The sequence below is a fragment of the Streptosporangium sp. NPDC051023 genome, assembly GCF_040689595.1.
Classification (GTDB): Bacteria; Actinomycetota; Actinomycetes; order Streptosporangiales; family Streptosporangiaceae; genus Streptosporangium.
Genome location: NZ_JBFBCE010000031.1, coordinates 55,204 through 101,817 on the forward strand (window position 1 = coordinate 55,204; position 46,614 = coordinate 101,817).

Annotated in this window: 24 protein-coding genes and 1 pseudogene (1 of these 25 only partly in view); 14 read left to right on the forward strand and 11 right to left on the reverse strand. The window is 71.1% G+C overall.

What is annotated here, in order from left to right:
• Window positions 1-31, forward strand: partial view of an NADP-dependent oxidoreductase gene (locus AB0395_RS21465; protein WP_366282993.1) — the end only. The gene continues 920 nt to the left of window position 1, outside the view; the window shows 31 of its 951 coding nt (coding positions 921-951); its start codon lies off the left edge, out of view; its stop codon occupies window positions 29-31.
• A 106-nt stretch (window positions 32-137) separates the two neighbouring features.
• On the opposite strand, the gene AB0395_RS21470 is transcribed toward AB0395_RS21465, so the two are convergent.
• On the reverse strand, window positions 138-1,097 hold the full coding sequence (locus AB0395_RS21470; RefSeq protein ID WP_366282995.1) for an NmrA family NAD(P)-binding protein: 960 nt from the start codon (window positions 1,095-1,097) through the stop codon (window positions 138-140).
• Between the two features lie 95 nt (window positions 1,098-1,192).
• Here AB0395_RS21470 and AB0395_RS21475 point away from each other — a divergent pair, with 95 nt between their 5' ends.
• From AB0395_RS21475 to AB0395_RS21485, 3 genes are all read left to right on the forward strand, one after another.
• Window positions 1,193-1,759: a helix-turn-helix domain-containing protein gene (locus AB0395_RS21475; RefSeq protein WP_366282997.1), complete on the forward strand. Its 567-nt coding sequence runs from the start codon at window positions 1,193-1,195 to the stop codon at window positions 1,757-1,759.
• Between the two features lie 233 nt (window positions 1,760-1,992).
• Window positions 1,993-2,427 carry an NUDIX domain-containing protein gene (locus AB0395_RS21480; protein ID WP_366282999.1) on the forward strand — a complete coding sequence of 145 codons (435 nt, stop codon included), beginning with the start codon at window positions 1,993-1,995 and terminating at the stop codon, window positions 2,425-2,427.
• Window positions 2,428-2,913: 486 nt separating this feature from the next.
• On the forward strand, window positions 2,914-3,045 hold the full coding sequence (locus AB0395_RS21485; protein WP_366283001.1) for a hypothetical protein: 132 nt from the start codon (window positions 2,914-2,916) through the stop codon (window positions 3,043-3,045).
• Between the two features lie 200 nt (window positions 3,046-3,245).
• Here AB0395_RS21485 and AB0395_RS21490 read toward each other — a convergent pair whose 3' ends face one another.
• Both AB0395_RS21490 and AB0395_RS21495 read right to left on the reverse strand, forming a co-directional pair.
• A complete protein-coding gene (locus AB0395_RS21490; RefSeq protein ID WP_366283002.1) occupies window positions 3,246-3,419 on the reverse strand; it encodes a cupin domain-containing protein in 174 nt (57 codons plus the stop codon).
• Window positions 3,420-3,645: 226 nt separating this feature from the next.
• On the reverse strand, window positions 3,646-4,695 hold the full coding sequence (locus AB0395_RS21495) for an AraC family transcriptional regulator (protein WP_366283004.1): 1,050 nt from the start codon (window positions 4,693-4,695) through the stop codon (window positions 3,646-3,648).
• A gap of 82 nt (window positions 4,696-4,777) precedes the next feature.
• Between AB0395_RS21495 and AB0395_RS21500 the strand changes: the two genes are divergently transcribed.
• A complete protein-coding gene (locus tag AB0395_RS21500) occupies window positions 4,778-5,536 on the forward strand; it encodes an SDR family NAD(P)-dependent oxidoreductase (protein ID WP_366283006.1) in 759 nt (252 codons plus the stop codon).
• A 313-nt stretch (window positions 5,537-5,849) separates the two neighbouring features.
• Here AB0395_RS21500 and AB0395_RS21505 read toward each other — a convergent pair whose 3' ends face one another.
• Complete coding sequence (locus AB0395_RS21505) at window positions 5,850-6,347, reverse strand: DUF1877 family protein (RefSeq protein WP_366283008.1); 498 nt, start codon at window positions 6,345-6,347, stop codon at window positions 5,850-5,852.
• Between the two features lie 464 nt (window positions 6,348-6,811).
• On the opposite strand from AB0395_RS21505, the gene AB0395_RS21510 reads away from it, so the two are divergent.
• Window positions 6,812-7,357: a carboxymuconolactone decarboxylase family protein gene (locus AB0395_RS21510; RefSeq protein WP_366283010.1), complete on the forward strand. Its 546-nt coding sequence runs from the start codon at window positions 6,812-6,814 to the stop codon at window positions 7,355-7,357.
• A gap of 124 nt (window positions 7,358-7,481) precedes the next feature.
• On the opposite strand, the pseudogene AB0395_RS21515 reads toward AB0395_RS21510, so the two are convergent.
• A pseudogene (locus AB0395_RS21515) lies at window positions 7,482-7,661 on the reverse strand (DUF4158 domain-containing protein); the annotation flags it as partial.
• Window positions 7,662-8,117: 456 nt separating this feature from the next.
• On the opposite strand from AB0395_RS21515, the gene AB0395_RS21520 reads away from it, so the two are divergent.
• The 4 genes from AB0395_RS21520 to AB0395_RS21535 all read left to right on the forward strand — a co-directional run bounded on the left by AB0395_RS21520 (window position 8,118) and on the right by AB0395_RS21535 (window position 10,498).
• Window positions 8,118-8,666, forward strand: coding sequence for a GNAT family protein (locus AB0395_RS21520; protein ID WP_366283012.1), 549 nt, complete (start codon window positions 8,118-8,120; stop codon window positions 8,664-8,666).
• 184 nt (window positions 8,667-8,850) lie between these two features.
• Window positions 8,851-9,105, forward strand: a complete 255-nt coding sequence (locus AB0395_RS21525) for a hypothetical protein (RefSeq protein WP_366283013.1) — start codon at window positions 8,851-8,853, stop codon at window positions 9,103-9,105.
• A 527-nt stretch (window positions 9,106-9,632) separates the two neighbouring features.
• A complete protein-coding gene (locus AB0395_RS21530) occupies window positions 9,633-10,121 on the forward strand; it encodes a MarR family transcriptional regulator (RefSeq protein WP_366283015.1) in 489 nt (162 codons plus the stop codon).
• Window positions 10,118-10,498: a hypothetical protein gene (locus AB0395_RS21535; protein ID WP_366283016.1), complete on the forward strand. Its 381-nt coding sequence runs from the start codon at window positions 10,118-10,120 to the stop codon at window positions 10,496-10,498. The genes AB0395_RS21530 and AB0395_RS21535 overlap by 4 nt, the downstream gene beginning before the upstream one ends.
• Before the next feature lie 64 nt (window positions 10,499-10,562).
• On the opposite strand, the gene AB0395_RS21540 is transcribed toward AB0395_RS21535, so the two are convergent.
• The gene (locus AB0395_RS21540) at window positions 10,563-10,991 is read right to left on the reverse strand and encodes a helix-turn-helix transcriptional regulator (protein ID WP_366283018.1); all 429 of its coding nucleotides are present in this window, start codon (window positions 10,989-10,991) and stop codon (window positions 10,563-10,565) included.
• Window positions 10,992-11,113: 122 nt separating this feature from the next.
• Window positions 11,114-12,016: a LysR substrate-binding domain-containing protein gene (locus AB0395_RS21545; RefSeq protein ID WP_366283019.1), complete on the reverse strand. Its 903-nt coding sequence runs from the start codon at window positions 12,014-12,016 to the stop codon at window positions 11,114-11,116.
• Window positions 12,017-12,123: 107 nt separating this feature from the next.
• Between AB0395_RS21545 and AB0395_RS21550 the strand changes: the two genes are divergently transcribed.
• Window positions 12,124-12,552, forward strand: coding sequence for a hypothetical protein (locus AB0395_RS21550; RefSeq protein ID WP_366283021.1), 429 nt, complete (start codon window positions 12,124-12,126; stop codon window positions 12,550-12,552).
• A complete protein-coding gene (locus AB0395_RS21555) occupies window positions 12,545-14,122 on the forward strand; it encodes a multicopper oxidase domain-containing protein (protein WP_366283023.1) in 1,578 nt (525 codons plus the stop codon). The genes AB0395_RS21550 and AB0395_RS21555 overlap by 8 nt, the downstream gene beginning before the upstream one ends.
• Window positions 14,123-14,238: 116 nt before the next feature.
• Here AB0395_RS21555 and AB0395_RS21560 read toward each other — a convergent pair whose 3' ends face one another.
• Window positions 14,239-15,126 (reverse strand): NmrA/HSCARG family protein, encoded by an 888-nt coding sequence (locus AB0395_RS21560; RefSeq protein WP_366283025.1) that lies wholly within the window; start codon window positions 15,124-15,126, stop codon window positions 14,239-14,241.
• A 119-nt stretch (window positions 15,127-15,245) separates the two neighbouring features.
• Here AB0395_RS21560 and AB0395_RS21565 point away from each other — a divergent pair, with 119 nt between their 5' ends.
• On the forward strand, window positions 15,246-15,959 hold the full coding sequence (locus AB0395_RS21565; protein ID WP_366283027.1) for a helix-turn-helix domain-containing protein: 714 nt from the start codon (window positions 15,246-15,248) through the stop codon (window positions 15,957-15,959).
• Window positions 15,960-16,123: 164 nt separating this feature from the next.
• The gene (locus AB0395_RS21570) at window positions 16,124-17,413 is read left to right on the forward strand and encodes an alpha/beta hydrolase (RefSeq protein WP_366283028.1); all 1,290 of its coding nucleotides are present in this window, start codon (window positions 16,124-16,126) and stop codon (window positions 17,411-17,413) included.
• Window positions 17,414-17,629: 216 nt separating this feature from the next.
• Here the strand turns inward: AB0395_RS21570 and AB0395_RS21575 are convergent, their stop codons facing one another.
• From AB0395_RS21575 to AB0395_RS21585, 3 genes are read right to left on the reverse strand one after another with little or no spacing between them, the layout of a single operon-like run.
• Window positions 17,630-18,856: a methyltransferase domain-containing protein gene (locus AB0395_RS21575; protein ID WP_366283030.1), complete on the reverse strand. Its 1,227-nt coding sequence runs from the start codon at window positions 18,854-18,856 to the stop codon at window positions 17,630-17,632.
• A 21-nt stretch (window positions 18,857-18,877) separates the two neighbouring features.
• On the reverse strand, window positions 18,878-35,824 hold the full coding sequence (locus AB0395_RS21580; protein WP_366283032.1) for an SDR family NAD(P)-dependent oxidoreductase: 16,947 nt from the start codon (window positions 35,822-35,824) through the stop codon (window positions 18,878-18,880).
• Complete coding sequence (locus AB0395_RS21585) at window positions 35,821-46,614, reverse strand: type I polyketide synthase (protein ID WP_366283033.1); 10,794 nt, start codon at window positions 46,612-46,614, stop codon at window positions 35,821-35,823. Before AB0395_RS21585 ends, AB0395_RS21580 begins: the two co-directional genes overlap by 4 nt.

The window sequence follows — 46,614 nt, forward strand, 5'->3', positions numbered from 1 at the left end:
CGCCCACGGGAAGATCGTGCTGGTGAACTGACCGGCCCCACCAACCTGTCCACATGCAGCGCGGGTGTCCCGTGTCATGGGTGAGCTCGTTGGAGCTTGGTTCATCGAGCAGTGGGGGGCGCGTTCGGCGGCCACCGTCAACGCCCGGTTGAACGCGCTGGCTTCGGCGAGTGGGTGGTGACGGGCCGCAGGTGCTGTCGAGCCCATTCCTCGAAGCTGGTGAGCGAAAGGCCGAGGTCCCTGGCGTACTGCGGGCGGGCCGGCTGGCCGGCTATGTTCATCCACTCGTGTGAGGCGCCCATCGGCGGCATTCCGGCGGCGAGTGCCTGCTCCTCGGTCATGTCCGGCGCGGACAGGTGCGCGCCCAGCGCACGGGAGAGAACCTCGGCGACCTCCGTCATCGGCAGATAGTCACTCGCCAGTTCCAGCTCGACCCCGTGGAACCGCTCCGGCTCGGCGATGGCCGCGGCGGCTGCCCTGCCGATGTCGTCCACCGCGGCGAGGGACAGCCGGGTGTCCGGCTTCACGACGCTCACCAGACCGCCTTCAACGCCCCGCGGGAACAGGAAAGCCATGGACGGCAGGAAGTTCTCCATGAAGAAACCCGGCTTGAGGATCGTCCAGTGGGAGAAGCCAGCCGCGCGAACCCGGTCCTGGATCGTGCTCTTGGCTCCCAGGCTGTCATCCAAGGAGCCCCAGCGGCCTGCGATCCAGCCAGGAGCCTCGGTGTGCTGACCGGCGCCACTGGTGGAGGTGTGTACGAACTGCGGCACTCCCGCAGCCTTCGCGCCCTCGATGAGGTTGACGGCCTGGGCCACCTCTCCGTCGAAATCGAAACCTTTGGCGGCCAGGGCGGGCATTTGAACAGAGAAGACGGCGCGGACGCCCTTGGCGGCCCGCACCACCGAATCGCGATCGTGGAGATCACCGGTGACCAGATCGGCGCCTAGCGCCTCGACGGCCTTGGCTCGCTCGGTGTTGGGGTAACGCACCAGAGCGCGTACGGGAACGCCTGCAGCGAGCAGGGCACGGGCAGTGGCGCCGCCCTGCCTGCCGGTGGCGCCGGTGACCAGGACGGGTGCGGAATCTGCAGGCATGGTGCTCCTCAAGGCATTAAACGGCGGGGGCCGCCGTTTTCTGTGCGATACGATATGGCGGGCCCCGCCACTTAGCAACCCTGGAGATGACGCCCATGCCCGACCGCCAGCGCGCGGACGCCCGGCGCAACTACGCGCGCATCCTCGCCGTAGCTGAGGAGGAGGTCGCCGCGTACGGGGCCGACGCCTCCCTGGAACAGATCGCCCGCATCGCGGGGGTCGGCTCGGCCACCGTACGCCGCCACTTCCCGACCCGCCGGGCGCTGCTGGAGGCGGTCTCCCATCAACGGATCGAGGCCCTGGCCACCCGCGCCCGCGAGCTAACAGGCAACGGCGACAGCCGTGACGCGCTCCTGGAATGGCTCAGCGACGTCGTCGCCTACTGCGTCGCGGCCCGAGGGCTGGCGGCGGCACTGGCCTACGACGGGGCCGAACCCGACCCCGTGCACGAGAACACCTGCTCGGCGATGATGACAGAGGCGGGAAACCCCCTGCTGCAGCGCGCCATGCAGGACGAGGCGGTGGCAAAAGGCGTCACCGTCGCCGACCTGATCGCGCTGATCGTCGGCGTCGTCCTCGCGACGGAGCACCACCCCGACCCGGCCGCCCGCGCGGACCGGCTGTTCCGGCTGGCCGTGGCGGGCCTGAGCCCGCGGGGCTGAGAAGCCTGAAGGGTGCACCCGTGCCTCATGATCGACGAGACAGGACAACTGCGACTCTGGCGTCCACTTGAACTCCGTACCTCATGGTGTCCTGTGACAATTGACCTTTTCTTTGTCAGCGAATCTTGCTCATAGCGCTGGTTCTGTCACTACGGCTTGCCCTTGTCTTAATCGTTTCGGGCCGGATGGTGGCCTGCGGCCGGCGCTGCTGTCGAGCAAGTGGGAAAAAACTCATGGTGGACAAGATTGTTAAGGACAAAGTGCTGTGTTACATCTTTCGTGACGGACGGTTGCTGGTCTTCCGACACACCGACTTCAGCTACGAGGAGGTCGGAATTCAAGTCCCTGCTGGAGGCATCCGGCCAGAGGAGGCACCAGAAGACGCCGCCCTTCGCGAGGCACAGGAGGAAACAGGTTTCACCCAATTCAGGATCGTCCGGAAGCTGGGTGAGGTCACCTACGACATCAGCCCCTACCGCTTCGAGATCCAGCACCGCCACGTCTTCCAGCTGGAGCTCACCGAGCCCACCCCAGAGCGATGGGCCAACCAGGAACTCCACGATGGCGAACAGGCCCCCACCAACTTCGAGTGCTTCTGGATCCCACTGGAAGCCGCTCATGTTCTCCAATCCGGCCAAGGCGCGCCACTCGGGACGCTGCTCGACTGACCACATGCGACTACCATCCGAATCGCCAAACTCGCGACCGAGCAAGGTCCAATGGCGGAGCCTGCCCTGTCCAACAGACACATGCCCACCCCTCACGGGCGCGCTTCGCCACTTGAAATTCCTCATCCCAGGTCACAGCCCTGGCCCCGAAGACGATCCCCTGACGTAGGACACATGGAGTTCAGGCGACTACCCCCTTTCGTTCCCGGCGCCCGCACCGCGCCCTGACCCGGGAAAGTCCATCAGGACGTCCGTGCGCCGATCGGCACCCGGTCAGTGGATAACTGACATTCTCCGCTGAGAACAGCGAGAATCTCAATTGAAAAGCCCGGCCTCTTGGCAGAGAGACCGAGCGTCCTCAGTGCTTGACCAGGCCTGCACGGCTTCAGAAACACTGAATGCGACACCTTCAGGGTAGCGAGAAGCTTCGAGGTTTTCGCCTCTGCGGGCCCGGCTGTCGTTCCGCCAACCCGCTCGGAGGAATTCATGAGCAACTTCACCCTGTCTGTCCAGGTTCCCGGTGAGTGGGGCCGACATGTACAGACCATCGTCATCACCGTCGTGATTGTGATCCTGGCCGCCCTTGGCACGGAGATCAACCTGCCGGTTAGCCCCTGACTATGACCCCGGTGAGTCACCGGTAGAGGAGCCGCCCAGGTCTCCCACGCTGACGGGTTCGCTGGGCGGTCCCTGATCGAATACAAACTTTCTCTACGTCTTGAGGTCGTGGTCATATTCCGACGAGACTTCTCGATAAGCGCTGAGCCACAGGTCAGCTGAGTGCTGGGGATTTGTCCAGGCCCGCACGCTGCGGCCGATCAGGTTCTGCGCGAGATGACCATGATGTATTCGCAGGGAGCATTCGTTCGGTTGGCGAAGCCGTGGTCCGCGTCGGCCTGGAAGAACAGGGAGTCGCCGGTGTTCAGCGTCTCGCTGATCCCGCCGATCGCGACGGTGAGGGTGCCCTCGAGCACCACGAGTTGTTTCTCCATACCGGGGTGCCGTTAAGGCACGTGTGCCGCAAACGAGAGAGAAGGCGCAGGTCAGCGGCTTGTCTCAAGGAGTTGCGGCAGGGCCGATGAGTCGATGCCTCTACGAGAGGCATGCCTTCCTGCTCCGATGTGAGAGCGCCGCAGGACTGGTACGCCGGTTGGCAGATGCGACGGGTCGGGCCGAGGATGCCGCCGACCTTGCCCGAATACCCCACGTCGACACCGGTCAGCGATATCCACCGGGATCCTCATCCCAGAGAGGAAGATCATTATCGGCGTCAACGGCTGTTCCTCGGCTCCCCGATGCTGTCCTTCCGGCGTTGTCGGTGGCGTTAACGCTACGGCGGTCAGGAGGCCCGCGCCAGGACGAAGGGGTGCGTCCGCGGGCGCGTTTGAACGCCACGCTGAACGCGAACGGGTCCCGGTAACCGACCTGGCGGGCCACGGTGGCGACGCTCTGCCGGGTGTCGCGGAGCAGGTCTGCGGCGAGGGTCATGCGCCAGTCAGTGAGATAGCCGAGGGGCGGCTGACCGACCAGGGCGGTGAAGCGCTGGGCGAAAGCAGCGCGGGACATGCCGACCTTGGTGGCCAGCGCGGCGACCGTCCAGCGGTGGGCGGGATCCCCGTGCAGGAGACGCAGTGCCTCGCCGATCGCCGGGTCGGTCAGCGCTCGGTACCAGGCAGGCAGCGCTGCCTCCGGCCTGGTGCACCAGGCCCGCAATGCGATCACGAGGACGAGATCCAGAAGCCGGGCGAGGATGGCGTCTTGGCCCGGCTCGTCGCGGGCGGCCTCGGCGGAAAGCAGGTCGAGGGCCGTGCGGGTGCGCGGTCCCGCGGGCACGACCGCGAGCGGCGGGAGCAGGTCCAGGAGCCGGGAGGCCACGTCGCCGTGGAGGTCGTACACGCCGCGGAGCATGACGGTGGCGCCGGGCCGCCCACTGCCGTACGTGCGAGGCGCCGACACTGGGTAGGAGCCGGCCGGTGCGCCGGTGGGGAGGTACTTACGCCCGTCACGGATGACGAACTGAGGTGGGGTCGCGGGGGTGTCAGCGATCGTGTATCCGCCGGGGGCGGTGATGAGGGCGATGTCACCCGCGGCGAGGCGCGTGGGAGCGAAGCCGCCGAGCCGGATCGAGGCCTGACCGCCGAGCGTGGCCGCGACCGCGAGCGGGGGCGCATCGGCGTACGTCATCGCCCACGGCGGATGTTGGATGAGCTGCCTGACGAGGGCGTTCTGCGCGCGGGCGCGGTGCAGCAGGTCGGTCAGGACGTCCACACGCCGACTGTAGACGATGGCAAAGGTATTTCAGATCTTCTCCCATGGATCGTCTTGACGCCTGTGGGGTTGGGTGAAGGGCATGACGAAATCCATCGCAGTGTTCGGAACCGGTCCAGGTGTCGGTCAGGCGGTCGCCCGCCGGTACGGCAAGGAGGGATACGAGGTCGTCCTGGTCGCCCGCCGCCAGGGACCTCTGGACGCGCTCGCCGAGAACCTGTCCACCGACGGCGTTTCTGCCCATGTGATCACCGGCGACCTCGACCGGAGTGGCGACGTTCCGGCGCTCGCCGAGCGGATCCGCGCGAGGGTCGGCGACCCCACGGCCTTCTACTACGGCCCGGTGCCCACGGATTTGGCGTTTGTTCCCGCCGTCGGCCTCACCCCTGAGCGGCTTCAGGAGCGGATGCCGATCTCGCTGTACACACTCCTGGGCCTGGTCGGGGAGTTCCTGCCGGCCATGGTCGAGCGGGGCGACGGGGCCATACTCACCGCGCAGGGGGCGGCCGCCGTACGGGGGCGGCCGAGCATGAGCGGCTGGCCCGTGATCCTGGCCGCGCAGCGGAACTACCTTCAGTCGCTCGCGGCCGAGGTCGCGGGCCAGGGTGTCTACGTCGGCATGCTCTACATCGGCGCCCGCATCATGGGCACCCCCTTCGAAGCAGATTACGAGCGGCGCCGGGCGCAGGGCGAACCCGTGCCTGACATGGCCGCCGCCGACTCCGCCGAGCTGGCCGACATTCTCTGGAACATGCATGCCAGACGGAGTCGGCATGAAAGCATCTTCCCTGCCGGACTCTGGACGAATGACACCGAACCTCGCCTTGGTCGTCACGGGTAGTTGTGGCCGAGCAGGCGTGCGATTACTACCGGGACCCCAGGGTTCGGCAGCCTGTCCCGGGTCGGCATCGGGGACCGGGTTGACGGGGCGATCGGAGTCAGGGCGGTGACCTGGGACGATGCGGTTTCGGTGACCGAACAGAGTTCATGTTCTGTCCGGTGTGCCGACTGTCGCTTTCGTTACCCAGAGCTGCTTTGGGGCTCATCGCACGGACCCGGGTGGAGGGCCTACTACGGCCATCGCGAACGTCCGGAGCTACCAGCAGTACAACCGTGACCACGCACGTCTCCGTACGCCAGGCGAACCGCCGTCGTCAGTCGTCGAAGAGGATCACTCCCTCACCTTTCGTCTCCGCGTCCCCGAAGAAGCGGGCGAGTTCCTCATAGGACGACTTGTCGTAGTCCTTGCGCCGCCCCCGGTCCGGCACCAGGGCCACACCCGCCGCAGCCATCTCCTCCGGATCAGCTCTGGCGACGAGTGCGTCGAACGGATGCCGCCTCAGAACCGCTGCGATCACCGCCACGTCGGCGGGAGCCATGCGGAACGGCTCGAACGGCACGTCGCCGAACTCTGACAGCAGCCATGGCTCGACGTCGTCGGGCTGTGAGATGAATTCCTCGCTGCTCTGCAGTCGAATCGGTTTCCCCGCGCCCTCGAGCAGGAACTCGAACAGGTCGAGGGACTTCGTCGGTACGGAGATTCCGGCGTCCCCCCAGGCCCCTTCCTGCCACCACTCGGCCAGCGCGTACCAGTCATTGGTGTATCGGGTCAGTTGGTCATGAGAGAGGTTGGCGTACCGCAGTGCACTCATGATCCACAAACTAGGAGAACACTCGGCTACTGGCCAACCCGCTCGCCTCGCTCGAGGACATCGAGGACCTGGACGTTCGGGAGCGAAGGACTCACCGAGCGAACCCGCGTGTTTATCAGCTACCTGGCGGCTGGGACACGTTCGGGAGTGGAGGGCCGGCCCGGCCTGCTGGACCCACGCGGCGGACACCCCATGCGCGAATGGGTCCAGCTCACCCCCACCGACGAGGCCACCTGCCTCGCCTGCCTCACCGAAGCCCGCGAATTCGTCAGCGGCCGGTAGAACACCGTCGGCACCTACCCCACCACGATCCCGCGAGGCACCTCCCACCCTCATCCGGACGTGCTGTCGCGTTCTGCCCGCACCGTGGCGCGATCAGCCCCCTGTGCGGTGCGTCCGCCGAACCTATGTTGGTGGTCAGAGGGTGATCGACACGATGTACCCCGCTGACGAGAGGCACGCTCATGTCCCGACTTCCCCTGATCCAGCCCGAGTCCGCCACCGGCGCGGCGGCCGACCTGCTCGCAGGCGTGCAGAAGGCCCTGGGCGTCACACCGAACATGACCAAGGTGATGGCCAACAGCCCGGCCGTGCTGAAGGCCTATCTGGAGTTCTCGGGCGCGCTCGCGGGAGGTGAGCTGCCGGCCGCGACCCGGGAGCGGATCGCGCTGCTGGTCGCTGAAGAGAACGGCTGCGACTACTGCCTGTCGGCCCACACCTACATCGGCGCCAACATCGCCAAGCTCGACCAGACCGAGCTCGGCCGCAACCGGCACGGCCAGTCCTCCGAACCGAAGGCCGCAGCCGCCCTCGCCCTCGCAGCCGCCCTGGTCCGCACCCGCGGAGGCATCGACGACGCCGACCTCAAGACCGCCCGGGCGGCAGAGCTGACCGACGGCGAGATCACCGAGACCATCGCCGCCGTCGCGCTCAACGTGTTCACCAACTACCTCAACAAGGCCGCCGACACCGACATCGACTGGCCCGTCGTCCGCCACCACGACCACTGAATCCCTGAGGCCGTGGCGGACGACGAGCCAGCCTGAGAGGTGGGGGCAGGTACACGGCACCGACGTGGATGGCGATGACGAGGCCGGAAGCGGCGGTGCCGTGGCCGCGGTGGCCGCGACACCCTCACCACGACCTCATCCGGCACCTCCAACGGATGCCCACGCACCGGGCCGTCGTCACCTGCAACGCGAACCCCAAGCGGTTGTGCGCACCGGGCCGCTCCGCGATCAGCGCCCGGTCCGCATCGTCCAGGAAGAAGAACCGCTCCAACTCCGCCTGCGACGGAACACCCTCGAAGCGGCAATGTCGAGAAAGTCGTCGATCTCGGACCGACCGGTTCTGCCCTCAATAGGTGTTTGATGCCGCCTACTTGCATATCGTCAGATAAGCCCGTTCGTATGTGCGCCCGGTTTGCGCGGTGTGGACGGATATCCGGGACCGACCGGACGGCACAGGCCCGCGAACCTCCTGTTTTGCCCCGGAAAATTACGAGGCCCTGCCCGCCCGCTCCGAAGCCACGATCCACATCGCCATGATCGACCTCATGACCCGCCGCCTCACCGAAGAATCCACCCCAACCTGGCGAGACGTAAAAACAACAACCAGGCAGACCTCATGGGATCAAACACCCTGATGTATCACCACATAGCGGATTGCGGCGAATGAGGCATGGCGTGTCTGTCTGCGAACTCGGCAGAGAGCATCAGTCAGGATGGGCTTGGTTTGCCGCCGGACAGCCCGGTCGGATAGGAAGCCTGCATGCTACGAGGGAACGAGGTCGCGCTCAGGGCCCGGCACGAGGACGACATTCCGATCCTGCGGGCCGAGCTCTACGACGACGTGGTCAACTCCGCGCGGGCCGAAGGCCGGCCGTGGCGGCCGATCACGCCCGGCTCGAAGGATCCGCGGCTCGTGGTGGACGACACGGAGCAAGGGCACGTCCCGTTCTCAGTCGTGAAGCTGGACGACGGCACGCTGGTCGGCACCGCGACGCTGTGGGGCATCGACAACCACAACCGGTCCGCGCACATCGGTCTAGGGCTGCTGCCGTCGGCCCGCGGCAAGGGCTACGGCACCGACGTGGTCGCAGTGCTGTGCCACTACGGTTTCGTCGTGCGCGGTCTGCAGCGGCTGCAGATCGAGACGCTGTCGGACAACGCCGCGATGCTGCGCTCCGCCGAGCGTAACGGTTTCCTCCGCGAGGGCGTGCTGCGCTCCTCGGCCTGGGTGATGGGCGAGTTCTTGGACGAGGTGCTGCTCGGGCTCCTCGTCCAGGACTGGAAGCCGGCCTCGAAGGCCTATCTCTGATCTTCACATCCGGGACTTCGTGAACATGTCGGGCTGTGGCTAGGTGTAGCTGATCAGGTGGTGCGGCGGGGCTTGGTGCCTTTGCGGTGATGACTGGATTACCGACCTGCCCGCGGATACTGCACTGTCTGTCCTGGTCAAACACGCGACCAGCCGCTGGTGTATCGAGACCGACTACCGCAAGATGCAACAGGTCTTGGGCCTGGGTGACTACGAAGGCCGGACCTACGCCGGATTCCACCGCCATGGCACCCTCGTCTCCGCAGCCCACCTGTTCTTTCTGCTTGAAACAGCGCCTCAACCAAAAAGGAACGGACACGGCCTGAACCTGTATCAGGTCGTGTCCCTCCTGCAGACCATACTGATCGCCATGCTGTGGCGACGCTCGGCCTGCCACCGCGATCCATACGACCTCATCGGCCTTGGTCGAGGACCATGACCAAGCTCGGTTTCAGGAGATTGCCACCCAGGCGATGCCCCGTTCCCGTGCGTGAGCCAATGCCCCGATCCGCTGTTGTTACTGATGACGGCGGCGACCGTGAACGCGCTGCCCAGCTGCTGCGCTGCGCAGGTGAGCGCGGAGGTTGGAGCCGGTGTGCGAGGCGAGCACTGCGACACGGATGCCGGCGGCGATGATTTCACCGATGAACCCCGCCGGCTTCGTCCGTGCTCGCCGCCGTCCCTGTCTTCACCGACCAGTCCTCGACGCAGGCGACATGCGGCGCCCTCGACCTCGCTCGCAGGATCGACACGCTCCATGCCCCTGACCGGCCGCCGGGACAGGCCTGGCAGATGCCCCTCCACCGTGACGGCCTTCCGCGTTCACCGGACGCGCGCCGACTCTGCATGATGGCGGTTGACATGATTTGGAAGTAGGTACTAATCTCTCTTCTTACTATGAAGGATGTATATATTTACGAGTGTGACCCGGATGGCTTCCTCTTCGATCCTCGGGTCAGGGCGGCGATGACTCGATTCGCCGACGGCGACGACGACCTGCGCGCGTTCGAGGCGAGCGCCGCTGTCCGCACCGCCTATCACACTGTCGAACGCATGCGTGCCCACGGTTCTGAGGGCAGAGGGGTCAGCGCAGGTGCCCTCGATGTACTGATCCGGCTCAGCAGTGCCGACCAGGGCATCAGCATCGGCGACCTCGCCCGCGCCGCCGGAGTCAGCTCCCGCAACGTCACCGGCTTGGTGGACACGCTGGAGCGCGACGGGCTGGTCCGCCGCGTCCCCGACCCGAAGGACCGGCGTTCGGTCCTAGCCGAGATCACGCCTGCCGGGCACGCGTGGATCGAGGCGTTCCGCAAACCGTCGCAGCTGGCGATGCGGGCGATGTTCCAGGGCTTCACGCCTGAGGAACTGATTGTCTTTCGTGACCTGTGCCTGCGGCTGGCCACCAATCAGCAGCGCCTCGCCGCCCACCTTCGCCAGATCGGATCCCAGCCATGACCCTGACCGCTCAGGAACAGACCCGCCGCGCCGTACACGGTTATCACGAGGCCCGCTTCCGTGGCGATGTGTCCGCAGCCGCGGCACACCTGGGAGAGCCGTTTCGCTTTCAAAGCCCGTTCATCGACTCCGACGACCGGACGGGGCATCTGGCCACCTTGCCGGGGTTCGTGTCAATCGTGACCGGGGTCGAGCTCATCAGCGAGTTGTACGGCGAATCCGAAGCGACACTCGTGTATGACGTGCATACCGCCACACCAGCCGGCACGCAGCGCACCGCCGAGCACTTCCGCCTGGACGGCAGCAAGATCATCTCCATCATGCTGGTGTTCGACGCCTCACCGTGGCAATCGATGAAAGCCCAGATCGAGCCATGAGGTGGCGGGATTGCGCAGGCCCACGCCGCCCACAGACGTCAGGCATCGAATCGATATCCAAGCGTCACTCGGAGTCTGCCGTGTCAGCGAGGGCGTCGCGAAGGGCTGCGCGGGAGGTGATGCCGAGTTTGGGGAAGACCTGGTAGAGGTGAGTGGAGACCGTTCGCGGGGACAGGAAAAGGCGGGCGGCGATCTGTTTGTTGGTATAGCCCGCCGCGGCGAGCTGGGCGATCTGGCGTTGTTGCGGGGTGAGGGAGGCCAGGCCGGTCGCGGTGCCGGCGTGGCTAATGCCGGTGGCGCGTAGTTCCCGGTCGGCCCGGTCTGCCCAGGGAGTGGCTCTGAGGCGGTGGAAGGTCTGTGAAGCGTTCGCCAGGTGCAGGCGGGCGTCGGTGGTGCGTTTGACGCGGCGTAGGTGGGAGCCGTAGGTGAGCTGGATGCGGGCCAGATCGAAGGGCCAACCGTACGCAGGACGACTGAATCGCTGTCCGTTCATCTGCATTCGATGGGACGTGCACACGTTACTCCCGCGTTCGTGCTGTGGCGTCCAGCCCGCGCAGCCACAGCGGCTTGTCGATCGAGGTCTTCACCGAGGTAAGCGAGGCGTCCCGGGGCAGATCAGCGCGAGCGGCCGTGGCTTGCGCCGGTGCCCCAGTTCCAGTCGGTGATCGTGGTGCGCATCAGGTGGGCTGCGGTTGACAGGTGGCTGTCGGTGGCCCAGAACAGGGTGAGCACGCGACGGCAGTCGGGGCTGTCGACGGCGATCCAGGCGAGTGGCGCCCGTGTGGAGCTTCGCTGGGCGAAGGCGGGGACGAGACCGACGCCGAGTCCCGCGCTGATCAGGTCCGCGATGGCGCTGGGCTCGTCGACTTCACAGACGATCTTCGGAGTGAGGTCTCGTGCGGCGAAGAGCCGATCGAGCAGCCCGCGTTGCCAGTGCCCCTTGCGGGCGGTGACGAAGGACTGATCGGCGAGTTCGTCGATGCTCACCGAAGCGCGGCCCGCCAGTGGGTGATCGAGCTGCGTGGCCACCCCCACCGCCTCATCGAGCAGCCGAACCGCCTCCAGGCCCTCGGCGTGGATCGGCTGGGAGGCGACACACAGGTCGATGTCCTGGGCTCGCAGGTGGCGGGCCATGTCCTCCGCCGCCATCCAGCGGAGTTCGATCTCGATGGTGGGGTGGGCACACTTGTAGGCCGCCAGCGGTTCGGTGAGGGTGAGGAAGGTTTCCGAGGCCAGCCGTACGGTCCCCACACCCTCACTGATGGCCTCGGCGACGGCTCGCCGTCCCGCCTCAAGCTCGCCGAGGGAGCGTTCGACGTAACCACGGAAGAGTCTGCCCGTGTCATTCAGCCGGAGCCGGTCGCTGCGATCGAACAGGGGTGTGCCCAGCTCGCTCTCCAAGCGGGCGATGGTACGGCTCAGCGACGGCTGGGCAACGCGAAGCTCCTCGGCTGCGCGGCTCAGGTGCTCCAACCGCGCCACCACCACGAATTGCCTGAGCGCGTGCAGCTCCATCATGCCCCCCAATACATAACATCATTGCAATATTGATCTTAGACAAGATAACTCGCAGGCCATAGCTTCGACGGCGTACGAACCTCGAGGACAGAGTGAGGAGATCTCTCATGGCCACCGTGGCCAACAATCCGGGATCCCACGCTGCGCGTCGGACGACGCCCACGGCCTGGACACTGCGGGCCGTCGTCAGCGCACATGTGGCGGCGATCGCCGGCCAGCCGGTGTTCGCCGGGGTGTATCTGACCGGTGACTACGACGGCCTGCACTGGCACGCGGTCGGCGCGGACGTGGTCACCTCCATCGGCTACCTGCAGGTCATCGCGGCGATCATGGTCTGGGTCCGGCTGCGCCGCCTCTGGCCGTTCCTCGCCACGGTGGCGGTGGTCGCGGCCGAGACGGTGCAGTACTTCGCCGGGTTGGACGGCGCACTGTGGCTGCACCTCCCGCTGGGCGTGATGACCGTCGCCGCGCTCGTCGTGCTGTTCATCGCCGTCTGGCGCCGGCCCTTCCCACAGCGGGAGGCGCGCGATGCGTGAGCGCGCTGCCGGCGGCATGACGAGGCGAGGGGTGCTGGGCATCGGCGGCGCACTCGGGCTGATGGCGGCCACCGGGCTGTCGGCCTCGGCCGCGCTGGCCCGTCGGCCGTCGATCACCGGCGCCGAGTTGCGCAGCGCCGTACCACTACCGCCGCCGTTCCAGGTGCCGCTGTCAATTCCGTCCCTGCTGAAGCCCGTCAGTACCGACCGTTACGAGATCACCCAGCGCGAAGCGAGTGCGGAGATCCTGCCCGGTCTCAAGACGCCGCTGTGGACGTATGAGGGCACCTTCCCCGGCCCGACGATCGAGTCGCGGCGCGGCCGACCCATCACCGTGACGCACCGCAACGAGCTGCCCGTGCCGACCACCGTGCATCTGCACGGCGGACGCACCCCGGCAGCCTCCGACGGATACCCCACCGACCTCGTCCTCCCCGAGGGCTGGCCGCAGGCCACCGCGCATCACGGACACGGAATGCACGATCCGCGGGCGGTGGTGACCCAGCTGACCCGGGACTACACCTTCCCGCTTGACCAGCGGCCGACGCTGCTGTGGTACCACGACCACCGGATGGACTTCACCGCCCCCGCGATCTGGCGCGGCCTGGCCGGGCTGCACATCGTCCGCGACAGCGCCGAGGACTCGCTCGGCCTGCCCTCCGGGCAGCGCGAACTCCCCATCATGATCGCCGACCGGGCGTTCGCCGCCGACGGCAGCCTCAGCTATCCAGCCCTCGATCCCACGCTGCGGGAGCGGCCGGGCGTGCGCGAGCCGTACATTGCCGGAGTCCTCGGCGACGTGATCCTGGTCAACGGTGCCCCGTGGCCCGTGCACGAGGCCGACGCGGCCCGCTACCGGCTGCGCATCCTGAACGCCTCCAATGCCCGTCACTACGAACTCGAAGCGGTCACCGACGACGGGCGCCGGCTCGACCTCGTGCAGATCGGAGCCGACCAGGGACTACTCGCGACGCCGGTAACCCACCGGCTCCTGCCGATCGCGCCGGCCGAACGCTACGACGTGGTCGTCGACTTCTCCGGTCTCCCGGTCGGCAGCCGCGTCAAACTCCTCAACCGGCTCGGCTCCGGCCGTACCCGCGACGTGATGGCCTTCGTGGTCGCACGCAAGGCCGCCGACGACAGCCGCATCCCACCCGTCCTGTCCGCCGATCTGCCGACCTGGCGCAGGGCGGACGCCGTCGGAGTGCGCGAGTTCGCCTTCCGCACCGGGCAGATGCACGGCGGGCACGGCTGGCTGATCGGCGGGCAACCGTTCGACCCCGCCCGCTCCGACGTCACCGCCCGCCTCGGCGATGTCGAGGTGTGGCGGCTGATCGCCGACGTCCACCACCCCGTCCACCTGCACCTGGTCGGCTTCCGGGTGCTCTCGCGCCGCGGCCGGCCGCCACTGCCTCACGACGCGGGCCTGAAGGACACCGTCTCCCTGCGGCCGGGCGAAGCGGTGGAGATCATCACCCGCTTCGACGGCTACCGCGGCCGTTACCTGTTCCACTGCCACAACGCCGAACACGAGGACATGGCCATGATGGCCAACCTCGAGATCATCTAGGAGCGTTGCCATATGGGATGAGGGTGGCGGAGCCGGCCGTGGCACGGCTCGCCGGCGGTCGAGTTCGGGCTTGGCCAGGGAGTCTCGGCGTGGCGGCGCCGACGAGGTGTGTCTGGTTACGCCGGCGTGGAGTTCAGCTGTGCCAGGAGCCTTGCCGTGCCCGATCGGTTGAGCCAGGCGGGGAAGTCCATGAGGTCGGGGTGGGTCTTCCGCAGGGGGACGAGGTCAGTGTCGTAATAGGTGGCGTTGGCCCAGGTGAAAACCTTCGCGACCTCGGGGTTGTGCTCCCACAGGACGTCGAGCGGAATCTGGGTGTGCGGGATGGGGTGACCTGCCGCCGTACTCAGCGCGTCGGCGATTTGCGGGGCGGTCAGCCTGTCGCCGGTGATCTCCATGGTCCTGCCCAGGTAGGCGTCCGGGTCGGCGAAGGCCAGCGCGGCGAACGCTCCGGTGTCCTCGATGGCGATGAGCTGCATGACCAGGGCGTCATGCCAGGGCACGTTGAGCGAGCGGTCCTGAAAGAACCGTGCTGGGCTGGTGAAGTCTTCCATGAACCCGGCGGGCCGCAGGATCGTCGCGGGCACGCCCAGGTCGCGGATGTGCTCCTCGATCTGCCACTTGTCGATGGGGCCCCAGCCGTGCTCGACGTAGAACCGGTTCTGGCTCTCGACCCCGCCGACCGAGGAGTACACCAGGTGCTGCACGCCTGCGGTTTTGGCGGCCTCCGCGACGTTCTTGCCTTGAGTGATCTCGTTGTCGTTGGCGGACTGGACGCTGTAAACGCCGTACGCGCCGCGTGCCGCCGCCTCGATGGAAGCGCGATCGTCCAGGTCGCCGCGGACGAGCTCGGCGCCGACGGCGGCCAGCGCGGCAGCCGGCGGCGTGGTGTCGTCCCGGACGAGGGCGCGGACATGCCAGCCGTCAGTGAGCAGGTGGCGAGCAGTGGCGCCGCCCTGGTTGCCGGTGGCGCCGGTGACGAGGACGGTCTTGCCGTGAATGTTCATGACTTACTCCTGTTACAGGCGGTGCCGTTGTCTCGAAGTGACGGTATGACGATTTGCGAAATTTCGTCAACCAAAAGTTGAAGTTGACGAAATTTCACATCTGGTCATATGGTTCGTGTGTGAGCACCAACGCCGAACGGCTCCGCGCCCCCCAGCAGCGAGCCGAACGGGCCACCCGGATCCTCGACATGGCCGCCGGCCTGCTCCTGAGCCATGGCTACCGGCGGGTCACCATGGACGATGTGGCCGACGGGGTCGGCATCGGCAAGGGCACCGTCTACCTGCATTGGAAGACACGCGAGCAGCTGTTCAGCGCGGTCTTCGCGCGCGAGGTGCTCTACGCGGCCGATGAGCTACGGCAGGTGCTGCAGCAGGACCCCCGGGCGTGCCTGCTGCACAACTTCGCGCGCGCCTACTTCCTGGCCATCACGAACCGCCCGCTGCTACGCGGGTTCCTCCTGAACGACCCGCATCTGCTCGGCAAACTGACCGGTTCCTCCGACACCGCCCGCGACCAGCGGCACGCCGCCATGGCACGCGACCACCTCACCCTGCTCGCCAAGCACGGACTGCTCCGCGACGACATGAACATCGATGAGATCGGCTACGCCTACCAGGCAACCTTCGAGGGCTTCCTGCGAGCCGAAGGCGCCGCCCCCGAGGGCGCTCCGGAACAGCGGGCGGACCTGCTCGCGCGGACTATCCAGCGCGCATTCGAAAGCGAGCCGACGCTCCCCGACGCCACACTGCGAGACCTCTCCGCCGCCACCGTCACCCTGCTCGCCGGCCTGATCGACGCCGACCGCATTGCCTCCGGCCTCCCCGGGGCCTGACGACTTCTAGGCTGGCCCGGTTCCAGCATCAGACGATCAACTGGCAAAGCTGCCGGACGGGGCCGGACGACAAGATCGTTGAGGCCCTGGCCGCGGCGGGCGCCCAATGTGCAGCGGTCACCGTTCCGCTGGACTACCGCAAGCCCCAGGGGCGGACCATCTCGGTGGCAATCTCACGGATCAAGGCCACCGACCCCGCCCACCGCCGAGGCGTCCTGCTGGGCAATCCCGGCGGCCCGGGCGGGCCCGGACTACAGATGGCGCTCCTCGGCCATGCGGCTCCCGCCCTCACGACCCGCTACGACACGATCGGCATGGATCCACGCTTCGTGGGCCGCAGCACACCGATCAACTGCCGGTGGAAAACCGACACCTTCATCCGGTCGGCCGGCCCGAACCGCCACACCTTCGACGAGAGCGTGGCCCTCATGAAGGAGCTGGCGGCCGGATGCGCCCGGGGCAACCGCGACCTGCTGCCGTACGCCACCACCCGCAACACCGCCCGCGACATGGACGTGATCCGCGCCGCCCTCGGCGAGCGGAAACTGTCCTACTACGGAGTCTCCTACGGCACCTATCTGGGCGCGGTCTACACGCAGATGTTCGGCGCACGGGCCGACCGGATCGTGCTGGACAGCGCGGTCGACCCCGACGTCTACGGCCCCGGCCTGTTCTCCAAGAACGCCCCGGCCCTCACCGCCGCCCTGAAGCACTGGGCCGGGTGGGCCGCAAGCCACGACAAGGAATACGGCCTGGGCGGCACCACGGCTGAGGTCCTGGCCACCGTGGACCGGATCAACCAGGCCGCCACCCGGCGCCCGCTGCGAGTCGGCGCCTACCGGATCGATTCGCACGTTGTCCCCTACCTGCTGTTCGTCCGCCTCTATGACGACAGCGAGAAGGCGTACGCCGGCTTCGCCGCGGAGGTGCGGGTGCTGGCCGACGCCGCCCGCGGCGCCTCGGTCACTGTCCCGCCTTCGCTGAAGGAGACCTTCGACGGCCTGTTCACCGGCTCCGGCGCGACCGAGGACCGGGCGGGAACCCCGATCATCTGCGCCGACCGCGCCGCCTCACGCGACCCGGAGACCTACTTCCGTGACATCCAGGCGCACCGCGCCGACGAACCGCTGTTCGGGCCGATGACCCGCGACATCACCCCGTGCGCGTTCTGGCCGACCGCGCCGGTGGAACCGACTACCACGGTTCGCAACGACGTCCCGGTACTGATGGTCGGTGCCGACGGCGACCCCGCGACCCCCTACCCCGGCCAGCAGGCCATGCACCGGGCGCTGACCGGCTCCCGCCTGCTCACTCTGCCCGGCACCTTCCGCCACGGCCTCTGTCTCGCGGCCGGCAACTCCTGCATTGACACCGCTGTCGAACGGTATCTGGTCGGTGGCACCCTGCCCAATGACGATGCCGCCTGCGACACGTCCGCCAACGCCGCCGGGTGACAGTCCGGCATGCCACGCCGGTGACCCGCGAACCACGACGGTCCGTGGGTCACCCGACCGCGCCCTGGCCGGTGGGGGCGAGTAGTTCACCCCGTTCGGCCCGGCCTGCCAACGACATCCATGGTCAGCCCACGGCTTCGCCGCCCGCCTCGGTCGATCACTCCCGCAGCTCGAGCCGGCACCGGCTTGCTCGGTCAGTTGTGGACACCCCGGCGTTCACAGCGGCTTCCGCAGGACCGCCACCAGGTAGCCCATCTGCGGCAGCAGGCCCGCGGGCGAGAGCATGAGGTCCATCAGCTCGGACACCTCGGGGCCGAACCGTTCGATCATCTCGTCGTATCGGGTTTCGACGGCCTCGATCATTCGCCGCTGCGTCTTCACCGCGTGCTTGCTGACGTCGAGGAACTCGACTATCTCCCAGCCCGCTTCGGCCACCAGTTCGCGGTACTGGTCCTCGGTGAGGATGGGGCTGGCGGACATGCGCTCCAGGCCGTCCCGCACGAGTTCCTGCTCCTCCGGCGTGAGCGGACCGGTCTGCAGCAGGTCGGCCACCACGAGCCGGGCGCCGGGCTTGACCACCCGGCTGATCTCCCGCAGCGCGGGGATCCGGTCCATGTGGATCAGGGACTCGAAGGCCCATGCGGCATCGTAGGTGGCGTCCTCGAACGGCATGGCCAGGGCATCGGCGTACTGGAACCTGACGCGGTCGGCCACTCCTCCCGAGGCGGCACGCCGGTTCGCCTCGTCCACCTGCGCCTTGTTGATGGAGATGCCGGTGATCTCGGCCGTGCAGGTGCCGGCCAGCCGCAGCGCGGGTGCGCCGATGCCACACCCCACGTCCAGCATCCGGCCACCGGTCAGCCCGAGCCGGTCGATGAGCAGATCGGTCATGCGGTCGGCGGCAACGCGGTTGGAGCTGTCGTCGTCGTCGGACAGAAAGTAGCCCGCGTGGAAGCTCTCGTCCCACAGCTCGCACAGCGCCTGGCTGGACAGGTCGTAGAAGTCGGAGATGTCCGAGGCGCTGGGGTGAGCCGGGACCGAAACGTCGCGGTACTCGGCGGTGCGCACGAAGTCCTTGAACACCGACCAGTCCATGTAGGTGCGGTCCTCGGTGATCAGGCCGTTGACGAAGGTCAGCACGCTACACCAGCGCACCTTCAGCGGGGCGCCGGTGGCCGGGTTGCTGCCGGTCATCACCCCCTCGATGAACACCTTGTCGCCGACGGCGACGGTGCTGAGCATCTCGGAGTGCCGGTCGGGCATCGCCTGGAACGCGGCCCGCTCCATCTCGTGGAACGTCGCGCTGTCGGTGATGTGGAGCTCCTCCGGTGCGATCACCTCGGGATCGGGTGCGTAGCACTCGTCGATCATGCGGTGTGGGTCGGAGTTGTACAGCGCCGCCCACTTCTCGACGGCGGCCAGATTGGTCTGCTCGACACTCATGTCTTCCTCGCTCTCGCCCGGTCAGTGCCGGTCGTTCAGCCAGCGGTACACCGCGGTCGCGGTCGTGCCTGCGTACTCGTCCAACAGGGTGAAGTGGTTGCCGGTCACCTCCCGCACGGTGCTGGGAAGCGGCCATGACGGCCGCGTGCCGCCCGCGAGCAGGTCCGGTACGAACTCGCCCGCCCGCACGAACAGCGTCGGCACGGTTGTCGCGCGTGGGGCCCAGGACTCGAACAGCCGGGCGTACCAGGCCATCGCGGTGAGCTGGTCGTCGTCGACCGGCAGCTGCGGGGCCTGTTCCAGCAGCCGGTGTGTGGTGGCCGCCATCCGCACGGCGAGGTGCTCACCGGGGCCCGCGGGACTGTCCAGCAGCACCAGTGCCCGCGGCGGCGTACCGTCGGCTTCCAGGCGTGCCGCGAGCTCGTGCGCCAGCCATCCGCCCGAGGAGTACGCGACCAGGGTGACCGGCGCGTCACCGAATCCGCGCCGAATGACGTCCGCGTGTCGCGCGGCCGCCGCGGCCAGGTCTGCGGGGAGCGACTCGCCCCTGCCGTAGCCGGGAGTGGGCAGCACCCACACTTCCCGCCGTCCGCGCAGCGCGGTGGCGAACTTCGCGAACTGCACCGGGGTCACCGGAGCCACCAGCGACGGCACGCACAGCAGCGGTTCGCCGTGTCCGCCGTCGCACAGCCGTACCGGGGCGGCGTCACCGCGCGCATCGGCCACGCCGTACGTCGGCCGTAAGGTCGCGGCGAGGGTCACCAGGTCGCATGCCTGCTGGTAGCCCCCCTGCGCGAAGGCACGGCGGAACAGGCTGGTGACCGGGCCCTCGTGTTCCTGCTCCAGCGTGCTGGTGCCGGTGCGCCGGTCGGCGACGAACGCGGCCAGTGCCCGCGGTGTCGGGTACTCGAACAGCGCGTCGGCGGACAGGCTGATCCCCGCCGACCGGCGCAGGCGTGCCCGCAACCCCGCGATCGCCAGTGAGTCGAAGCCGAGTTCGAGGAAGGCGCGGTCCGGTTCGACATCGGCAGGATCGACGTAGCCGAGCACCGCCGCGACCTCGACGCGCACCAGGCGTTCGATGTCCGGCTCGCCCTCGTCGACGATCTCGGCACGTGGCGCGGGCACCGCGAGCGTCCGGGGCTCGGGCGGTTCGGGCACGACCGGCTCAAGCCAGTACCGGATGCGCTGGAACGCGTAGGTCGGCAGGCTCACCCGCCGAGCCGGGCCGAGCAGGGCGGCCCAGTCGATCCGGTGCCCGGCGACGTGCAGTGCCGCCACGACGTCGAGTGGCCCGTTCGCGGAGGGGATGACGGTGGTGTCGTCACCGAGGTTGTCCGAGGCGAGACCCGACAGCACACCATCGGGCCCGATTTCCAGGAAGGTGCGCGCCCCCATCGACTCCGCCCCGCGTACGGCGTCGCCGAAGCGGACCGTATCCCGGGCGTGGCGGACCCAGTGGTCCGGATCGGTGACATCCCCGCCGGAGACCAGGGTGATTCGCGGGACGGAGAACTCGACACGGTCCAGGATCGTCCGGAACTCCGCCAGCATCGGCTCCATCAGCGGCGAGTGGAACGCGCGGGTCACCGGCAGGCGGCGCGACCGGTCAAACCTGGCCGCGATGGCGAGAACCTCGTCCTCGGCGCCCGCGATCACGACCGACCCCGGCCCGTTCACCGCGGCCACCGAAACCTGGCCGGTCAGCAGCGGCAGCACCTCGTCCTCGGACACCGGCAGGGCCACCATGACGCCGGGCCGCATCGCCTGCATCAGCCGGGCCCGTTCGGACACGATCAGGCACGCGTCGTCGAGGGAGAACACGCCGGCGACGTGCGCGGCGGCGATCTCGCCGAGCGAGTGGCCCAGCACCACGTCCGGCGAGACACCCCAGGACTCGAGAACGCGGAACAGCGCCACCTCGAAGGCGAACAAGGCGGGCTGGGCGAACTCGGTGCGTGTCAGGTCTTCCCCGACCGCCAGCCGGGCGGAAACCTCGGTGTGCACCTGACCGAACAGCGGGACGGCACGGGCGAAGCGCTCGGCCACGCCCGCGAGCCGGGTGCCCTGGCCCGCGAACATCATGGCGAGCCTGCCGCCGGACACCTGCCCGGTGACGACCGACGGTGCGGGTTCTCCGGCGGCGATCGCCCGCAGTCCCGCGATCGTGGCCTCGTGGTCGCCGGCGACGACCACGGCCCGGTATTCGAAGGCGGACCGGCCTGTGGCCAGCGAGTGCGCGATGTCGGCCAGCGCGACGTCGGTCGCGGCCAAGTGCTCGGACAGGTGCTCGGCCAGGTGCTCGGCCAGGTTCGCGGCCTGCGCGCGAAGGGCGGAGCGGGACCGCGCCGAGACGACGACCGGTACGGCGCCCGGCAGGGCGGGGGCGAGGGGCATCGCCTGCTGTGACGGTTCTTCGGCGTGTTCGATGATCACGTGGACGTTGGTGCCGCTGACGCCGAACGCGGACACACCGGCCCGGCGTTGCCCGGTCCACTCCCGGTTCTCCGTCAACAGCCGGACATCGCCGGCGTCCCAGTCCACTTCGGATGACGGCGTGCCGACGTGCAGCGACTTGGGCAGCACGCCGTGCCGCATCGCCATCACCATCTTGATCACACCGCCGACCCCCGCGGCGGCCTGCGAATGCCCGATGTTCGACTTCAACGACCCCAGCCACAACGGACGGTCACGATCCTGGCCATAGGTCGCCAGCAACGCCTGCGCCTCGATCGGATCACCAAGACGCGTGCCCGTGCCATGCGCCTCCACCACATCGACCTCCGAGGCGGACAGACCGGCATTCGCCAGCGCGGCGCGGATCACCCGCTGCTGCGACGGCCCGTTCGGCGCGGTCAGCCCGTTCGACGCGCCATCGGAGTTCACCGCGCTACCGCGCAGCACGGCCAGCACCGGATGACCGTTGCGGCGGGCATCCGACAGCCGCTCCAGCAACAGCACACCGGCGCCCTCCGACCAGCCGGTGCCGTCGGCGGCGTCCGAGAACGCCTTGCACCGGCCGTCCGGCGCCAGCCCGCCCTGCCGGGAGAACTCGACGAACACTCCCGGGTTGGACATGACGGTCACACCACCGGCGAGTGCGAGTGAGCACTCCCCCGACCGCAGCGCCTGCGCCGCCAGATGCAACGCCACCAGCGACGACGAACACGCCGTGTCGACGGTCAGGGTGGGGCCCTCCAGCCCGAACGTGTAGGCGACGCGGCCGGAGATCACACTCGCCGCGTTACCGGTGAGGAAGTAGCCCTCCAGCTCGTCGCGGGCCGGACCGGCCAGCGCCCCGTATGCCTGGTCGAACGCGCCGACGAACACGCCGGTCCGGCTGCCGCGCGCGGTCGCCGGGTCGATCCCCGCCTGCTCGAAAGTCTCCCAGGAGATCTCCAGCAGGACGCGCTGTTGCGGGTCCATGACCAGTGCCTCACGCGGCGAGATCCCGAAGAACGCCGGGTCGAAGCCACCCGCGGCGGTCAGGAATCCGCCCTCGCGCACCGACGACGTGCCGGGCCGGGCGCGGTCGGGATCGTAGAGCCGCTCGACGTCCCAGCCGCGGTCGGCGGGGAAGGCGGAGATGACGTCCCGCCCGTCCACGACCAGCCGCCACAGCTCGTCGGGGGAGGTCACCCCGCCGGGGAACCGGCAGCCCATCGCCACGATCGCCACCGGATCGCCGTCGACGGGCCCGGCGGCCGCGGTCTGCTGCTCGACGAGCGTGCCGAACAGCTCCCCGTCCAGGAACTCCACCAGCCGGACCGGCGTCGGGTGGTCGAACACCAGCGTCGCGGGCAACCGGACACCGGTGGCGGCGGCCAGCCGGTTGCGCAGCTCGACCGAGGTCAGCGAGTCGAAGCCGAGGTCTCGGAAGGGCCGGCCGGGGTCGACCGCACCGGAGTCGTCGTGCCCGAGCACGGCCGCGGTGTGCGCGCGGACGAGATCGCCCAGCGCGCGGGCCCGCTCGTCGGGCGAGAGCCGGGACAGCTCGTCACCGGCCTTGGCGGCGGTCACCGTACGGCGGCCGGGCACCCGTACCAGGCCGCGTAACATCGGCGGCACACTGTCCGCGTGCCTGCGCAGCACCGAGGTGTCGACCGGTACGGGGGCGAGCACCGGCTCGGGCAGCGCGGTCGCGAGGTCGAACAGGGCCAGTCCCCGTTCGGCGTCCAGCGGTGTCAGGCCGGTGCGGGTCAGGCGGTCGATGTCGGCGGTCGTGAGATGACCGCTGATGCCGCTGCGCACGCTGCCTTCGGCCCAGAGTCCCCATTCCAGCGCCTGTGCGGGCAGGCCGCGTGCGCCGCGTTGACGCGCGAGGCCGTCCAGCAGGCCGTTGGCCGCCGAGTAGTTCGCCTGTCCCGGGCTGCCCAGCAGACCGGCCACCGAGGAGAACAGCACGAACAGGGCGAGGTCCGCGTGCTCGGTCAGCTCGGACAGGGCCACCGCGGCGTGGGCCTTCGGCACCAGCACGGCGTCGATCCGCTGCGGGGTCAGCGACTCCAGCACTCCGTCGTCGGAGACACCGGCCGTGTGCACGACGCCGGTGAGCGGATGGTCGCCCGGAACGTCCGCCAGTAGCCGGGCCAGGGCGGCACGGTCGGCGACGTCGCACACGGCGACGTCCACGTGGGCGCCGAGCCCGGTCAGCTCGGCGACGAGTTCGGCGGCTCCCTCGGCCCGCAGGCCACGCCGGCTGGTCAGCAGCAGCCGGCGCACACCGTGCGTCGTGACCAGGTGACGCGCGATGAGGCCGCCGAGCGAACCGGTGCCACCGGTGACCAGGACCGTGCCGTCAGGGTCCAGCGGGGCCGGGACGGTCAGCACCACCTTGCCGATATGGCGGGCCTGGCTGACATGGCGGAACGCCTCCGGGGCCCGGCGCACGTCCCAGGCGGTCAGCGGCAGCGGAGCCAGCGTGCCGTCGGCGAGCAGGGCGACGATCTCGGTGAGCATCTGCTGGATCCGGTCCGGGCCCGCCTCGATCAGGTCGAACGCGCGGTAGGACACACCGGGGTACGCGGCGGCCACCTCGTCGGCGTCGCGGATGTCGGTCTTGCCCATCTCCACGAAGCGGCCGCCGGGGGCGATCAGGTCCAGCGAGGCGTCGACGAACTCGCCGGACAGCGCGTCCAGTACGACGTCGACGCCGTGGGCGAACCGCTCGCGGAACTCCAGGGTGCGGGAGGAGGCGATATGGCTGCCGGGCACGCCCAGGTCCCGCACCACGGGCCACTTCGGCGGGCTCGCCGTAGCGTAGACGGTGGCACCGAGGTGCTGTGCCAGGCGGACTGCCGCCATGCCGACGCCGCCCGCCGCCGCGTGAATCAGCACGGACTCGCCGGGCTTCAGACCGGCGAGGTCGACCAGCGCGTAGTAGGCGGTCAGGTAGGCCATCGGAAGCGACGCGGCACGGGCGAAGGTCCATCCGTCGGGGACGCGGATGAGCAGCCGCCGGTCCACCAGGGCCATCGTCGCGAACGCCCCGGGTACCAGACCCATGACTCGGTCGCCGGGAGCCAGGTCGGTGACGCCGGGGCCGACCTCGAGCACGACGCCCGCCCCCTCGTTGCCCAGCAGACCGGCGTCACCCGGGTACATGCCGAGCGCGTTGAGGACGTCCCGGAAGTTCAGGCCCGCGGCGCGGATCGCGACACGGACGCAGCCGTGCGGAGCCGGCGCGGCCACCGCGGGGTCGGCGACGAGCGCGAGCCCGTCCAGGCTGCCCTGGCCGACGAGGCCGAGCCGCCAGGGCTGATCGGTGGGCGGCACCAGTGCCGGCACCGCCCTGGTAAGCCGCGGCGTGCTTGCCCGGCCGTCACGGAGTGCCAGCTGTGCTTCCCCCGTGTCGATCGCCGCCGCCAGCGCGTCCTCTGACGCCCGGGTGCCGTCCGAGTCGACCAGTTGGAAGCGCTCGGGGTGCTCCAGCTGCGCCGAGCGTACGAAACCCCAGACCGCGGCCATGGCGGGGTCGTGGGTGCGGTCCTGCGGACCGGTGGCGACGGCGTGCCGGGTACGGATGACCAGACGTGAGGCGGCCCAGTGGTCGTCGGCCAGCCATTCGTTGCTCAGCGCGAGCATCTCGTGCAGGGCGTCCCGTGCCTCGCCGTGCGCATCGATCAGCACGACGGGCGGGGCGGGGTGCGCACGCAGGCTCGCCAGGGAGCCGTCCAGCACGACCGGCACCGGACCGCCCTCGGCGAGGTGACGGTCGGCCCAGGTGAGGTGGAACAACGCGTCCCGGCCGTGGTCGACGACCGGGACCGACGGCTCCGCCGGGCGGAAGGCGAGCGAGTCCACGGCGGCGATGGGCATGCCGTCCGCGTCGGCGACCAGCAGCGAGACCGCATCGCCTCGTGCCGGCGACATCCGCACCCTGGCCTGGGTGGCACCGGACGCGGTGACCGAGACCCCGCTCCAGGAGAACGGCAGCCAGCCCGCGTCGGCCGGGAGGAACCCGCCGAGCAGTACGGCGTGCTGTGCCGCGTCGAACAGCGCGGGGTGGATCGCGAAGCCCGTGGCGTCGGTTGTCAGCTCGACCTCCGCGAGAATGTCGTCGCCGAGCCGCCACGCGGCACGCAGGCCCCGGAAGGTGGGGCCGTACCCGAATCCGGCCTGCGCCAACGCCTCGTAGAGCCCGTCGACCTCTATAGGGACGGCCCCGGGCGGCGGCCACGCCACCAGGTCCCATGCCGGGGTCGTCGCCTGCTCGGCGAGCACACCGGTGGCGTGCAGGGTCCACGGCCCGTCGTCCGTGGTGGCGGGCCGCGAGTAGACGCGCAGGGCCCGGCGGCCGGTGTCGTCGGGCTCGTCGGCGACCACCTGCAGCCCGGCCTTGCTGGCCTTGTCGGTCAGCACGAGCGGCGTGGCCAGGCTCAGCTCCTCGACGACCGCGCACCCGGCCTCGTCGGCCGCGCGCACGGCGAGTTCGAGGAAGGCCGTTCCCGGGAGCAGCACGGCGCCGTTGACGACATGGTCGGCCAGCCAGGGGTGGGTGTGGGTGGACAACTGTCCGGTCAGGATGATCTGCCGCCCGTCGGCCAGTGGCAGCACCGCGCCCAGGAAGGGGTGCGCCGCCCGCGCGAGACCGGCGGCCGACACGTCGCCGCCCGGGGCCGGGACCGCCCAGAACCGCCGGTGCTGGAAGGCGTAGGTGGGCAGCGGGACACGACGGGCCCCCGTCCCCGCGAACACCGACGGCCAGTCGACACCGGCACCGCGGACGAACAATTCGCCCACCGCGCCGAGCAACGTCTCGGCCTGGGGGCGATCCGCCCGTTGCGTCGCGATCGCGCCGGTCAGCCCCGACAGCACCCCGTCGGGCCCGATCTCGCACAGCACCGGCGCGCCCAGCGCCTCGACGCCGTCGGCGAACCGCACCGCGGCCCGTACGTGCTCCACCCAGTACTCGGCCGTGCACACCCGTTCCGGATCGGCGATCGCGCCCGTCACGTTGGACACCAGGGCCAGTCGCGGCGGACGGAACTCCACCCGCTGCAGCACCCGGTGGAACTCCTCCAGCATGGGTTCGACCAGCGGTGAGTGGAAGGCGTGTCCCACCGGGAGTCTGCGCCAGCGCCCGAATCGGGCCGCCACCGCCAGCACGTCCCGCTCGGTGCCGGAGATCACCACCGACTCCGGGCCGTTCACCGCGGCGATCGACACCCGGCCCGCCAGCACCTCGGCCACCCGCTTCTCCGGCACCGGCAACGCCACCATCGCGCCCGCCTCCAGCGCCTGCATCAACCGGGCCCGCTCGGCCACGATCAAGCACGCGTCCTCCAGCGAGAACACCCCCGCCACATAGGCGGCGGTGATCTCCCCCAGCGAATGCCCCATCACCGCGTCCGGCCGCACCCCCCACGACTCCAGCAGCCGAAACAGGGCCACCTCGAACGCGAACAACGCCGGCTGCGCCACCTCGGTCCGCGACACATCGCCCTCGAGACGCACCCGCCCCGCGACCGCGCCGAACGTCTCCGCCACCGTGTCCCACGCCTGCGCGAACACCGGGAACACCGTGGCCAGCTCACGCCCCATGTCCGCCCGCTGCGACCCCTGGCCCGCGAACAACACCGCCAACCGGCCCTCATCGGCGACGCCGGTACGACACCGGGGCGACGGACGTCCCTCGGCGAGCGCGGACAGGGTGTCCACCAGGTCGGACGGCTGCTCGGCGAGCACCACGGCACGATGCTCCAGCGCGGCCCTGGTGGTGAAGGAGGACAGCCCGACGTCCCGGACCGGCATGTCCTCGGTGAGGAAATCACGCAGCCGCCGCGCCTGGTCAACGAGTCCCTCGGCGCTCGTCGCGGACAGCGCGACGGGGTAGAGCGGCGGTTTCACCTCGGGGTCGACGGGTTCGCCGGCGTCGACGGGCAGCTGTGCGAGCACGACGTGCGCGTTGGTGCCGCTCATGCCGAACGACGACACGCCCGCCCGGCGTTGCCCGGTCCACTCCCGGTTCTCCGTCAACAGCCGGACATCGCCGGCGTCCCAGTCCACTTCGGATGACGGCGTGCCGACGTGCAGCGACTTGGGCAGCACGCCGTGCCGCATCGCCATCACCATCTTGATCACACCGCCGACCCCCGCGGCGGCCTGCGAATGCCCGATGTTCGACTTCAACGACCCCAGCCACAACGGACGATCACGATCCTGGCCATAGGTCGCCAGCAACGCCTGCGCCTCGATCGGATCACCAAGACGCGTGCCCGTGCCATGCGCCTCCACCACATCGACCTCCGAGGCGGACAGACCGGCATTCGCCAGCGCGGCGCGGATCACCCGCTGCTGCGACGGCCCGTTCGGCGCGGTCAACCCGTTCGACGCGCCGTCCTGGTTGACGGCGCTACCGGCGACGACCGCGAGCACGGTGTGGCCGTTACGGCGAGCGTCCGCCAGCCGTTCCAGTACGAGAAGGCCGGCGCCCTCGGACCAGCCGGTGCCGTCGGCGGCGTCCGAGAACGCCTTGCACCGGCCGTCCGGGGACAGGCCCCGCTGGCGGGAGAATTCCACGAACGCCGCCGGTGTGGACATGATCGTGGTGCCGCCGGCGAGCGCGAGATCGCATTCGCCGGACCGCAGCGACTGCGCCGCCAGATGTAGCGCCACCAAAGACGACGAGCAGGCCGTGTCCACGGTGACCGCCGGGCCTTCCAGGCCGAAGACGTAGGCCAGCCTGCCGGACACGACGCTGCCCGCGTTGCCGGTGCCCACGTAGCCGCCGAGGTCGTCGGCCGAGGTGGCGGCGAGGTTGACGTAGTCCTGCACGCTGATGCCGACGAACGTTCCGGCGCGACGGCCCCGGACCGAGGTGGGATCGATTCCGGCGTGCTCGAGGGCGCCCCAGGCGGTCTCGAGCAGCAACCGCTGCTGCGGGTCCATCGCCAGCGCCTCACGCGGCGAGATCCCGAACAGTGCCGGGTCGAACAGGGCCACGTCGTCGAGGAAGCCGCCCTGGTCGGTGTAACAGCGGCCGGGAACGCCGGGTCGCGGATCGTAGAGCGAACCGAGGTCCCAGCCGCGATCGGCGGGGAAGCACGATATGGCGTCCCGCCCGTTCACGACCAGTTGCCACAGCTCGTCGGCCGAGCGCACGCCGCCCGGGTAGCGGCAGTCCATGCCGACGATGACGATCGGGTCCCGGTCGGCGGCCGAGACGACGGGCGTCGCGACGGCCGTGTCGGCGGCGGTGAGCTCGGCCAGCACGAACCCGGCCAGGGCGCGCGGTGTCGGGTGATCGAACACCAGCGTCGCGGGTAACGGCCGGCCGAGCAGACCGGCGAGCCGGTTGCGCAGGTCCACCGCGGTGATCGAGTCCAGGCCGAGGTCACGGAACGCCTTGCCGGACCTGACCTCGGCCACGGAGGTGAGCCCGAGTACCGCGGCCGCCTGTGCGCGCACGAGGTCGAGCACGGCCGCTTCGCGCTGGTCGTCGGGCAGCGCGACCAGGCGGTTCGCCTCAGATGTCATCGGCCCGGAGACCGGCTGGACGGACGCCTCCGTGCCGGGGCGCGTCGCCCTGACGGGATGTCCGTCGCGCAGCGTCGGCCAGTAGCGGCTGCGCTGGAAGGCGTAGGTCGGCAGGTCGACGAGCCGCGCCCTCGTGCCGGCGAACACGCGGGCCCAATCCACGTGACCGCCCGTCACCTGGACCTGGGCAAGGGCGGACAGGACCGCGTGCACGCCGGAACCGGTCCGGCGCTGCGTCGGCGCGAACACCACGCCCTCGGCGTCCGTCCCCGACCTGGCCAGCGCGGACAGCACTCCGTCCGGCCCCAGTTCGACGAACGTGCGAACGCCTTCGTGCAGCAGGGTCCGTACGCCGTCGCCGAAGCGTACGGCCTGCCTGATGTGACGCACCCAGTAGTCGGCGGTCATGGACAACGCGAACTCGCCCGTGACGTTGGAGACGATTGGGATTCGCGGCGGCTGGAACCGTACGGTCTCGGCGATTCGCGCGAACTCGTCGAGCACGGCGTCCACCAGCGGTGAGTGGAACGCCCGGTCCACGCGCAGGCGGCGGGTTCGGATCCCCTGTCCGGCGGCGATCTCCTCGATGCGGGCGACCGCGTCGGCCGCACCGGAGACGACGGTCGCCGCGGGCCCGTTGACCGCCGCGATGTCGGCACGGCCGACCAGCCATGAGCGCACCACGTCCTCACCCGCGGCGATCGACACCATCGCGCCGTCGTCGGCCAGTGACTGCATCAGCCGGCCGCGCGCGCCGACCAGCAGGCAGGCGTCCGGCAGCGACAAGACCCCGCTGACGTGGGCGGCGGCCAGCTCGCCGACGGAGTGGCCAAGCAGCGCGTCCGGTCGCACGCCCCAGCTGTCCAGCAGCCGGAACAGCGCCACCTCCAGTGCGAACAGCGCGGGCTGGGTGATCTCGGTGCGGTCGAGCGACGCGGCCTCCTCGCCGAAGACGACGTCGGCGAGCGGGAGCCGGATGTGGCCTGCGAACGCGGCGCAGATCTCGTCGAACGCCCCGGCGAACACCGGGAACGCGTCGTACAGGGCGCGCCCCATGCCCAGCCGCTGCGTTCCCTGCCCGGCGAACAGGAATGCGAGCTGCCCCCCGTGCGCGGTGCCGGTGACCACCGTCGGCGAGATCCGGCCTGCGGCCAGCTCACGCAGCGCGGTGACGGCCTCGGCGCCGTTCTGGGCGAGCACCACGGCCCGCTGCTCCAGATGGGCTCGCGAGGTGGCCAGCGAGAAAGCGACGTCGAGCAGGTCGGCCCCGGCCTCGATCGTCCTGGCCAGCCGCTCGGCCTGGGCGGCAAGCGCGGGGCCGTCCGCCGCCGACAGCGGTAGCGGCAGGTGTGCGGGCGGTGTCCGCACGACCGTGTCCACCGGCGTCGGCGGGGCCTGCTCCAGCACGACGTGGGCGTTGGTGCCGCTCATGCCGAACGACGAGACGCCCGCCCTGCGCGATCCGTGGGTCGCAGGCCAGTCGGTGGGGCGGGTGACCAGCTCGATGCGGCTGCCGGACCAGTCGACGTGTGAGGTCGGCTGCCCGATGTGCAGCGTGGGCGGCACGACGCCCACGCGCATCGCCATCACGGTCTTGATCACGCCCGCCACGCCCGCCGCGCCGAGCGTGTGGCCGATGTTGGACTTCACCGAGCCCAGTAGCAGCGGGGAACGGCGTTCCTGGCCGTAGGTGGCCAGCAGCGCCTGCGCCTCGATCGGGTCGCCCAGTGCCGTACCGGTTCCGTGCGCCTCGACCACGTCGACGTCCGCCGCGGACAGCTGGGCATCGGCGAGCGCGGCGCGGATGACGCGCTGCTGGGACGGCCCGTTCGGTGCGGTCAGACCGTTGGAGGCCCCGTCGGAGTTGACCGCGCTGCCGCGCAGCAAGGCCAGCACCCGGTGGCCGTTGCGCCGGGCGTCGGACAGCCGCTCCAGCAGCAACACGCCGACGCCCTCGCCGGGGCCGAAGCCGTCGGCACCCTCGGCGAACGCCTTGCACCGGCCGTCCGCGGCCAGCCCTCGCTGCCGGGAGAACTCGATGAACGTGCCCGGGGTGGACATCACGGTCACCCCACCGGCAAGCGCCATCGAGCACTCGCCCGTCCGCAGTGCTGACACCGCCAGGTGCAGGGCGACCAGCGACGAGGAGCATGCGGTGTCGACGGTGATGGCTGGGCCCTCCAGGCCGAACGCGTACGCGAGCCGCCCTGAGGCGACGCTGCCCGCGGTGCCGGTGCTGAGATGGCCTTCGACGGGGTCATCCGAGGCGAGCAGCAGCGGCACGTAGTCCTGCCCGGTCGTGCCCACGAACACGCCGGTACGGCTGCCGCGCAGCGCGGCGGGGTTGAGCCCGGCGCGTTCGAACAGCTCCCACGAGACCTCCAGCAGCAGGCGCTGCTGCGGGTCCATGGCCAGCGCCTCCCGCGGGCTGATGCCGAAGAATCGGGCGTCGAACTCGGTGGCCCCGGTGAGGAAGCCGCCCTCACGGGTGTAGGAGCGGCCGAGCGCGTCCGGATCCGGGTCGTAGAGCCCGTCGACGTCCCAGCCGCGGTCGGTCGGCAGCCCGGTGACGGCGTCGGTGCCGGACAGCACGAGCTGCCACAGGTCCTCCGGGGAGCTCACCCCGCCGGGGAGCCGGCAGCTCATCGCCACGATCGCGATGGGCTCGCCGGGGGCGCGGCCGACCGATCGCGTCGGCGCGCCGTGGTCGGCGCCGGACAGCAGCGCGACGAGGTGCTCGGCGACGGCCTGTGGCGTCGGGTGGTCGAAAACCAGGGTCGCGGGCAGGTCAAGGCCGGTGGCCTGACGCAGCGCGCCCCGCAACTCCAGCGCGGTCAGCGAGTCGAAGCCCAGTTCGCCGAACGGCCTGGTCGTGCCGATCAACGCCGCGTCGGCGTGACGGAGCACGGTGGCGACGGTGGTTCGGACCAGCCGTACCGCCGCCCGTAGGCGTTCCTCGGGAGGCAGTACGGCCAGGCCGGTCGCCGCCGCCTGCTCCGGCTGCGGGGCTGTGGGCCGGTCGGCCAGCGAGGCCAGCAGGCGGCGCCCGTCCGGGAAGCCCGCGGCGAACAGCGGCCAGTCGACGTCGGTGACGACGACGTGTGCCAGGTCGTCGGCGAGTACACGGCCGAGCTCGGCGAGCGCGCGCCGCGGGTCCATCGGCCGTACGCCGTAGCGGCGGAGCCGGTCCCCGACCGCGCCGTCCGCCATGCCCCCGCCGTCCCACGGGCCCCACGAGATCGACGTCGCGGGCAGTCCCAGGGCGCGGCGGTGGCGGGCGAAGGAGTCCAGGAAGGCGTTGCCGGGCGCGTAGTTGCCATGTCCCGCGCCGCCGAGGATGCCGGAGCTGGAGGAGAACACCACGAACGCGTCGAGGTCGCCGGTCAGCTCGTGCAGGATCTCGGCGCCTCGGGCCTTGATGCGCAGCACCGCGTCCGCCCGCTCGGGCCCCAGGTCGTCGAGCATTCCGTCGTCGAGCACGGCTGCGGTGTGGAAGACGGCGCTCACCGGCTCCTCCTGCCCGGCGAGCAGGTCCCGGACGGCGTCGCGGTCGCCGATGTCGCAGCGTGCCAGCGTCACGTGTGCGCCCAGCTCGCGCAGGTCGCGGACGAGTTCGGCGGCGCCGGGGGCGCCGTCGCCGCTGCGGCTGGTCAGCAGCAGGTGCGGCGCGCCGTTGGCGGCCAGCCAACGGGACACCTTCGCACCGAGGGCTCCGGTCGCGCCGGTGACCAGGACGGTGCCGCGCGGTCGCCACGCTCGGGACGGCCCTTGCTCAGCGTGGACCAGTCGGCGGCCGTAGAGCCGTCCGCCGCGGATCGCCGCCTGGTCCTCGGCGAGGGGGGCGGCGAGGAGGCCGGTGAGCAGACTCGGGTCGAAGCCGTCGGAGACGTCGACGACCCCGCCCCACCGCTCGGGGTGCTCGATGCCGACGACCTGCCCGAGCCCCCAGACCAGGCTCTGGGCGAAGCCGGTGACCTGGTCCGCGTCCGTGACGGCGACGGCGTCCCTGGTCAGACACCACAGCGGGGCATCGACGGTCTGGGCGAGGGCCAGGGTCTGCGCGTAGCCGCGCGGCACGGCAGGGTGGTCGGGATGAGGTCGCTCGTCGAGTGCCAGCAGTGACAGCACACCGGCGATCTCGCCGTCCGCGGTGGTCACCGGCTCGGCACCGGCCTCCGTGAGCGCGGCGAACACCGTCGGCACCAGAGGATCGTCGATCTCCGGGGCGACCACGAGCCAGCGGCCGGACAGTGCGCGTCCCGCGGGCTCGACCGGCTCCCAGGCGACCCGATACCGCAGGCCCTTGGCCTCCGGCGGCGCGAGGCTGGGCCAGAACCGCCTGCCCTGGAACGGATACGTGGGCAGCTCGACCCGCGGCCCGGTCACCTCGGCGTACAGGGCGGACCAGCCGACCGGGGTTCCTTCCACGTGCAGCCGGCCCACCGCCGTGAGCAGCGACCGGGTCTCGTCCACGCCTTCCCGCAGCGTCGGCAGGGCGACGATCTCCGGCCGGCATCGCGCGGCGAGCGCCGCCAGAACACCGCCGGGGCCGAGTTCCACCGCCGTCGTCGCACCGCTGTCGCCCAGCCGTCGCATCCCGTCGGCGAAGTGGACGGTTTCGACGGCCTGCCGTACCCAGTACTCCGGATCGGTCAGGTCGTCGCCGGGGCCGCTCGGCACGATCGGCAGCCGGGGCCGGGTGAACGTCAGGCCCCGGACGATCTGGCGCAGCTCCTCGGCGATCGGCCGCATCCGGGGCGAGTGGAACGCGCGCGACACGCGCAGGCGGCTGATCCTGCGGCCACGCGCGGCGAACTCCTGGGCGACGGCGAGCACGGCCGGCTCGTCGCCGGACAGCACGACCGACGACGGACCGTTCACGGCGGCCAGTCCGACCCGGTCGTCCAGCAGCGACCGGACCTCGTCCGCCGTCGCCTCGACCGCCACCATCGCGCCGCCGCCGGGCAGCCGCTGCATCAGCGCGCCTCGAGCCACCGCCAGCCCGGTCGCGTCCGGCAGGCTGAGCACACCCGCGACGTGCGCGGCGGCGAGTTCGCCGATGGAGTGGCCGAGCAGAAAGTCCGGGGTGATCCCCCAGCTCTCCAGCAGGCGGAACAGGGCGACCTCGACGGCGAACAGGACCGGCTGGGTGAACTCGGTGCGGTCCAGCCGTGCCGCGTCCCCGCCGAAGGCGATGTCATGCAACGGCAGGCCGCATTGTTCGGCGACCTCGTCGAAGGCGCTCGCGAACGCGACATGACGAGCGTGCAGCTCACGCCCCGCGCCAACACGCTGGGACCCCTGACCGGAGAACAGGAAAGCGGTCCGGCCCCGGGCCGGGTTGACCGCGCGCAGCACAGAAGGCGCGTTCTCGCCGGTCCGTACGGCACGCAGCCCGGTCATCAGCTCGTCACGGTCGTCGGCCACGATCACGGCACGCTCCCGCAGGTGCGAGCGGGTCGTGGCGAGATCCCTGGCGAGCCGCAGGAACGGCGCGTCCACGCCGGCGAGCGTGGACGCCTGCGCGCGCAATGCGACGGGGTCGGCGGCCGAGAGCGGGAACAGCGCCGGGCCGGACTCGGCGCCGTCCACGACGAGCGGCCCCGGCTCAGGCTCCGGAGCCTGTTCCAGGATGACGTGCGCGTTGGTGCCGCCGACCCCGAACGCCGAAACCCCGGCCCGGCGCGGACGGCCGGTCTCCGGCCAGCCGACCTGCTCGGTGAGCACACGGATGCCCGACCAGGTGACCTGCGGTGTCGGCGTGCCCACGTGCAGCGTCCTGGGCAGCCGGCCGTGCCGCAGGGCCAGCACGGTCTTCACGATGCCCGCCAGCCCGGCGGCGGCCTGGGTGTGGCCGATGTTGGACTTGACTGAGCCCAGCCACAGCGGCTGGTCGCGGTCCCGGCCGTAGACCTCCCGCAGCGCGTCGGCCTCGATCGGGTCGCCGAGCCTGGTGCCGGTGCCGTGCGCCTCGACGGCGTCCACGTCGGACGGCGTGAGCCCGGCGGCCGCCAGCGCGTCACGGATCACGCGTTCCTGGGCGGGGCCGTTGGGCGCGGTCAGGCCGTTGGAGGCGCCGTCGGAGTTGACCGCGCTGCCGCGTACGAGCGCCAGCACCGGGTGGCCGTTGCGCTGGGCGTCCGACAGCCGCTCAACCAGGATCACCGCGGCGCCCTCGCCCCAGCCGGTGCCGTCCGCGTTGGCGGAGAACGCCTTGCACCGGCCGTCGGGCGCGAGCCCGCGTTGGCGGGAGAACTCCAGGAAGGCGCCCGGGGTGGCCATCACCGTGGCGCCCCCGACGAGCGCGAGCCCGCATTCGCCCGCCCGCAGGGATCTGACGGCCAGGTGCAGCGCGACCAGCGACGCCGAGCAGGCGGTGTCGACGGTCAGTGACGGCCCCTCCAGGCCCAGGAGGTAGGAGATCCGGCCGGAGGCGATGCTCGCCGCGTTGCCGGTGCCCAGGTGGCCCTCGAAGTCCTCGGGGGAGCGCATGAGCACCGCCGGGTAGTCCTGGCCGTTGGTGCCGACGAACACGCCGGTACGGCTGCCGCGTGCCTGCGCGGAGTCGATCCCGGCGCGTTCGAACGCCTCCCACGCCGTCTCCAGCAGCAGCCGTTGCTGCGGGTCCATGGCGAGCGCCTCACGCGGGCTGATGCCGAAGAAGTCCGCGTCGAACTCGGTGGCGCAGGTGAGGAAACCGCCCTCGGCGGCGTAGACGTGACCGATCCGCCCGGGGTCAGGGTCGACCAGATCAGGATCCCAGCCACGGTCGGCGGGCAGCGGCGTGAGTGCGTCGGTACCCGCGGCCACCAGGTCCCACAGGTCGTCGGGCGAGCGCACACCGCCGGGGAACCGGCAACCCATGCCAATGATCGCGATCGGCTCGCTGTCGCGTTCCTCCAGCTCGGCCAGCTTGCGGTTAGCGCGGCGCAGATCCGTCGTGGCCCGTTTGAGGTAGGCCCGCAGCTTGTCCGTCTCGATGTCGGTCATCGGTCGCCAAACTCCTCGTCCAAGAGCTTGAAGAGCTCGTCGTCGGTTGCCTCGGCCAGGTCGAGGTCGTTCTCCTCGGTTGCCTGTCCCCCCGTGCCGCCGGGGTCGGCGAGGTCGGCGGTCGTATCTCCGAACAGCGCGGACACCAGGTGCCCGGCGAGCGCGGCAGGTGTGGGGTGGTTGAACACGAGCGCGGCCGGCAGATCAAGCCCGATGTCGGCGGCCAGCCGGTTGCGCAGGTTGACCGCGCTCAGCGAGTCGAACCCGAGGTCGCGGAAGGACCGGCTGGGGTCGACCTCCGCCGGTCCGCCGTGGCCGAGGACGGCCGCGACGTGGGCGCGCACGGCGTCGAGCAGCAGCCGCTGCCGGTCGGCCGGCGGCGCCTGGCCGTAGTCCGTCGGGGGCGTATCGCTCGGCCGCGCCACCAGACCCGCCAGCAGGCTGGCCCGGCTGTCCTCGGCGTAGGGCTTCCAGTCGACGTCGGCGATGACCAGCGCCCCACCCGGGCCGGACAGGGCGCGGTGTAGGACGGTGATGGCCGAAGCGGGGTTCATCGGGTGCACGCCGCCGCGCCGCATCCGGTCGACCGCGCGGGGATCGGCTGCCATGCCCTCGCCCGCCCACGGCCCCCAGGCGACGGCGACGGCGGGCTTGCCCTCGGTATGGCGGCGGCGGGCCAGGGCGTCCAGGAAGGCGTTGGCGGCGGCGTAGTTGCCCTGCCCGGCACTGCCGAGCGTGCCCGCCATCGAGGAGAACAGCACGAACGCGTCGAGATCGCCGGTGAGTTCGTCGAGGTGTCTGGCCGCCTCCGCCTTGGGCAGCCAGACGCGTTCGAACCGGTCCGGGGTCAGCGCGCCGAGGACACCGTCGTCGAGCACGCCGGCGGTGTGGAAGACGGCGGACGGCGGGTACTGCGCCAGCAGCTCGGCGACCGCCGCACGATCGGCGACGTCACAGGCGACGATGTTGACCTCCGCGCCGAGTTCGGTCAGCTCGGCGACCAGTTCACCGGCGCCCGGGGCGTCCGCGCCCCGGCGCCCGGCCAGCACGATGTGCTCCGCGCCCGATCGTGCCAGCCACCTCGCGACGTGTGCGCCGAGCGCGCCGGTACCGCCGGTGACCAGTACCGTTCCGCTGGGCCGCCAGGTCGTCGACGACGGCAGCGGCACCGAGCGCAGCCGTGCGGCGAGCACCGTGCCCGCGCGCACCATGATCTGGTCCTCCGCCGCGGTGGCCATCGCGGCAGCCAGGGCCAGGAAGTCCGCCTCCGACGCGTCGCGCGGCAGGTCGGCGAGACCGCCCCAGCGATGGGGCCGCTCGGCGGCGATCGTGCGCCCGAGGCCGGTCAGCGCCGCCTGCCCGGTGTCCCCGTCGGCGCCGAACGTCACCAGCCACAGCGGAACGTCGACCTCTTCTGCGAGCCGCGCCGTACGGGCGAGCAGCTCGGGCGCGTCCACGGTCAACGCGAGCAGCGACACCACCCCGGTCACCGGACCGGCCACCGGATCAGCCACCGGATCAGCCACCGGATCAGCCACTGTCTCGCGCACGTGCGCCCCCGCCGACTCCAGCGCCGTCACACACCGGCGGACGACCTCGTGTGCCCGGTCCCCCACGACCAGCCAGTCCCCGCTGATCGTGCCGGCGCCGACAGGGACGGGGGCCCACTCGACGCGATGCGTCCACGTACCGGTGTCCGGTGCGGCACCGGGCACATCGAGCCAGAACCTGCGGTGTTGGAACGCCGTGGTGGGCACCGGCACCCGCCGCCCGCCCAGTGACCGGTAGACGGCAGGCCAGTCGACGGGAACGCCCGCGACGTGCAGGGCGCCGACCGCTTCGACGAACGTGTCGATCTCGGGCCGGCCTGCCCGCTGGGTCGCGATCGCCGGCACGTCGGTGCCGGACCGCACCGCGGCCGTCAGCGTCGCGTCCGGCCCGATCTCGACGATGGCGCCGACACCGGCACCGCGCAGGGTCGTGACGACGTCGGCGAAGCGCACCGTCGACCGCACGTGCCGCACCCAGTACTCCGGCGCGCGCAGTTCGGCGGCGGTGGCGATCCGCCCGGTGAGGTCGGACACGACCGGGATCGTCGGCTCGGCGAAGGCCAGCCCACGCAGGGCGACGGCGAACTCGTCGAGCATGCCGTCCATCAGCGGCGAGTGGAACGCGTGGCTCACCCTCAGCCGCGTCGCCCGGCGTCCCCGTGCGCGGCACCACTCGACGGCGGCGTCCACTTCGGACTCCGTACCGGAGATCACCACCGAGCCCGGTGCGTTGACCGCGGCGATCGCAACGCCGGACAGTTCGGCGGCGTCGGCCGCGTCCTCCTCGTCTGCCTCGACGGCCGCCATGGCGCCGGGTGGCAGGGACTGCATCAGGCGTGCCCGCGTGGCCAGCAGCGCGCACGCGTCGGCCAGCGACCACACCCCCGCCACGTACGCGGCGGTGATGCCGCCGACGGAGTGCCCGGCGACGAACTCCGGCCGCAGGCCCCACGACTCGGCCAGCCGGAACAGGGCCACCTCGAACGCGAACAGCGCGGGCTGGGTGAACTGCGTGCGGGCCAGCAGGGCCTCGTCGCCGCCGAGGACGACGTCCCGCAGCGGCCGTCCGAGCAGCAGGTCGAAGTGCGCGCACACCTCGTCGAACGCGTCGGCGAAGACGGGGAACGCGGCGTACAGGTCCCGTCCCATGCCGGCGTGCTGCGCGCCCTGGCCGCCGAACACCACGGCGTATCCGCTTGTCTTGACCAGCGGGGACTTCGCCGGCAGCGCGGACAGTCGCGCGATCGCCTCGTCATGGTCGTGGGCGACGACGACGGCCCGGTGGTCGAGCTGGGCCCGGCCCAGCGCCAGCGAGCGGCCGATGTCGTGCAGCCCGCCGGCGTCACGCCGACACAGGTGGTCGAGCACCCGGGAGACCTGTGCCCGCAGGCCCGCCTCGGTGCGTCCGGAGATCACCAGCGGCACGGGGCCGACGACGGGTGTCTCCGCGGCGTCGGCGCCCGGCGGCGCCTGCTCCAGCACGATGTGGGCGTTGGTGCCGCTGATGCCGAACGCGGACACCCCGGCCCGGCGCGGACGACCGGTGCCGGGCCAGTCGGTCCGCTCGGTCAGCAGCCGTACGGCGCCGCCGTCCCAGTCGACGTGTGAGGAAGGTGTTTCCGCGTGCAGCGTCCTGGGCAGCACACCCTCCCGCATCGCCATGACCATCTTGATCAGACCGGCGGCACCGGCCGCCGCCTGGGTGTGGCCGATGTTGGACTTGACCGAGCCCAGCAGCAGTGGGACGTCCCTGTCCTGGCCGTAGGTGGCCAGCAGCGCCTGCGCCTCGATCGGGTCGCCCAGCGCGGTGCCGGTGCCGTGCGCCTCGACGGCGTCCACCTCGGACGGCCCGAGCCCGGCCGCCGCCAGCGCCGTCCGGATGACCCGCTGCTGCGCGGGTCCGTTGGGCGCGGTGAGGCCGTTGCTCGCGCCATCGGAGTTGACCGCGCTGCCCCGGACGACGGCCAGCACGGGGTGTCCGTTGCGCTGGGCGTCGGACAGCCGTTCCACGAGCAGGACACCGGCGCCCTCAGCCCAGCCCGTGCCGTCGGCGTCGTCGGAGAACGCCTTGCACCGGCCGTCGGGCGCGAGCCCGCGCTGGCGGGAGAACTCCACGAACGTGCCGGGGGTCGCCATCACGGTGGCTCCGCCGGCCAGGGCGAGCGTGCACTCACCGGTACGCAGCGACTGCACCGCCAGATGCAGTGCCACCAGGGAGGACGAGCACGCCGTGTCCACGGTGACCGCGGGGCCCTCCAATCCGAGGACGTACGCCAGCCGCCCGGACGCGACGCTGGTCGTGGTGCCGGTCAGCAGGTAACCCTCGGTGCCGTCCGGCGCGGCCCCCAGCCCGTAGCCCTGGTAGGACAGGCCGACGAACACGCCGGTGGCGCTGCCCCTGGCCGAAACGGGGTCGATGCCTGCGCGTTCGAACGTCTCCCATACTGTCTCCAGCAGCAGCCGCTGCTGCGGGTCCATCGCGGCGGCCTCGCGCGGGCTGATGCCGAAGAAGTCCGCGTCGAAGTCGCCGGCCGCCTCCAGGAAGCCGCCCTCCCGGACATAGCTGGTGCCCTGGTTGTCCGGGTCGGGGTGGTACAGGCGGTCGAGGTCCCAGCCGCGATCGGCGGGGAACCCGGTGATCGCGTCGCGGCCGTCGAGCACCAGCCGCCACAGCTGCTCCGGCGTCGCGACGCCGCCGGGGAAGCGACAGGCCATCCCGATGATCGCGATTGGCTCGTGCACCGCCGCCGTGTTCCGGACCTCACCGGCGTCGGTTTCCCCCGCCAGCTCGGCGCACAGGTGATCCACCAGCCTGGTCGGTGTGGGGTGGTCGAACACCAGCGTCGCGGGCAGGGCCAGACCCGTCAGGGCGGTGAGCCGGTTGCGCAGATCGACCGCGGTCAGCGAGTCGAACCCAAGGTCGATGAACGCCCGGGCGGGGTCGATCCGGTCCGCGTCGGCATGGCCGAGCACGGTCGCGGTCGCCGTGAGCACGTGGTCGGCCAGCGCGCGCCGCAGTTCGGCCGCCGGCAGGCCGGCCACGTCGCGCTCGTGCCGTACCGGCTGGGGCGTTTCCCGGGCGATGACGGCCTCGGGGATCGTGTCGAGCAGCGGACGTCGCCGGGCCACGGTGAACGCCGGGGTGAAACGCGCCCAGTCGACGTCGGCCAGCACGAGCCCGGAGTCGCCGTCGTCGAGCGCGCGGACCAGTCCGTCGAGCGCGACGTCCGGGGCCAGCTCGGTCAGGCCACGCCGCCGCAGGTGTTCGCCGACCCGTCCGGCCGCCATGCCGCCGCCCGACCACGGCCCCCAGGCGAGCGCGGTCGCGGGCAGCCCGGCTGCCCGGCGGCGTTCCGCCAGCGCCAGCAGGTAGGCGTTACCCGCCGCGTAGGCGCCCTGTTCCCCCGCGCCCCACACGCCGGACACCGACGAGTGCAGCACGAACGCGTCGACCGTCCCGCCGAGTAGGTCGTCCAGGTGGGACGCGCCGGTGACCTTGGCGGACAGCACCTCGGCGAACTCGGCGAGCTCCATCCGGGCCAGCGGGGTGGCCTGCCCGACGCCCGCCGCGTGAACCACCGCCGTGATGCGGCGGGTGTCCAGCAGCCCGGCGAGTGCATCACGGTCGGCGACGTCACAGGCGGCGATCGTCACTTTCCGGCCCAGTTCGGCGAGCAGTTCCGCCGCGCCGGGAGCGTCGCTCCCACGACGGCTGGTCAAGATCACGTGCTCTGCGCCGAGGTCGAGCAGACGCCGGGCGCTGTGCGCGCCGAGGGCACCCGTACCGCCGGTGACCAGTACGGTTCCGCGCGGTGTCCACCGCCGCTGGGCGGGCAGCCGGTCCAGGGGGGCGCGCACCAGCCGGGGCACGAACGCGCCCGATGCCCGCAGTGCGACCTGGTCCTCGTCACCGGTTCCACCGAGCACCCGCAGCAGTCGCGCGACCGTGCGCGGGTCGGGGGTCTCAGGAAGGTCGACCAGGCCGCCCCAGGCGTCGGGCTGTTCTAGGGCCAGGACACGTCCGAGGCCCCAGACCAGCGCACCGGCGGGATCCGGCGCACCGTCCGCCGTGCCGATCGTGACCGCGCCGCGAGTGGCCAGCCACAGCGGCACCGAAAGACCGGCGCGCGCCAGTGACAGCGTGGCAGCCGTTCCGCGCGGCACGCCGGGATGATCACGGTGCGGTGTGGTGTCGAGGCCGAGCAGGGACAGCACACCGGTGACGTCCCGCCCGGCGAGTTCCGCGGCGACCTGGGCACCGGGATCAGGCCGGTCGAGATCGATCTCGACGGCATCGAACCCCAGTGTCCACTCCAGGCCCGTCCCGGGCGGGTGCACCACGAGCCAGCGGTCCGCGCTCTGGCCGCGTAGTTCGCCTGCGGGCTGCCAGCGCACGCGGTAGCGGTACTCCTCGGCGGCGGAGCGGGCACGGTCGGCTGCCCGCCACCTGGCCAGAGCGGGCAGGGCCGCCTCCAACGCGGCCCGGTCCTCGTCCGCTGCGTACAGCGCGTCGAGATCGCCGCGGCCGACGGCCTGCCAGAACACGTCGTCACGGTCTACCGCGGCCACGGGTTCGGCTGGGGTGAGCCAGAAGTGTTCGTGCTGGAACGGATACGTGGGCAGCTCCACCCGACGCCCGCCGCCGACCATCGCAACGGTGTCCACGGTCGTCCCCCGCACGTGCAGGTGCGAGACGGCCTCCAGGACCGACTGCCGTTCGGGCCGATCGCCGCGCAGCAGCGGCACGGCGTCGTCGATCATGGTGGAGAGCACGCTGTCCGGGCCGATCTCCAACCAGTTCGTGACGCCGGAGTCCCGCAGCCGCCGTGCACCGTCGGCGAATCTGACCGTGGCGCGGGCGTGCCGGACCCAGTGGTCCGCGGAGGCCAGCGTCGCCGCGTCGACCGGCCCGCCGGTGACGGTGGACACCACGGGGAACTCCAGCACGCCAGGTGTCAGGCCCGCCGCGGCGGCCCGGAGGTCCGCCAGCACCGGTTCCACGAGACAGGAGTGGAACGCCTGGCTGACGTCGAGCCGCTTGGTCCGGTGACCGGCCGCGGCCAGCCGCTCCGCCAGCCGCAAGACGGCGGGCTCCGCGCCGGACAGCACCAGCGACGCCGGGCCGTTCACCGCGGCGATGTCGACGCCGTCGCCCGACAGCCGGCGCACGTCGTCCTCGGTGGCGTCGACCGCGACCATGACACCACCCGCGGGCAGGCCCTGCATCAGCCGGCCACGCGCCGCGACCAGGGCGACGGCGTCGTCCAGGGACAGCGCGCCGCTGACGTGGGCGGCGACGAGTTCGCCGACGGAGTGGCCGAGCAGCCAGGCGGGACGTACGCCCCACGACCGTACGAGGCGGAAAAGCGCGACCTCGACAGCGAAGAGCGCGGGCTGGGTGAACTCGGTGCGCCGCAGGAGTTCGGCGTCGTCACCGTGCACGGCGTCGATCAGCGGCAGTGGGAGCAGGGCGTCGAACCGCGCGCACACCTCGTCGAAGGCGTCGGCGAACGCCGGGAACCGCAGCCGCAGCTCCCGTCCGGCGGCCAGCCGCTGGGATCCCTGCCCCGAGAACAGGAACGCGGTTTCGCCACCGGCGACGGCGGGCACATCCGGTCCGCCGGTGAGGGCGTCCAGCCCGGCGAGGAGATCGTCCTGGCCGGACGCCACGAACGCCGCGCGGTGCCGAAGCCCGGCCCGGTCGGCGGCCAGCGTGAATGCGACGTCGTGCACCGGCAGCGGATTCGCGTCCAGATACGTGTACAGCCGGGCGGCCTGATCCCGCAGCGCGGTCGCCGACGCCGCCGAGAGCAGCACCGGCACGGGCCCGTCGACGGCGGCGGGTTCGCCCGGGGAAGACGGGGAGGGCGGAGCCTGCTCCAGGATGAGGTGGGCGTTGGTCCCGCTCACCCCGAACGCGGAGATCGCCGCGCGCCGGGGGCGACCGGTCTCCGGCCAGTCGATCTGCTCGGTGAGCAGCGAGATCGCGCCGGTTTCCCACGCGACGTGCGTGCTCGGCGTGTCCACGTGCAGGGTCCTGGGCAGTACCGCGTGGCCGAGGGCGAGCACCAGCTTGATCACGCCTGCCACGCCGGAGGCGGCCTGGGAGTGGCCGATGTTGGATTTCAGCGAGCCGAGCCACAGCGGACGGTCACGGTCCTGTCCATAGGTGGCGAGCAGGGCGTGCGCCTCGATCGGGTCACCCAGGGTGGTGCCGGTGCCGTGGCCCTCAACGGCGTCGACCTCGTCGGGGCCCAGACCGGCGTCGGCCAGTGCCTGGCGGATGACGCGCTCCTGGGACGGCCCGTTCGGCGCGGCGAGGCCGTTGCTCGCGCCGTCGGAGTTGACGGCGCTGCCGCGCAGGACCGCGAGCACCCGGTGCCCGTTGCGTTCGGCGTCGGACATCCGCTCCAGCACGACGACGCCGGCGCCTTCGGCCCAGCCTGTACCGTCGGCCGCGTCGGCGAAGGACTTGCAGCGGCCGTCGGGGGCCAGGCCACGCTGGCGGGAGAATTCGACGAACGTCGCGGGGCTCGCCATCACCGTGACACCTCCGGCGAGCGCGAGCGAGCACTGCCCGGACCGCAGCGCCTGCGCCGCCCAGTGCATCGCGACCAGCGACGACGAGCACGCCGTGTCGACGGTGACCGCGGGCCCCTGCAGGCCCAATGAGTAGGCGACCCGGCCGGAGATCACGCTCGACGCGTTGCCGGTGAGGAAGTAGCCCTCCAACTCGGCGGGCACGGCACCGGACTGCACCCCGTAGCCCTGGTGGATGGCGCCGACGAACACGCCGGTGTCGCTGCCGCGCAGGCCGGCCGGGTCGATGCCGGCCCGCTCGACCGCCTCCCATGTGGTCTCCAGCAGCACCCGTTGCTGCGGGTCCATCGCCAGCGCCTCACGCGGGCTGACGCCGAAGAAGTCCGCGTCGAACCCGCCCGCGTCGTCGAGGAAACCGCCCTCGAAGGCGTAGGTCTTGCCGGGGCGGCCGGGATCCGGGTCGTACAGCCCGTCCAGGTCCCAGCCGCGGTCGGCGGGGAAGGCCGAGACGGCGTCGCGGCCGTCGGCCAGCAGCCGCCACAGGTCCTCCGGGCCGCGGACGCCGCCCGGCAGGCGGCAGGCGACCGAGACGATGACGATCGGATCGTCGTCGACCGCGGTCCGAGCGACCGGTGCCGTCGTGGCCACACCGCCCGACAGGTGGGCGGCGAGCAGGGCGGGCGTCGGATGGTCGAACACCAGGGTCGGCGGCAGCGTCAGCCCGGACGCGCCCGCCAGGCGGTTGCGCAACTCCACCGCGGTGAGCGAGTCGAAACCCAGTTCGCTGAACGTGCGGGCGGAATCGATGCCGTCGGCGGAGTCGTGGCCGAGTACGGCGGCGGCCACGTCGAGCACCAGACGGAGCGCGCGCCGTTCCCGCTCGGCAGGGGGCAGGTCGCCGAGGCCGGGACCGGCCGCGACCAGGGCGGGCTCGGACGCGGTGAACTCCTTGACCAGCGGCCGGGGTCGGGCACTGGTGTAGAGCGGCAGAAAACGGTTCCAGTCGATGTCGGCGACCGTCAGCGTCGTCTCGCCACCGGTGACGGCTTCCTCCAGCGCCGCGACGGCCAGCAGCGGATCCATCTCGGTCAGACCCCGGCGGGACAGGTGCGCGCGCACGTCGTCGTCGACCATGCCGCCACCGCCCCAGGCTCCCCAGGCGATCGACAGCGTGCGGAGCCCACGACCACGGCGGTTCTCGGCGAGCGCGTCCACGTAGGCGTTGGCGGCTCCATAGGCGGCCTGCCCTGCGCTGCCCCACGTGGACGCCCCCGAGGAGAAGAACACCAGCGTTCCGCCCAACAGCGCGTCCAGGTTCGACGCCCCGACCGCCTTCGCCGCCAACGCCTCGCGCAGATCCTCCGCCGTGGTGTCGGCCAGCGCGATGCCCCGCCCGATGCCTGCGGCGTGCACGGCTGCGGTGATCGGGCGGTCCCCGGGGACCGTGGCGATCAGTTCGGCGAGCGCGGCGCGATCGGCCACGTCGCACGCGGCGACGGTGGCCGTGCAGCCCAGGTCGGCGAGTTCGGCGACGAGCGCACCGGACGTGGGCGCGTCGGGGCCGCTTCGGCTGGCCAGCAGCAGGTGCTTCACGCCACGGATGGCCAGCAGGCGGGCGACGTGGGCGCCGAGTGCTCCGGTACCGCCGGTGATCAGGACCGTGCCGTCCGGCTGCCACGGGGTCGTGTCGGATCGGTGCGTGGGCGCGGCCGTCAGCCGCCGGGCGAAGACACCGGACGAACGGATCGCAAGTTGGTCCTCGTCGCCGTAGGTACCGGCGAGCACGGCGACCAGACGGCCCAGCGCCCGGTCGTCCAGAGTCTCGGGCAGGTCGAGCAGGCCACCGCCGACCGCCGGGTGTTCCAGGCCGAAGACCTGGCCCAGTCCCCAGACCGTCGCCTGGCCGGGTTCGGTGAGGCGATCGGACGTGCCGACCGAGACCGCGCCCCGCGTGACCGTCCATATGGGAACGTCCCCGTCGGCGATCGCGCGGTACAGGGCGAGGGAGGTCGCCGGCTCCTGTTCCGTCGGCAGCAGCGAGAGCACACCGGCGGCGGCCGGCAGGTGCGCGGCGATGTCGGTCACGTCCGCTACGACCGTCACCTCGGCGCCGTGTGCGCGGAGGGCGGCGGCGATGTCTTCCTGGCCGGAGGTGACGACGATCCAGGTGCCGGTCAGCCGTGCACGGGACGCGGGGCCGGTAACCGGCTTCCAGCTGACGCGGTAGCGCCATCCGTCGACGGTGCGCCGGCTCTGACGCCCGTGCCACCAGTCCGACAGCGCCGGAAGCACATCGTCGACGTCCACGCCAAGCAGCGAGGCGAGGCCTGCGGCGTCACCCTGGTCGACGAGGCCCCAGAACTCGGCGTCCGTCTGCTCGGCGACGGCGGGCCGGACGTGGTCGGGCAGCCAGAAGCGTTCGCGTTGGAAGGGGTAGGTGGGGAGTTCCGCCATAGGGCCGTTGCCCAGCAGGGTTTCCCAGGCGATCGTGGCTCCGGCGGTGTGGGCTTCGGCGGCCGAGCGCAGGAAGCGGTTCAGGCCGCCGTCGTCGCGGCGCAGCGTCCCGAGGGCGTTCTCGATTCCGTGGGTCAGTACGGGGTGGGGGCTGCATTCGATGAACGGGCCGTTTCCGGCTGAGCGGATCGCCTGGTCGAACAGCACCGTGTTGCGCAGATTCGCGAACCAATACCCGGCATCCAG

Bases quoted from the DNA above. Each gene is read 5' to 3' on its own strand.
- AB0395_RS21470 (WP_366282995.1), bottom strand. From the start codon at position 1,097: ATGCCTGCAGATTCCGCACCCGTCCTGGTCACCGGCGCCACCGGCAGG.
- AB0395_RS21475 (WP_366282997.1), top strand. From the start codon at position 1,193: ATGCCCGACCGCCAGCGCGCGGACGCCCGGCGCAACTACGCGCGCATC.
- AB0395_RS21480 (WP_366282999.1), top strand. From the start codon at position 1,993: ATGGTGGACAAGATTGTTAAGGACAAAGTGCTGTGTTACATCTTTCGT.
- AB0395_RS21485 (WP_366283001.1), top strand. From the start codon at position 2,914: ATGAGCAACTTCACCCTGTCTGTCCAGGTTCCCGGTGAGTGGGGCCGA.
- AB0395_RS21490 (WP_366283002.1), bottom strand. From the start codon at position 3,419: ATGGAGAAACAACTCGTGGTGCTCGAGGGCACCCTCACCGTCGCGATC.
- AB0395_RS21500 (WP_366283006.1), top strand. From the start codon at position 4,778: ATGACGAAATCCATCGCAGTGTTCGGAACCGGTCCAGGTGTCGGTCAG.
- AB0395_RS21505 (WP_366283008.1), bottom strand. From the start codon at position 6,347: ATGAGTGCACTGCGGTACGCCAACCTCTCTCATGACCAACTGACCCGA.
- AB0395_RS21510 (WP_366283010.1), top strand. From the start codon at position 6,812: ATGTCCCGACTTCCCCTGATCCAGCCCGAGTCCGCCACCGGCGCGGCG.
- AB0395_RS21520 (WP_366283012.1), top strand. From the start codon at position 8,118: ATGCTACGAGGGAACGAGGTCGCGCTCAGGGCCCGGCACGAGGACGAC.
- AB0395_RS21525 (WP_366283013.1), top strand. From the start codon at position 8,851: ATGCAACAGGTCTTGGGCCTGGGTGACTACGAAGGCCGGACCTACGCC.
- AB0395_RS21530 (WP_366283015.1), top strand. From the start codon at position 9,633: ATGACTCGATTCGCCGACGGCGACGACGACCTGCGCGCGTTCGAGGCG.
- AB0395_RS21535 (WP_366283016.1), top strand. From the start codon at position 10,118: ATGACCCTGACCGCTCAGGAACAGACCCGCCGCGCCGTACACGGTTAT.
- AB0395_RS21540 (WP_366283018.1), bottom strand. From the start codon at position 10,991: ATGAACGGACAGCGATTCAGTCGTCCTGCGTACGGTTGGCCCTTCGAT.
- AB0395_RS21545 (WP_366283019.1), bottom strand. From the start codon at position 12,016: ATGATGGAGCTGCACGCGCTCAGGCAATTCGTGGTGGTGGCGCGGTTG.
- AB0395_RS21550 (WP_366283021.1), top strand. From the start codon at position 12,124: ATGGCCACCGTGGCCAACAATCCGGGATCCCACGCTGCGCGTCGGACG.
- AB0395_RS21555 (WP_366283023.1), top strand. From the start codon at position 12,545: ATGCGTGAGCGCGCTGCCGGCGGCATGACGAGGCGAGGGGTGCTGGGC.
- AB0395_RS21560 (WP_366283025.1), bottom strand. From the start codon at position 15,126: ATGAACATTCACGGCAAGACCGTCCTCGTCACCGGCGCCACCGGCAAC.
- AB0395_RS21575 (WP_366283030.1), bottom strand. From the start codon at position 18,856: ATGAGTGTCGAGCAGACCAATCTGGCCGCCGTCGAGAAGTGGGCGGCG.
- AB0395_RS21580 (WP_366283032.1), bottom strand. From the start codon at position 35,824: ATGACCGACATCGAGACGGACAAGCTGCGGGCCTACCTCAAACGGGCC.